Raw genomic sequence first — 57,377 nt, 5'->3', positions numbered from 1 at the left:
GTGCATGAAGTGAAATTACCCAATCAACTCCACCGCGCCGCCTGCGCGCTGACCGCCACCTTCCTCCCCCTGCCCGCCTTCGCCGCCGAAGCGAACGACGCTGGCGATGACGCCAGCACCATCATCGTCTTCGGCCGGGGCGAGGACAAGATCGGCACCGCCCATGCGGCTAGCGAAGGCAGCGTCGGCGGCGCGGACCTTCTTGTCCGGCCGCTGCTCCGCGTTGCCGAACTACTCGAAGCCGTGCCGGGCATGGTCGCGGCCCAGCATTCCGGGAGCGGCAAGGCCAATCAATATTTCCTGCGCGGCTTCAATCTCGACCATGGGTCAGACTTCACCACCTATATCGACGGGGTTCAGATGAACTTCCGCACCCATGGCCACGGCCAGGGCTATCTCGACCTTAACGGGCTCATCCCCGAAATCATCGTGCGGGAGGATTTTCGTAAAGGCCCCTATCGTGCCGATGGCGGCGACTTCGCGCTCGCTGGCGCGGCCTATATGACCACGATCGATGGCTATGATCGTCCATGGGTCGCGGCGGAGGGCGGCTCCTTCGGCTGGCGCAGGCTGGCATCGGGCGGCACCGTCAAGGCGGGCGCAGGCAATCTCACCCTCGTCGCCCAAGCCAAGGCCTATGACGGCCCGTGGCAGGAGGTCGAGCATCTGCGCCATTATGCGGGCTTCGCCAAATACACCCTCCCCGCCGGGGCCGGTAAGATCGACGCCACGCTGCACGCCTATCGCGCGACATGGCGCCCGACCGAGCAGATCCCCGAACGGATCATCGGCACGCCGCTCTGCCCCGATGTCTTCTGTTCGCCCGATCCCTCCGCGCGCGGGGAAACGACGCGCATCATCGGCAATCTCGCCACCGTCCAGCCAACATGGCGCGCCAATCTTTACGCGCAGTTCTACGACTGGACGATGTTCTCCAACCCCACCTACACCGATCCCGACGGCACCAGCGCGCAGATCGAGCAGTTCGATCGCCGCTGGGTCTTCGGCTTCACCGGCGAAAAGCGTTGGGACATCGCCCCCGCACTGCAACTGAAGCTCGGCACGGAAAACCGCTATGACGCGATCGGCAATGTCGGGGTCAACCGTACCGCGAACCGCGCCTTCCTCTCCTCGCTCGGCCGCTATCGCGTAAAGCAGGGTTCAGCCGCCCTTTATGGCGAAGCGACCGTCACACCGCTGCCTGGCTTGCGCATCACTGGCGGCCTTCGCGGCGACTATTATCATTATGACGTCCGCGCCCGCGACGCCGTCGCCGCCGCGCTTGGGCAAGGCAGCGGATCGGACACGCTCGTCTCTCCCAAGGCATCGGCCGCCTGGGCGATCACGCCGCGCGTCGAACTTTATGCCAATTGGGGCCGAGGATTCCATTCCAACGATGCGCGCGGCGCGGTCAATGTCGATACGCCTGTTCCCATGCTCGTGCGCGGCACGGGCAAGGAATTGGGCGGCCGCCTGCAACTGCCCGGCTTCACCTTCACCGCAACCTATTGGTGGCTGAATGTCGGCAGCGAGTTGCGCTTCGTCGGCGACTCAAACGCGGTCGAACCCAGCGGAGCCAGCCGCCGCCACGGTTATGAGCTTGTCGCTTTCTGGCGCCCGCTCCCCTGGCTCGCCTTCGACGGCAACTACACCGCCAGCCACAGCCGCTATACCAATGGCGACCATATCCCCAACGCCTTCAAAAACGCCGCGTCCGCTGGCGCAGCCATCGTGCTTGACCCATGGGAAGCCAGCATCCGCGTCCGTCACCTTGGCCCCTCGCCGCTGATCGAGGACAATAGTGTGCGCGATTCCGGCAGCACCGTCGTCAACGCGCGCGCCGCCTGGAAGGGAAAGCGGGTGCAAATCTATGCCGAACTGCTCAACATCCTAGGCAGCCGGGACAAGGACATCGCTTATTATTACGAGTCCTACCTTCCCGCCGCCGATGCGGAGCCTGTCGAAGGGAGGCTAAGCCGCGTCGTCGAACCGCGAACGGTGAGGGGCGGCGTCAAGTTTAGCTTCTGATGCTGGGGAAGGCCGCACCTTAAAAAGAAGCTGCGGCCTTCCCAATCAGTGACTTATGTAATGAACGGTAGCGTTCATAAGTAAAAGTGAACAGAACATCAGTCAAAACGATAGTAAATATATGTTAAATACCCTTGGAAATTTTGAGACATGGTTGACGTCTTTTCGCCTCTATGCAATTTTCCCCTCGGCAATCTGGACAAAGAATCAGTAGCCTGGAGAGGATGCCAATGAAGCACGCACCATTAAGGGGCGCCGTTTTTCACGCGATATTGCGTGACTGCCTGGAAGCACAGCGCGCCCCCAAGGAAACAGAAATACAACTGATCGCCTGCAAGATATGGCAGGACAGTTTCGCGGCGATCACGCACAAGAACTGGCACGACCTCGTACCGGGCGGCGAGGAGTATGAATACACCATCAACGCCGCGCGCATGGCCTTCGGCCTCCACGCGACCAACACCGCAGCCTAAATGGATAGCCTAATCCGCTTACTCCGACGATTGTCGGATCAAAGCTGGAACTGGGTTATCCATTCACAGATGAGGGCGGGCTTGCTCTCGCCTTCTATCTCTACCGTCGCCTCGGTGGTCAGCTGAATCTGCCCCGGCCGCTTTTCGACGATCTCCAGCGGCTTGAACCTTCCGCGCACACGTTTGCCGGATCGAACGGGCGCCAGGAAACGCAGCTTGTTGCTGCCATAATTGATCTCCGTAGCGCCGTCGGGAACGATGTCGCCTCGCGCATCGGCACATAGGTGCGGCAGCAGTGAAAGCGTCAGGAAACCATGAGCGATCGTCCCGCCAAAGGGTGACTGCTTCGCGCGCTCCGGATCGACATGGATATATTGATGATCCTTGGTCGCTTCGGCGAACTGGTCGATCATCTCCTGACTGACCAGGAACCAGTCCGACACGTCTTCCTTATCCACCCGCGCCTGAAGATAATCGAGAAACTGGCTCATTCCATTCACCCCCCCATGCTGCTCCAAGAGCGAAACTATGCACAAGCATGCGCGAATGCGATAGGAAAATACTCCAATGGCGAGGATGGTCAGTTGGACCTTGTCAGCGGCATTGACTTACTTACCCTGCCCAAAAGAATAAGCTGGAGAGGCCATGACTGGAGAAGACAAGAAGCTTCGGCTGCACGAAAGCCGTGCAGCCGAAGAGTCGAGGGATGGATATCGATCGCGGAACTTTCCCCGATCAAACATCGCGGCATATGATCTAGCGCCTGAGCCCAGCCATATCATCCTTGCAGCGCAGGAAGGGATCATCTGATGAGCCCCTCTCATCCGTCCAACGACCCTTTCGGAATGGAACATGAACTGCTGCTGACGGCGCTCCGGCGGCGGCTACGAGCAGCGGGCCTGACCCAGGCCGACGTCTCGAAAAAGCTTGGCGTGGGAACCGCTACCGTCAAACGATGGCTGCATGGCCGCGGGCTGGGTTTGCGCACCTTGTCGCAGCTATGCGCGCTCGCCGACACCACGCTCACCGAAATCGCCGAAGAGGCCGCCGTGCGCGATCGGTCATCCGACAAGCTGACGCTGGCGCAGGAGAAAGCGCTGACCACAAGCCCTGAATTATCCACCATTTTCTTCATCATCGTCACGGGTTGGCCGGTGTCCGAAGCCGAGGAAGGCTTTGGCATACCGCCTGAACATATCGCGCAACATGTCGAACGGCTGGAAAGGCTGGCGCTGATCGATCGCCTGCCGGGAGGACGCCTGCGCGCGCGGCTGGACCCGGCCCATGTGTGGCAACGCGAACCCATGCGCAGGCATTTCGAACAGCATATGAAGCATCTGTTCTTCAATCTGAACTATGGAGACCCCGATACAATCTTCGGCGTGGAGACGGTCAAGCTGTCGCCCGTGGGCGTCGCGCGCGTCGCCGAAAGGATCGAGCGTTTCAGGGCCGAACTGCGGGAAATCGCGCAGGCGGATCGTCGCACCTCGGCCCTGCCCGGGGAATGGCACGCCGTTCTTGCAGTGGCATGTCCGGTGGCGCCGCTGAAACCTCGCTGATTGTTGATGACCCTTGACGAAGGGATCATTTCAAGACACGCTGCATGCAAACAAGATAGCTCGGCCGAAGAGTTGATCGGTGGCCGAAGCTGTCAGGAGAGGATGCAGAAAGGGCTGGCGGCCATGTACCGCAGATCAGGCTGCATCATGAACAACATAATGGCGGAACACCGCCAAACATCCGCTTTCGGATGCGCACACGCGTGTTCGGTCCCGGATGATGGACCGGGCTTCTAAACGGAGCACGGCCCGTATCGAGGGATGGCATCGCCCGACGAAAGGAAGGGATTGCCATGCGTTCATCTATTGCCGTTGCGTTAGCGGGCATATCATCGCTCGGCACGACAGCGGCTCTGGCGCAGACTGCCGACCCGGCCCCACAGGCTGTGGTCCAAGGGCAGTTGGCCGATATCATGGTGACTGCACAACGGCGCGATGAAAGCCTGCAAAAGGCGTCCCTTGCCGTGACCGCCATCGGGCGGAGCAACGCGGGCAGCTGCGCGTCACCACGTACAATCGTGATCTGGCGGCCAACCAACCGGATGACCGCTTATGGCAAGGTATCCACCGGCAATGTCACGAGAGGGATATTGAGCGGCATTCCCTACAAAGCAGAAACGTTGACCGCAGCTACGAACGCGGGCGGACCTATGGTGTCGAACTTGGGGTGAGTTTCTAAAAGACAGAATGAAGAGGAGAGACATGATGGAAAACGAGATTGCAGCGCGCGTAAGCAGCGCGGATTTTGAATATTATAATGGCTCCGGGCCGGGCTTCACCACCGAAAGCTCCGTCTTGATCAGTTCTTCGCCCTATCTCAACCACCCGCAACTGCGCGCGCTGATCGCTCAGGAGATGCTGCGGCGGAACGGCGCTGAACTGCCTAACACCGCCTATATTCCTGATGTCGTGAAGATATTGATGGAACTGGAAAACTGGCCCCATATCTTCCAGCTGTTCGAGGAAGAAAAGGCGCGGCTTCCTGAATTCAAAACCTGGCTTGACGGCAAAAAAGTCTCGCTGTTCAAGAATGAGGAATTGGCCGGTGCTGAACCCGGCACGCTACGCGCCGTGATCTACGATTTCGTGGTCAATAGCGGCTATAATATGGACCATTTCTTCCAGGGGATGGAGATAGAGACCGATTTCGACTTCTATATGAAGGAGCGGACCCATACCCATGACATCGAACATATGATCACGGGTTTTGAAACCAATCATGCCGGCGAAATAGCGTTGCTGGCAGCGAACATGCGAGCAATTTATAAATATTTTACGCCCGAACTCGCATCCTTCTTCAACCGCGTCGGCTCCTATCTGCGCGCCAAGACAATGATGAAGAGCGGGCTATTCTATCCTGAGTCGGTGAAGATAGAGCTGGACGCCGAAGACATTGGCGCAGCACAAGGGCGTAATTGGAAGCATCCCCTCTTCCTCATCCCTTATCGCGATTATCTCGACTGGCAGGTCACAGATATTCGCGAGGAATTCGGCATCACTAATCCGCCAAAGCCCGGTGAATGGGCATGGACCACCGCAATCAGCGAGGACCCAAGGCCAAGCCATCAGGACATGCCCTCCATGGCGGCGGAGTAAGATCAGGATTGGCGCTGTCCCTCTGATGAGGGGCAGCCGCCTACTACATTGCCGCGAAGTCGATCACCGTTACAGGATCGCGGCCGTCCCAGTCGCGGGCCGCCGCGATCCCTGCTTCACACATGCCACGCATGTCGGGACCGCAGATAAATTCGAATAATTGCCCAGGCTCGCCGGGGACGCGCAAATAGGCGACGCGCGTGGCAGGGTTATGCGCTGTAAAAAGCACTTCCATGCCCCCCGCCACCGCCGTTACAACGGCGGCGTCCAGATCATCGACGATGCGAGCGATGTGATGAAGGCCCAGCAAGCGCGACCCATCATCAGCGCGATAGGGTGACGGGGCGTCATTCGTGGCCTCTATCAGTTCAATTTGCACGCCATCCTGATAGGATAATCCGACATGCATGGTGACCCGCGTCGGCTCGCCACGATATTGGCCATCCAGCGCGACATTGCGGAATACGGTCCATGGACCCACGCCCGAATGACTGATCCAGCGATTTATGCTGGCATCGAGATCGTCCACCAATATTCCGATCTGGTCGATCGCGCCGAATTTAGCCAAATCGATATTCCCATTTCCAAGGACAGGGTGCGAACGGCCTGCGCCGCCCGCACCCTTTTTCTTTATTCAGCGGCTTCCAATGAAGCCAGCGCGTCATTCGCAGCAGCGGTGGGCACCAGATATTCGCCCGGACGGGCGCCGGTATAGCTGTTGCCGTCAAAGGTCTTGACCCCATTCACCAGCGTAAGCCGCATGGGCGCAGCCGGACGAGTGAAGCGCCATGTCGTGCCGCCGTCGCCATCGGGCACGTCGAACCGCTTCTCCATATTGCGATATTCGACCTCGCTCAGGTTGAAGACGGCAATGTCGGCGCGGCGCCCGACCTTGATCTCGCCCGTATCGTGCAGGCCAAAGAAATTGGCGAGCTTGCCCGTCTTTACATGGATCGCCTGCTCCAGAGTGAGCAGCCCTTCCCGCACATATTTGGTGAAGAGCAGAATATTCTCACCACCACCGCACAGCATCTGAAGATGCGCGCCCGCGTCAGAGATATTCCCAACCGTCTGCGGGTCCAGCATCAGCTGGATGGTCAGGTCCTCATCCTTCGGGAAGGGCGCCATATGCACGGTCGATTTGGTGCCATTCTCAAGAATCCACTGCGCCATCGCGTCCGAACGGTGCAGGCCACGCGACTCCGCAAATTCCTTCAAAGTGCCGCCCACGGGGCCGGTGCCATTTTCGCTATCCAGCAGATACAGGTCCTGCGGATTATTCATCGGCGAATGCGGCCACGCCTTGGTGTCCCAGCTTTCCCGCGCCCGCGCCCGCCAATCGGGATCAGCAAGCAAGCGTGCCTTTTCCTCGTGCGTTTCGGCGAGGACGACTTCATGCCAGACATAGTCATTGGACTGGGCGAAGATCAGCGACTTGACTAGGCTCAGCGTACTGGTCGGCGAGACATGCGCATAGCCGGGCCAAACATCGATCCCTTCGTCCTTCAGCTTCGCGAGGGTGTCCTGCAATCGGGGCAGAATATCCTTCTGGAATTCCAGCGTCGGAATGCCACCCGCCACCTGCATACGGATCGCCCGGCCTTTCGCCAGCCGCCCAAGCCGCTCCAGGCTTTCCGGTCCGGTCTTGCGCATGAAGGTGTCGATGATGACCTGATAGGTCGTGCCGGGATAACGCTCCATAACGGCAAACAGCGCTTCGAACTCCGCGTCATCGGCGAGCAATGTGGGGATGGCGCGGTCGTCGCCATCATGATCGTGCAGATTGTCCGACAACCCAAGAGCGCCAGCGGCCAGCGCGTCCTCCAGCAATTCGGCCATGCGGGCGATTTCCTCAGCAGTCGCGGCGCGGTCCCACGCTTCGACACCCATCGCAGCGAGACGCAGGGCAATATGACCAACGAACGCGGAATAGTTCGCAGGCAGGCTGATGTTGCGCGCCATCGACGCTTTATATTCCGACCACTTCTCCCAGTCCCATGGGACGTTCTGGAGGAACGGCTTCAACGGAATATCCTCGAAGAAGGAGAAAATCTTGATCATCTCCAACTGCGCGGCCTTTTCCTTCGAAAGCGGCGCGGCGCTAAAGCCGCAATTGCCCAGAATCACCGTTGTCGCCCCGTTGCCGGGCAAGGGGTCCAGATCCGGTTGCCACCACATCGTCGCGTCATAATGGGTGTGGCTTTCGATGAAGCCCGGCGTCACATAGCATCCGCTGGCATCCACCACTTCCTCACCGGCGGCGGCGGTCAGACCCGCGCCGATCTCGGTGATCCGGCCGCCTGCCACGCGCACATCAGCAGCATAGCCGGGCGCGCCTGTGCCATCGACCACCGTGCCGCCACGGATCAACATGTCCGTCATCTCTCTCTCCTCTTGAGGCTTGTTTTCCCTCGAGCCGAAGCCATTGCATCTGTGTCGCCTCTTAGGGGCGATCGTGCTGGATGCAGGCTATCGCGACCCGCCCGACCACCGCAAGTTCACTGCCGGACAAGTGGGTGACAGGATCATCGGATGATCCCGACCGGGATTGATCGGTGATCCCATCGGTCGGGACCAGGATGCATCGGTCAACTGGAGGCCATCAAGGCCCGGCGGCGCAAAGCGCCCTGATCAGGACGCGAACATTTCCCCCTCAAGCCGCCGATTGAAGCCCTGCCTCGAATCCCTGATCCGCAATGCCCGCAGCGGTCGAGGGCCGTTCAGGCTCCATCATCAGTGCAACAAAATGCCACCACGCAGGAGTAGCGGGGCGCAGTGCCAACAACTGCCCCTGGCGACGCACGGCAACCCAACGGCCATCTTCGCGTTCAAATTTCCACTGGGGATCGCAATTGAGCGGGACCTGTTCAAATTCAGGCGCACCATTTTGCCGAGGACCGATCACCCGGAGCTGACTGGGAACTTCGCGGCATGCGCCTCCGGGAAACTCGACGAGAACGGACATGATCTACTCCATGCCAGCGGGTGGTCAAACCGCCGCCTCGTCCAAACGCACGACAAGTGATTGAGTTCTCGAAATAAGGAGAGGACATGACGCATCATGTTCGGGATAGGGCCGTCGGGACCAGCGGAGCCGCTCTCCTACAGGCATCGACGGTCACGCCGAACCCCGCATGTCCGGGGTTCGGCGTGACATTCAATCGTCAGTCGACATTCTCGATCACCAGCGCGATGCCCTGACCGCCGCCGATGCACATGGTGATAAGGGCATAGCGGCCGCCGATCCGCTTCAGTTCATAAGCGGCCTTGATCGTCAGGATCGCGCCGGTCGCACCGACAGGATGGCCAAGCGCGATGCCCGACCCGTTCGGGTTCAGCTTTTCCCCATCGAACTGCAATGCGTTGGCTACCGAAAGAGCCTGCGCCGCAAAGGCTTCATTGGCTTCGATCACGTCCATCTGATCCAGCGTCAGCCCGGCCCGCTTCAGGGCAACCGGCACCGCCTTGATCGGGCCTTCACCCATATATTCCGGTTCCACGCCCGCATGGCCCCAGGCAAGTATCTTCGCGATCGGCTTCAACCCGCGCCGTTCCACTTCGCCACCCGTCGCCAGGACGACGGCGGCCGCGCCGTCATTAATGCCGGACGCATTGCCTGCGGTAACCGTGCCATCCTTTTTGAACGCAGGACGCATGGCGGCCAGCGTCTCGGCGCTGGTGTCGGCGCGGGGATGTTCGTCCGTGTCAAAAATGGTCACGCCCTTGCGCGTCTTGACCTCGACCGGCACGATCTGTTCCTTGAAGCGGCCTTCCGCGATAGCCCGCGCCGCGCGCTGATGCCCTTCGACCGCCAGCGCATCCTGCTGTTCGCGCGTGATGCCATGCCGTTCGGCGCAGTTTTCCGCCGTCACGCCCATATGGTATCCGCCGATCGCATCCTGAAGCCCGCAGACCAGCGCGTCCTCTACCGGATTGTCGCCCATCTTCCGGCCCCAGCGCGTGCCATGATCATGATAAGGCACATTGGACATTGATTCAGCGCCACCCGCGACGGTGATCGACGCTTCACCCAGCTTCATCATCTGCGCGGCCGATACGATCGCCTGTACGCCCGATCCGCAAAGCCTGTTCAGTGTCATCGCCGGAACCTCAAACGGGACCCCTGCTTGCAAGGCGATGGCGCGCGACAACATGCCATCGCGGGCACTGGTCGGCATCACCTGACCCATCACGACATGTTCAACGTCGGAAGCCGACACACCGGCACGGAACAGCGCTTCCTTCACGACGATGCTGCCGAGCTGCGAAGGCATGAAGGGCTTCAGCGAGCCGCCGAAATCGCCAATCGCCGTCCTGACGCCGCTGACAATGTAAATATCTTCCATCTCTGATCCTCTGAGCAATGGGGTGCGCCGTTCCGCACTTGCAGGCGCTCATGCGCCCCCACACGCAACTGTCAAGGACAATGCGCACCCTGCCACATGCGTGGCGGCGGCCTCTGACCATATAGGAACGGCTATGCTTTCCGACCAGATCAGCCGCGACATATGGCCAAATCCCGGTCGGCCCGTTACGAACAAACCCATGACCAGCACCGCCCAGCGCGCCATCAGCGAACATGTCGTCCAACGCACCAGCAAGGGCCAGCGCACCGCCGACCGCTTACTCGACACGGCGGAACTGCTGTTCGCGCAGAAGGGCTATGAAGCGACCGCGTTACGGGACATCGCAGCGGCGGCGAACATCCAGCAGCCCGGCCTGTACAAGCATTTCGAAAGCAAGGACGCCCTGTACCGGCAAGTTCTGCAACGGGCGCTCCAACCCTTGGCGGACGAGATGGAAGCAACCATCAGCCGGTCGCCGCGAGAAGCCTCCTTTCGCACGCTGTCCGACAAGCTGATCGATGTGCTGGCACAGCATCCCAATGTGTCCATGCTGCTTATCCGGTCGATCCTGTCGCCCCCATCGGACCGGGACGAGATCGGCATGGCCTGGGTAGAACGGCTGATGGATTATGGACGGCGGATCACACGCGCGGCCGAGGTTGAGCCTCCGGCCGAGGATCTGATCCTCCAGATCGTTGCAATCTTCAACATGATGTTCGGCTATTTCTGGGCCGCCCCTCTTTCTCGAGGATTGGCAGGCATTGACCCGCTCTCTCCAGCGATGATCGAGCGGCAAAAGGCGCTGCTGAGCCGATTTATCGCGACGATCGAACAGGACCAGCCTGACGGGAAAGCGACGGCAGGAGCTATGCCGGAATAGCGGTCAACGTGCATCTGCCTTGTTTCCGATCCGTAACGCCTTAAACTGCCTTTCTCACATTTCCCGAAGCGGGGACGCCGATCGCCCAGCCTGGTCCCGGAGTAATATTACCAACGATGTCCGCCACCCGTCTTTCCAGCGTCGGTCGCCGCGCTTCCATCATCGCAGCGGCCAGGGCGGTTTTCGCGCGCCACGGGTTGGAAGGCGCGCGGACGCAGCAGATCGCCCGCGCCGCAGGTGTGTCGGAAGCCCTGCTGTTCCGCCATTTTCCTACCAAGACGCACATCTATCGGGCCGTATTGCGCGAGGTGATCGCAGACCAGAATAGGGTCTTCCGATCATTCGGTGACGCCGAAGCCAGCACAGAGGGCTTGCTCGAAATTTTGCGGCGCACCTTCAGATATGCGACCGCCGGGATGTACGCCCTCAATGCAGAAGGCTTGCGCATGGTCTTAGGCAGCCTTGCCGGCGACGGAGGCTACGCTCGCCTCGTCTATCGCCGGGCCTTGCGCCTGACACTGCCCAATCTGGAAAAGGCGTTGCAGGCGGCACGGGCCGACGGGGGAATCTCCGGACAGGCGCTTTCGACAACGAATGTCGGCGCTTTCATAGAACATATCAGCACGATGATGCTGGTGGCGCGCTGCCATGAAAAGACTGCGATACCCTATGAGGAAGATCGCGTGTTGCGCGACGCGGTCCTCTTCTGCGCGCGCGGGCTTGGCGTCGCGGAACCACGCATCCAGCAATTTCTGGAGCAGATGAAATCATGCGAACCCGAAACCGCAGCATTCATCCGATCGGGAACGCCTGTCACCCCGTAGGATGTGAATTGCGAACCTTCTTCACCAGCTTCGGCGGATTCGAGACAGAGTCAAAGCACTGCCATGAACCCCCGCAGGAACATTGACGCCGCACGTTCCGCATAATGCCGCCGTTCAAGCTTTGAGATGGAATGTCCACCCGCCAGCAGACGGTTGCCACGCATTGCAAGCACCAACAGTTGGCGTGCGTGCCAGTCCGCACTCTCCTTGATGCCCAAGCTTTCCAGCCAGGGGATCAACCCCGTCACCCACGGCCTTCGCAGGATAAGGTAGACGTCCCGCGCCAATGCAGCGTCCCGGCGGGACTGACTGATGACGACGCGGTGCAATCGGATTGAGCGACTGGAAGCCAGGTTATCCAAGGCCGCTTCCACATAGCGGCTTAATGCCGCCGGATCGGCTTCACCTAATGGCAACGCTGGCGGCCTTGCCTCGCGCGCGCAGTCTTCGGCCATTATGCGCATGGCAGCTGCAAACAGCCCGGCCTTGCTAACGAAATGCCGGTAGAGCGTACCCCGCCCCACCCGTGCCTCTTCCCCGATGAGGTTCAGGTTGGCGCCTTCAAAGCCCTCATCCAGAAAATGGCGCCCTGCTACATTCAGCAAGGTCCGGATATGAGGAAGCGGCTCCTCACGCAGTGGCGGCTCGGCGTCGAATAACGGCTCCGGCGAAGGCAAGCCACTCGGCTTTCCCGCCCAGATACCCTGAACGAAAAGCGCGACCGCTTTCTCCGCTATCCGCTCGCGATACTCTGACGAAGCGGGAGGAAAACCCATGAGGACAACGGGGCCTTCGACCGCAAGCGATCCGAAATCCAGCGCCAGTTCCAGCGACACCGGGCGGTCAACGCCTTTCTCCCTCGCATAATCCTCCAGCGCCAGCCGCACAGGCTCAAGCCGCATGCCCTGCCCATTCTGCAACGACGAAGCCAAATCCGGCATCTTGTGCGCGACGCCAGCCGCAACCCAGAGCGCGCCGAACAGCCCCTGATCCAGCGCCGAATCAAGAATCGCTCGCGCAAGCCCCGCCAGTTCAGACCCCCCCGTGACGGCGCCTTCATGCACCGCCGCCGCGCGAGCTTCGAACTCCGCGCCCTGCGCGTCCAGCGCCGCGCGGAACAACGCTTCCTTGTCGGCAAAGTGGCGGTAGATCGTCTCCTTGCTGACACCAGCGGTGCGGGCGATCGAATCGATGCTCACCGCGTCAAAACCGCGCTCGACAAACTGCGCGCGCGCTGACGACAGCAAATGCCGGACGCGCGGCGACGCCAGTTGGCTCCCGACCTCCGCTACCACTTTCATTCAGCATCCCCGCACATTGGAACCTGCTATAACAGGCTCAGGCACCGATGCACCCATGCTTCTTGACGAAAACCGAACGGTTCGATACCGTTCGGTCATATAGAAAAGATGGAGAGCGATAATGGCATTGCCATGGACGGAGCGGCCGCTGGAACCGTTCGGCGTGGAAATCGACGTTCGGCTGCAATGGCCGCTGCCCGACGGCTTCGAACAGCGGCTGACCGAGCTATTCGATCGCCACAAGCTCATCCTGTTCCGCAATCAGGAACTGAACGAAGCCGATCAGGTCCGGCTGCTCGAAAATTTCGGCCGCGTCCTGGGATCGCACGGTGAATATCGCGAAATCTCCAGCGATGGAGCCCTAGGATCGGGGCCGCTCACCTGGCACAGCGATCTGGCCTTCACCGAAGAGCCCTTCAAAATCATCTCGCTGCATGCCGTGGCCGTAAATGACGGACAAAGCTGGACCGACTTCGCCAACGGCGCGGCTGCGGCCGCCGCCCTGCCACCGCCATTGAATGCCGCCGTCGCGGGCCGGGAAGCCATCACGATGATCGCACCGATCCAGACTCACCGGACGGTCGGCTACGACAGTTCGACCGCCATGCCGCATCAGATACGCCCGGTCATCATCCCCCATCCCCGGACTGGCGAGCCCATCCTCTATATCAGCGACATGCAAACCGCCCGCATCATCGGCATGGACCAGCCGGAAAGCGACGCCACGCTGAACGCCCTGTTCGCCGAACTCTATCGCGAAGATCGCGTGTACCGGCACCATTGGAACAATGGCGATCTCGTCATCTGGGACAATATCGCCCTCCAGCATGCGCGCGGCGACCTCACCGGCATGACGCCCCGCCGCCTTCAGCGCATCGTGGTCGCGGACAAGAGCTTCTTCGACCTGCTGCCGCAGTTCAAGGTGGGGGATGAGCGCATCAGCGCCTGGGGTTCAGGCAACAAACAATTGGTACTTGATTGAAGGAACGACACAAGATGGTCGACATTCCCTATCTCGCGCGCGGCCTGATGCCCGTCGAAACGGACAGCAGCATACTCATCTCCTCGTCCAAATATCTGAACAATCCGCGCCTGCGCGAATGGTTGGCGATGATCCTGTTGCGGCGAAACGGCCCGGACGTACCGCCCCCTGCGGAAATGTATGAATTGCTGCCGATCCTCGACTCCCTGCGCGACTTCGATGCCATCGAGGACATGTTTACCCAGGAGCGGAAGGTGAACCCGGAGCTAGACACCTGGTTCAGCGAAGGCTTCATTTCGACCTACAAGATCGAAGATTTCCAACAATATGAACCCGGTTCCCTCGGCGGCATCTTCTACCAGCAGATGACGGCGGGAGATTATCAGATCCAGATCACGCCCTGGAAAGAGCCGAAAACACAGCTCCAATATTATAATCTGCGCTCCGGACAGACCCACGATTTCGAACATATCCTGTGCGGCGGCGGCTTCAATTTCATGGGCGAACTGGTGCCCTATTGGTATCGCCTGACCAACGTGCCCAAGCATATGCGCAACCCGCATCTCGCGGCGGAAGTCAACATGATCCAGATTTTCGGATCGCTCCGCTACACCGTGCGCACCATGCTGCATTATCCCGAAGTGTGGCCCACCGCCGTCAACGCGATCCAGCGCGGCATGAAGGTGGGTCAGCAGAGCGACGCCCTCTTCATGAAGAAGCTGGAAACCGTATTCCATCTGCCGCTGGCCGAAGCGCGCGAAGCGCTGGGCGTGCGCGGCGTCGAAGAGGTCGATACGTCACAAGAGGGCGCCTTCTGGGCGTCCGACGGCGAGACCAGGCTCGAACCTATCGCGAGGGCTGCCGAATGAGCGCATGCGACCTGCTGATCCGTGGCGGCACCATCGTCGATGGCAGCGGTAGTGAGCCTTTCGTCGGCGATGTCGCCATCCATGATGGAAAAATCGTCAGCGTCGGCCCCTTTACCGGCGAATCCCGCGAAGTCATCGATGCAACCGGCCTCACCGTCACCCCCGGCTTCGTCGATATCCATACCCATTATGATGGTCAGGCCATCTGGTCGGAGGAACTCTCCCCCTCCTCCTCCCATGGCGTGACCACGGTCGTGATCGGCAATTGCGGCGTGGGCTTCGCGCCTTGCCGCGCTGCTGATCACGACCGTTTGATCCGCCTGATGGAGGGCGTCGAGGACATTCCCGGCGTCGTCATGGCCGAAGGGCTCAGCTGGGATTGGGAAAGCTTCCCCGATTATCTAAACGCACTGGAATCCCGCCCCCGCGACATCGACATTGCCGCCCTCCTCCCTCACAGCCCCTTGCGCGTCTTCGTAATGGGCGAACGCGGCGCACAACGCGAAGCCGCGACGCCTGCCGACCTTGAGCAGATGAAGGCCCTCGCCCGCGAAGCCTTAGACGCGGGCGCGATCGGCTTCGCAACCTCGCGCCTCCTCATCCACCGCACAAATGCTGGAGAGAATATCCCGAGCTATCAGGCCGATGTCGAGGAACTCAAAGCCATTGCGGGCGCTATGCGGGACGCGGATACCGGCGTCCTGCAAATGGTGCTGGACGCTCCCTTTTCCAGCTGGACCGACGAGCTTGCCCACCTTCTCACCGTCGCAAAGGCGGCGAACCGACCGGCCACCTTCACACTCGGCACCTCCAACACGGGCGAGCCTGTCTGGCAGGAGGCCCTGCGCATCTGCGAGGAAGCGAATGCACAGGGCCTGAAGATCAGCCCGCAAATACTCCCCCGCCCCGTCGGCATGATCTGCGGCTTTGAACTATCCAGCCACCCCTTCTCGCTCTGCCCAATCTATGAGGCGATCGCCGGTCTGCCGATCGACCAGCAACTCCCCTATTTGCGCGACCCGGAGTTTCGCGCAAAGCTCATCGCGGAACAACCGCATGAGGGCCATCCCCTGGCGATGATGACCCGCAATTGGGACTGGATTTTCCCGCTCTCCGACCCGCCCAACTATGAACCACTGGCGGAAAGCAGCGTCGGAGCGCAAGCGCGCAACCTGAACCGCACCCCGGAGGAGGTAGCCTACGACCTCATGATGAACGGCGGCAATGGCCGGGGGATGCTCTACAACACGCTCGGCAACTTCTATAATGGCACCCTCGACACGGTGCATGACCTGATCACGCATCCGGACACGGTCATGGGATTGGGCGATGGCGGCGCTCATTATGCGGCGATCTGCGACGCAAGCTACCCCACCTTCCTGCTGACCTACTGGACCCGCGATCGTGAAGGGCCAAAACTCAGCATCCCCCAGGCCGTCCGCGCCCTCACCTCACGCCCGGCAGAGACCATGGGCCTGCGCGACCGTGGCAAGATCGCGCCCGGCTACAAGGCGGACATCAATATCATCGATCTTGAGGCCCTGCGCCTACACGCTCCTCATATACGCTACGATCTGCCGGGAGGCGGCAGGCGGCTGGACCAGAAAGCCACCGGCTTCGTCGCCACCATCGTCTCGGGCGATGTCATCCGCCGCACCGACAACGCGACCGGCGCGCGACCGGGGCGACTGGTCAGGGGCGCTCAAACCGCACCAGCTAACATAGTGGAGGAATATGCCGGAGCGTTGTAACGTGGGTCACTGACCCACGGGAGAGATACAAATGGCAACGGCGGTACATGTCCCGGAAGCTGACTGGTCCGCCCTGCGCGCCATGTTCGGCGATCGGTTCAGCGATAGCGCTGCCATCCGCGATCATCATGGTCGGGCAGAGACCTTCTACCCTGCCATGCCCCCGGACGCGGTTGTCTTCCCCCTCAGCACGGAGGAAGTCGCCGCAGCGGTCATCTTCTGCAAGGAACAGGGCATCGCCGTCACCCCTTACGGCACCGGCACATCGCTGGAAGGCAATTTTCTGGCGGCAAGAGGCGGTCTTTGCATCGACCTCTCCCGCATGGATCAGGTGCTCCGCGTCAGTCCAGAAGACCTGGACTGCACCGTGCAGGCGGGCGTCACCCGAAAGCAGTTGAACAGCGAACTGCGCGACACGGGCCTGTTCTTCCCCGTCGATCCCGGCGCGGACGCGTCCATCGGCGGCATGGCTTCGACACGCGCCTCCGGCACCAACGCGGTTCGCTACGGCACCATGCGGCAGAATGTGCTGGGGCTGACGGTGGTGCTTGCCGATGGCCGGATCATCCACACCGGTGGGCGGGCGCGTAAATCCGCGGCCGGGTACGACCTCACCGGGCTATTCGTCGGGTCGGAAGGCACGCTCGGCATCATCACCGAAGTCACCTTGCGCCTCTATGGCCAGCCAGAAGCCGTCTCCGCCGCCGTTTGCGAATTTGAAACATTACGCGGCGCGGTAAATGCAGTGATTCAGACGATCCAGATCGGCCTTCCCGTCGCCCGTATCGAATTGCTCGACCCGCTACAGCTCCGCGCGATAAATGCCTACAGTCGGACCAACTATCGCGAATGCCCGACGCTGTTCCTGGAATTTCACGGCACGCCTGCGGGCGTTGCGGAACAGGCGGAAAACTTCGGCCAGATCGCCACCGACAATGGCGGCGGCCAATTTACCTGGGCGACGAAGACGGAGGACCGAACCGCCCTCTGGGAAGCGCGCCACAAGGTCCATTATGCCAATCTGGCGTTGCGCCCGGGATGCAAGGCGATCGCAACGGATGTCTGCGTCCCGATTTCCCGGCTTTGCGACTGTATAGACGAAACGCGCAGCGCCATTGAGGCAAGTGGCCTGACTGCACCCATCGTGGGTCATGTCGGCGACGGAAACTTCCACGTCATCCTCGTCTTCGATCCGAACTCGGCCGAGGAAACGCAAAAGGCGAAGGCATTATCCGAACGGATCGTAGGCATCGCTCTCGCCATGGAGGGCAGCTGCACTGGCGAGCACGGCATCGGCATTGGCAAGAAAGCGCATCTCCTCACAGAGCATGGTGCCGCTGTCGAGATGATGCGCCAGATCAAACGGGCTCTTGACCCGGATGGCATCATGAACCCCGAAAAGGTTATTGACCTTTGACGCAGCCCTCATTCATCGGAATCTGAGGATCAAGCGGAAGGCAGGCGGCTTTCAGCGTCCAGCCTTCCGCCTCTGCTCCCGCGCTTCCAGCTGATCACAAGGATCGACAGCAAATGTCCAACGGCGGGGCCAATCGCAAAGAACAAATGCACGCCCGCGACCCCTTCCGATCCTGAAGACCTTGGATCAAATCCGAGCAAGCCCACGACGGACAAGGCTATGCCCACTGCGATCGCATAGGCCGCATTGGTCGTGACATTGAATACGGATGAAAACAGCCCGGCCCGTTCCACGCCGCTACCCTCGCGATGACGATCCGCCACATCATAGATCATCGACCGCAGCATCAGATTGCCCGATCCCTGCGTCAGCCCCTGTCCCACGATCAGCAGGATGAACAGCCACATGCGGTCCGGCGTCAGGAACAGGACCATCAGGTTGATCGCAACCTGCACGCCCTCGGCCATGATCAGCGTTCTTAGCCTCCCGAATCGGTAACTGATCCGCGCCCATAGCGGCGCTGCGAACATGCCAAACGCATATTGCAGCATCAGCAGCATGGCAGGTGAAGCCATGCCCATGTAACGCGTCACGAAGAACAGGAACACGGCAGTGCGAAAGCCCTGTCCCAGCGCGACGAAGAAATCCGACGCCACGATCCGCCAAAGTGCTGCATCGGTCAGCACCGTCTTCATCCCTTGCCGCCAGTTCGCGCCTGCGGGCGCGCGTTCCGGCAGCGACGGCTCGCGAAAGAGAAAGGCGATCAGCAACATGCCAACAGCGAGGACAGCGGCGACCAGCGTCCCCATCGATCCGACCCGAACCTCAGGATTGCCCCGGCCCAGCGCGTCCAGCGCGGCAGGCAATACCAGCACCAGAAAGATGCCGATGGACGACCCTGTCTGGATATAGGCCTGGATACGCGCTCGCTCGACCGGCGATGACGCCATCTCCCCGCCCCAGGCGTAAAGCGGCGTGGACGTGGCGGTCCACCCCAGGCACAGCAGCAACAACCACCCGCCAAGATAGAGCGGCGTGGCTCCGGCAGGCGGCGAAAAGACCGCGAGCAGGGACAGAAGGAACAGCACACCGCCACCCAAAATCCAGGGTTTGCGCCTTCCGACGCGCGTGCGTGTGTGGTCCGAAGCCCATCCGATAACGGGGTCGGCCGCCGCGCTCCACAGACGGCTGATCATGAAGACCAGCCCGACGGTCGCCAGGTCCATGCCGATCACCGTCGCGTAAAAGGCAGGCAAATAGGTCTGGAGCGGAATATTGAACCCGCCGGTCGCGATGCTGGTCACGGAAAATGCCGCAAGGCGCGGCCCCGACTCACGCGCCTCCCCGGTCATGCGAACTGACATTCGTGAAGGTGGAAGAGCACACCAATCATCCCGGCTAAAACCTCCCCATTCCATTCATCAGGCGCGGTCAGCCGCCGATCCCATCCCATATCCGCCAAATTCCGAACCCGAAACGCAAATTGCATTTTTTGCAACACAGGGTGTCTTATTATTCGTTTTACAGCGTGCTATCGGCCCCCTCGTCTATCCACAAGGGGATTATCATGAAGCTTTCTTTTGCCTTCGCGGCGGCTCTGTCGCTGTCGCTTTCCGCTGCGGCGATCGCCGCCGACGCGCCCGCGATCAAGGCCAATGCACTTGTGAAGACGGTCGACGGCCGCAAGGTCGGCTATATCGACCGCATCCTTAAGAACAATGCGGGCGAAGCGACCGCCGTCCAGATCATCTACAGCGGCCGTTTCGTGGTTATTCCCGTAACCACCCTCAGCACGGCGGAAAAGGGTCTGGTCACCAGCCTGACCGCCAAGGAAGTGAACCGCCTTTAAGGCGTGCCGGGGCGCTGCTGCGGGTCGGTTACGCCCGGCCTGACGCAGCGCTCCCCTCCTAGCGCGGTGCGTCGGCAGTCCTATTGCCGTTGCGAGTTGATGTTGCCGCCGTCCACGACGATTTCCGCGCCCGTCATGTAACTCGCTTCATCCGACATCAGGAAACGGATGACGCGTCCCAGTTCTTCCGGCGCGCCATAGCGGCCCAGCATGATCCGCCGCTCGAAATGCCCCGGCAAATGCGCCTTGGTCTCCGCAATGATCGGCGTATCGATCATGCCGGGACTAACCGCATTGATGCGCACCCCATCAGCCGCCAGTTCATCCGCCATCGAATGGACCAGCGAAATTACCGCGCCCTTCGCCGCGCTGTAGATCGGGATCATCCCGTTGCCCAGCGTCGCGTTGATGGATGACAATGCGACAATGGCGCTCCCCGACGATGCGCGCAGATCTTCGCGGAAAGCCTGAGTCATCAGGATTATAGACCGGACATGCAGGGCCAGTCCCGCATCCCAATTTTCTGGCGTCACTCCGTCGATGCCCGTCGCTTCGGCCGTGCCCGCGCAGTGCACGATGCCACCGATCGCGCCGATTGCCGCCCGTGTCGCGATGGCGGCGGGGGTGACGGCCTGCGGGTTGCGCAGATCGACGCTGAAACCCGCCGCGCGCACGCCATAGCGGCTCTCGATGATGCTCGCCGATCCGGCCGCACCTTCCGCATTGATGTCCCACAGGGCGACCGGCCGCCCGACGGCAGCCAGCGCATGCGCCGCCGCCAGCCCGATACCGGAAGCTCCGCCCGTAATCACTACGCCGGTGCCGGGTGATCCCAGACAAGGCGTGAAGTCGGCGTCATTGTCCAGTATCGGCATGGCAGCGTTCCTCCTTATTGCTTCTCCAGATCGCGATAGGCCGCCGCGACAATCTCAGGCCGCATGCTGCCGTTCAGCCAGGATGGCCAATATTGCGTGAGATAGAGGAGGAAGAACTTGCGCTCCGGGTCCATCCAACACGCCGTCCCTGCCGCACCGGGCCAACCGAACACACCAGCGGGCACCGCGCCCGGCCAGTCGAAGAAGCTGTTGGTCTGCTCACTCGCCTTCAGCGATACGGACATGCCCGCGCCCATGCCGACGTTCGACAGCGTATAACCGATCGGCACGTCCACATGCGTCACCGCTTCGGGCAGCAGGTTCGACCGTGCGATCCGCACCGTTTCCGGTTTCAGCACGCGCACGCCGTCCAGCTCCCCCTCGTTGAGCAGCATGGCCGCAAAGCGGGAATAATCATGCGCCGTCGACACAAGGCCACCGCCACCCGACGGATAATAAGGCCGCGCATAGAGACTGTCCGCCGCATCATCGGCCAATGCCCATGTCCCGTCCTCCCCCTGCTGGGGGAGATCGGCAAAGCGGGCGGCCTGATCCGCCGTGATGGAAAAGCCCGTGTCCACCATGCCCAGCGGATCGAACAGCCGCGTCTTCAGGAAGGTTTCGAACGGCATGCCCGACGCCACTTCGATCACCAGCCCAAGCACGTCCAGCGCAACGCTGTAATCGAACCGCGTGCCGGGATCGGTCGCCAAGGGCAGGGCGGCAATACGCTCACCCAGTTCGGCGAGCGTTGCCGGGACCGGAAGATCGCCGGGACCCGGCACCCAGTCCCGCGAACCCGGCGCCACGCCATGCTTGGTATAGAGATCGCCCAGCGTCATGCCGTCCATGCCAAAGCCCGCCGTATGGGTCAGCAGGTGGCGGACGGTGATCGGACGAACGGCAGGCCGCGTCACTTCCAGGTCATCACCCTCGATGACGCGCATTTCGGCGAAAGAGGGCAATATCTCACCGATCGGCTGGTCCAGCCCGATAACGCCATCCTCGATCAGCATCATCGCGCCGATGCCGGTGATCGGCTTCGACTGGGAAAAGACGCGGAAGATGGACCGCTCGTCCACGCCATCCTTGCGCGCATAACCCAGCACGCCTTCGCCATGGTAGCGAACCGGGCCATTCGCGATGCCCCACGCAAGGATGCCACCCGATATGACGCCCTGCTCGACAAATTCGCGCAGCTTAGCCTCGGTTTCCGGCAGGCTGATGACGTCCGGGCTAGTCTCGATCATGGCAGCAATCCTTCTTAGATGGCGAACGGTCAGCGCGGTCCCATGCGGATCGCGCCGTCCAGACGGATCACTTCTCCGTTCAGCATCGGATTTTCAATGATATTCTGAACCAGCTTCGCAAATTCTGCTGGCTTACCCAGCCGCGACGGGTGCGGCACCTGCTTGCCCAGCGAATCCTGCGTCGCCTGCGGCAGGCCTTGCAGCATCGGCGTCAGGAAAATGCCCGGCGCGATCGTCATCACCCGGATGCGATGTTGCGCCAGATCGCGCGCGATCGGCAACGTCATGCCCACGACACCGCCTTTGGACGCTGCGTAAGCAGCCTGGCCGATCTGCCCATCAAAGGCAGCAACTGACGCCGTGTTGACGATCACGCCCGCTTCTTCCCCATCCACTCCTGCGCCGGAGAGCAGGGCGGCAAAGCGCGAAATGACGTTGAAGCTGCCGATCAGGTTGATCTCGACAGCCTTGCGGAACGCGTCCAGCGGATGGGGCGAACCATCCTTACCCACGACACGAAAGCCCGGCGCCACGCCGGCGCAGTTCACCAGCACACGCGGCGTGCCCAGCTTCGCTTCGGCCGCTGCCAGCCCCGCATCGACGGACTCGGCGCTGGTCACATCGACCTTATGGAAGCTGCCACCCAACCGTTCGGCGAGCGACGCACCAGCTTCCTCGTTCAAGTCGAAGATCGCCACGCGAGCGCCAAGCTCGGACAGCCTTTCGGCAGTCGCACTGCCCAGCCCAGAAGCGCCGCCAGTGACGACAGCGCACAAATTCTTAATGTCCACGACCGTTCCTCCCTGGCTTAGAAATCAAGGCTGAACGACTGGTCGAACTGAACGAAGCGGTGTGCGATCTTCCAGCCGTCGCCGGTCTTCACCACCGTGTCCCGCTGACGGCCGCTCACGACGATCTTGGAACTCATCGGCGCGTGCCCCGCATTGACGTTCATGAAGGCATATTCGGCATGTACCGCGCCGTCCTTCTCGGACACGATCATGTTGAAATTATAATGGCGGTTCTTGCCTTCAGCCTGCTTGTCCGACTCCTTGGCATGCTCGACCTGAGCCTCAATGCCCTCATAGCGGATCGGCAGGCCCTCCAACTCCGTCACCACCTCGGGCGCAAAGAGGGAGGCAAGGCCTTCCCAATCGCCAAAGTCGGAACAGCGGGTAAAACGCGCGACCAGTTCCTGAATCGCGATCTTGTCTTCCAGCGTGATCATCTCAATTCTCTCCGTTGATTTATTTATCGCCATACCAGGGGAAGAAGGGCGGCATCTGCGACGCCTTCCCCGTAAATTCCGCTGGCCGTTTTTCATTGAAGGCGCGAACCCCTTCGCGGCCGTCCGCCTGGCTGGTGTAGAACACCGCCAGCGATTCCGTCAGATGCGCCTGCCACGGATCGGGCTGCGCGCTGTTGCGGTTAAGCATCTGCCGGATCAGCGCGATCGAAACGGGCGAGCGATCCTTGACCAGCGATCGGGCAAAGGCCTTCGCCTCCTCAACCAGCGTCTCGGCCGGGAACACGCCACGGACCAGTCCCTTGTCATGCGCTTCGGCGGCATCGAAGATATCGGCCTTATACGCCCATTCCATCGCCTGCTCCAAACCGACAATGCGCGGCAGGAAAAAGGATGAGCATGCCTCCATCGTGATGCCCAGCCGTCCGAAGACAAAGCCAAAGCGCGCCTTTTCCGACGCAAAGCGGAAATCCATCGGCAGCAACATGGTCGAACCGATACCCACCGCCGCGCCGTTCACCGCGCCGACGATCGGCTTCAGGCAATCATACATCGCCATCGCCACGCGCCCGCCTGTATCCCGCACGCCTTTCAGAATAGCCGGATCATCACCACGCTCGCGCAGATCCTCCATCGTCGGCGTCATGCTTTCATCCAGACCAAAGACATTGCCGCCGACCGACAGATCCATGCCCGCACAGAAGGCACGGCCCTCGCCCGTCACCACGATCACGCGCACCGCATCATCCCGGCTCGCCCGGCCATAGGCGTCGACCAGCTCTTCGCACATCTCGACCGTGAAGGCGTTCAGCTTGTCCGGCCGGTTCAGCGTCAGCAGCAGGACGCCGTCATCCTCAACTTCATAGCGGATTGTATTATAGCTCATGTTCATGCCTCCCCGGTCAGCGCCACGGCGCGGCCCAGCGCCTCGCGGCATTCGCCCACGATGCGCCCGATCAGTTCGGCGCATGTCGGAATGTCGTCCATCAAACCGATGCCAAGGCCTGCCCAGACCAGCCCGCCATCCACTTCGCCACTCTCCAGCGCAGCGCGTCCACGCGCACCGGCGACCAGCGGCCGAATATCCTCAAACGTCGCGCCGGGCTCCCGTTCCTTGACGTTCACCTCCTCGGCGACGGCATTGCGGAACACGCGCGCGGTGTTGCGTAACTGGCGGAAGATCAGCGTCGTATCGCGCTCCGTCCCCTGCACCACCGCCTGCTTGATCGCCTCATGGATCGGCGCTTCCTTGGTCAGCATGAACCGAGTGCCCATGGTCACACCCTCCGCGCCCAGGGCCAGAGCCGCCGCCATGCTGCGCCCGGTCGCCATGCCGCCCGCCGCCAGGATCGGGATGTCCAGCGCCCGCGCCGCAGCGGGGATCAGAACCATGCCCGGAATATCATCCTCGCCCGGATGACCCGCCGCTTCGAACCCATCGATCGACACCGCATCGACGCCAGCCCGCTGCGCCGACAGCGCATGGCGGACGGCGGTGCATTTGTGGACGATCTTGACACCCGCCTGCTTGAAACGAGCGATGAACTCGGCGGGACTGCGCCCGGCTGTCTCGACCACGCCAACGCCCGATCCGGCGATGACTTCGGCATAGGCTTCGTAAGGAACCGGCTGCGCGGTCGGCAATATGGTCAGGTTCACGCCGAACGGCTTGTCCGTCATCGTGCGGCACCGCTCGATCTCGGCCGCCAGCGCCTCGGGCGTCGGCTGCGTCAGCGCCGTCAGGATGCCGAGGCCACCAGCATTGGACACCGCCGAAGCCAGCTCCGCGCGGCCCACCCACTGCATGCCACCCTGGATAATGGGATAGCGCGTGCCGGTAAGCTCGGTAATCCGGGTCTTCATTCCACCATTCCCCTGTTGATCAGGCCGCTTCCGCCTCACTCCATCCCAATTGGGCGAGCAGGGGATATTGCGCCGCCAGTTCTTCTGCATGCGCTGATGCGGCCGTTCCGCGTAGTGCCCTTGCCTTAATGCCATGATAGATGGCCGCAAGCCGGAAAAGAGCGAAAGCACGGTAAAAGCCCATATGGTCGATCCCGTCCCGCCCGGTCCTGCGGCAATAGGCGGCGATATACTCCTCCTCCGGCATCAGCTTCAGCGCGGCGAAATCGGCGCCCCGCAGGCCGGACAGGATGGCGGGCGGCAGACGGTACATCATCAGGTGATTGACGAAATCCGCCAACGGATGACCAAGCGTCGACAACTCCCAATCCAGCACCGCCGCCACGCGCGGGTCGGTCGGATGGAACACCATATTATCAGCGCGATAATCGCCATGGACGATCCGGCTTTCATCCCCAGCGGGAATATTCGCTGGCAGCCATTCTATCAGCCGATCCATGTTGGCGTCGCGGCCAGCCGCCTCGTCATTCAGATATTGGCGCGACCATCGTGCGATCTGCCGCTCGAAATAATTGCCCTTCTTCCCGAAATCATCGAGGCCAAGCGCCACGGGATCGAAATTGTGAAGCTGCGCCAAAGTCGCATTCATGGCATCGAAATAGGCAACCCGTTCCTCCGCCGCGACATTCTCAAAACGCGAGTTCCAGAAAACACGGCCTTCGACGCACTCCATGACATAGAACCAGCTGCCGATTACCGCATCGTCCGTGCAAAGCCCGTAAATGCGGGGCACCGGAAAACCTTCCTTGCCCAGCGCCGCGATCACCCGCGCCTCGCGATCCACGGCATGGGCGCCGGGCACCGTCACGCCCGGCGGCTTGCGGCGCATGACGAAGGAACGTCCCGGAACGTCCAGCCTGAAGGTCGGATTGGACTGCCCGCCCTTGAACTGCCGCACGGTCAGCGGCCCTTCCGCCTCGGGCACATGCTCCTTCAGCCATGCCCGCAAAGCGCCTTCATCGAAACGATGCGCCTCGCGCACTTCGGACAGCCCGGCGTTCAGCTCCTCGGCATTCATGACTTCGCCAGCGCCTCTCGCTTGATCTTCTTGGCAAGCGACCATTTATGCACCTGCGTCGGCCCGTCATAAATGCGGAAGGCGCGGATTTCGCGGAATACCTGCTCCACGATCGTGTCATGGCTCACCCCGGTTCCGCCCATCACCTGGACGCACCGGTCAGCCACCCGAAACAGCGTTTCGGATACGGCCACCTTCGCCATGGAGCTTTCCGTGATCGCCTTTTCGCCGGAGTCCAGCACGTCAGCGCACCAATCGATCATCAACTCGCACTGTTTCAGGTCGATCAAATTGTCCGCCAGCATGAAGCCAACGCCCTCATGGTCGATCAGCGGCTTGCCGAACGCCTGCCGCTTGACCGCATAGTCCGTCGCAATCTCATTCGCGCGTGTCGCAGCGCCCAGCCAACGCATGCAATGTGTCAGCCGCGCGGGAGCCAGCCGGACCTGCGCATAGGCGAACCCCTCATGCGGCGCGCCCAGCACGGCCTCGGGCGGCAGGCGCAAATTCTCGACCCTCACCACCGCATGACCGCCCGGCATCGAGCTGTCGATCGTGCCGATCAGCCGTTCCTGCACCAGCGCGGGGTGCGGCAGCGGCACCAGGAACATCGTCGCTGCCGCCGCGCCGTCATCCCGCTCCGTCTTCGCCATCAGGATGGCAAAGCTGGCTCCCGCGAATCCTGTAGCGAACGCCTTGCGTCCATTGATCACCCACTCGCCGCCCTCCAGACGCGCACGCGTCTGCATCATCGACGGGTCCGACCCAGTCCCGCCTTCCGTCGCAAGTTCGGTCATCAGGAAACAGGAACGCCCATTCCCCGCAACCATCGGATCGAGGTAGCGGCTCTTCTGCTCCGGCGTAGCGACCTTCCCCAGCAGGAACATATTGCCTTCGTCGGGCGCATTGGTGTTGCAGGCGAGCGGCCCCAGCGGCGACAATCCCGAAGCGCGCAGCACCCGCGCCGTCGCCCGGTGGCTAAGATGCGTTCCGTCCGCGCGGATATGCGGCGTCAGGACACCTGCTTCTCGCGCCTTGGCCCGCATTTCCTGCACCAGCGCGTCCAGCGGACCATGATCATCCCGACGGCCATCCGTCTCATAAGGAACGACCACGTCACGGACAAAATTCTCGACCCTTCGAGCAATCGCCGCATCACCCTCATGATCTGCCATGGCTTGTCTCCGCTCCTCTCGTTTCTTGGCGCTTGCCAAGGGAAGAACCGCAATGCAAGGTGCAATTAGAAAGCCATATAAGAGCTTTCGTGCCCGTCATGACATGGCAGGGCGCACGGAGAGGACCGATAAAGAGATGAAGCATCTGCAACTCCGCAAGGAAGTGCATCACGGCAGGCTGGTCAATTGTCATCAGGATCGCCCCGCAGACATTTACGCCATGTTCCTGGACGCCGTCAGCCGCTCGCCGGACGCCATCGCCCTTGTCGAAGGCGAAGACCGGTGGAGCTACACGTTCCTCGCTACCCGCGTCGCCGCCTGCGCCGCGCGCCTTACATCCTTGGGCCTGACTGCTGGCGACCGACTGGCGATCCTACTCGCCAACCGCGCCGATTATTCCACGCTGCTGCTGGCGGCAGCAAGACTCGGCCTGATCGCCGTGCCCATGAATATCCGCCAGCGCGCGCCGGAAACCGCTTATGTGCTGGACGACAGCGGCGCCGCAGCCATCATCTATGACGACGCGCTGGAAGACCAACTGCCCAGCCGCTCCGACCACCCCCAATTGCGCCACTGGCTCCGCTATTCCGACGAAGCTGCCCATTGGTCCAAAACCACACCCGAAGCGCTGACCGACGCCCCACACCGATCGGCCGTTGGCGAAGATGACCCCTTCTGCATCCTCTACACCTCGGGCACCACCGGCCGCCCCAAGGGCGCGGTTCTCACGCATCTCGGCATCGTTACCATCTGCATCGGCAGCCAGCAGCACCTGCAATTGAAGGATGGCGAGTCGATGATCCTCGCCGTCCCTGCCTCGCACGTCACCGGGATCGGCCTCATCCTGATGCTCAGCATCCGGGTCGCGGGGAAGGTGGTGATGCAGCAGGCGTTCAAGGCCCGCCCCTTCCTGGAACTCGCGCAGGCCGAACGCATGAGTTACGTCATCATGGTCCCGGCCATGTACAAGCTATGCCTGATGGAGCCCGATTTCGCGGACTTCGACCTGTCGAGCTGGCGCATTGGCGCGTTCGGCGGGGCGCCCATGGCCGAATCCAGCATCGAAACACTTGCCGCCCAGCTCCCGCAACTAACACTGGTGAACATCTACGGATCGACCGAAACCTCATCCCCCGCCGTCATGATGCCGCTTGGCGACTGTCCCGCTCATCCGGACAAGGTCGGCAAGGCCCTGCCCTATGCCGACATCGTCATCATGGATGAGGAAGGCCGCGAACTCCCACGCGGGGAGCAGGGCGAAATCTGGATCGCGGGCGCCATGACAGTGCCACGCTACTGGAACAATCCGGAAGCAACCGAGCGGGGCTTTACCGGCGGCTATTGGAGATCCGGCGACATCGGCACCATGGACGCGAACGGCTATATCCGCGTGCTCGACCGGATGAAGGACATGATCAATCGCGGCGGCTTCAAAATCTATTCGGTCGAAGTCGAAAACATGCTCATGTCGCATGAGGCCGTCACCGAGGCCGTCGTGATCGGCAGGCCCTGCCCCGTCCTGGGCGAACGGGTCGAAGCGTTCGTTGTCGCACCCGACCAGGCAGACGGCGCGAGCCTGCGCGACTTCTGCGCACGGAATCTGTCCGACTACAAGGTCCCCGACCATGTCTACATCGTGGAGGGGCCGCTTCCCCGCAATGCCAACGGCAAGCTGCTGAAAACCGCAGTTCGCGAATGGCTGCCCCAAACGCCGGTCAGCGGCACCACATGAAATACATCGATCGTTGTCATAACTTGCAGCGAGGGTCGGAATAAGTTAGGACTCACTTGGTTAGCGAGCCGCCTTAGCTTCCCTGTCTACAAATGAAGGGGCGGTCGGCGATGCAGGTACTCAGGAGAGTTCACATGACCACCCAGTTCCGCCCAGTGGCCCCGCCCCAGATCATCGAAAGCGCCTATACCGACGACCAGCATCGCCGCATGCTGAACGTCGTGCGGGAAAACGGCCCCTGGTCGTTGATCCTGGCACAACATTTCAAGTCACCCGAAGAAGTCGTTGCGACGACCTCGGGCGGCCTTCCCGCTGGCTTTACCCCCACATGGGACATGTTCCTCTCGCCGGTATTCCGTGGCTATCTCGCGCAAGGATCGACGGTCCAGCATCCCGATATCGAAGACTGCTTCTTCAACAAGAAATTCCTCGATCTGGTTCGGGGATATTGGAAGGCCGAATATGCCCGGCCCGAAAATATGCTGTTCAATATTCAGGGGCCGTGTCCCGGCGCTGGGGCACCCCATGTCGACGGCACCCGCTTTCGTGGCATCTCCATGCAGACATCGCCGGTATGGCTGATGAACATCATGGTGAAGTCCGGCCTGTTCGAACATTGGCGCGCGAAAAAGGCGCAAGTGATCACCTGGTATTATAAGGGCAAGGTCGGCGGCGGCTTCAACTACTGGCCCGATGGCCCGCAAGGACAGCCTGCCCAGATCAAGGCGCCGATGTGGAGCCGCGCGGTCGTCGTTGAAAATGAAATGATGTACCACACGGCAGAAGCCAGCGGCCCCGCCGCCCTGCGCCGACCCGAAGGGCTCGCGATCAATTCGCTCATGAGCGCCGATCCCGAAGATCCCAATGGCTGGCAGATCACCACGGACGGCAAAGTCATCCAGAAGATACCGGAAGACGAATTCCGCTTCCTCATCCACTGGGGCGCGGACATCTTCATGGACTATAGCGAACTCAAACAGTCGCTCGACCACACCGACGACATCAGTCATGATCAAATATTCGACATGTTGATCGCCGATCTTCGCGCACGCGGCGCCACTTTCGAAGTGCCCAGCGATCCGCTCACCGATCAACAGTTCATCCGCTTGCTGGTCCAGACCTATGACCCCGGCAAGCCATCCATCTTCCCGCCGGAACCGGAAGAAGCACTGGCGGCCTGATGCCTCTCTCCTTCGGCCTGGCGGGCAGGACCGCGCTTATCACCGGCGCGAGCAGCGGGCTCGGCGCGCATTTCGCGCGCACGCTCGCTGCGGAGGGCGTTCAGCTGGTCCTGGCTGCCCGGCGTGGCGACCAGTTGGAAAGCCTTGCCGCATCGCTCCCCCACGCGCGCGCCATCTCGCTCGACGTACAGGACGCCGCCTCCGTCGATCGCTTGTGGGAGGAAGTCGGCGCCGTCGACATCCTGATCAACAATGCGGGCGTCGTAAGCGCTGGTCCAATGCTTGATCAGGATGCGTCGCAATGGGATCGCGTCATGGATACCAATGCGCGCGGTGCTTATCTGGTCGCGCGCGGGGCGGCGCACGCCATGATTGCGGCAGGTCGGCCGGGCAGCATCATCAACATCGCGTCCATCCTTGGCCTTCGGCAGGGCGCACAGCTTGGCCCCTATGCCATTTCAAAGGCCGCCCTGGTGCAGATGACCAAGGTCATGGCGCTGGAATGGGCGCGCTACGATATCCGCGTGAACGCCCTGTGCCCCGGCTACATCGTAACGCCTTTGAATGAGCATTTCTGGGGAACGGACGCAGGCAAGGCGATGATCAAGCGGATACCGCAGCGCCGGATAGGAAGCCCGGAAAATCTGGACGGCGCCCTGCTCCTGCTCGCGTCCGATCTTGGCTCCTACATTACGGGCGCGGAACTGGTGGTCGACGGCGGGCACCTCGTCAGCTCGCTCTAACCCCTCCGCCTCTCCGGAACCCATGGCTGGACTCTTGACGCCGGGTGCATCGCTGTTGCTTCCTAACCCCGATGCGCATTCTCGTCCTCGGCGCGACCGGCTATCTCGGATCGCACATCGCCCGCCATTGCAGAGCGTCCGGCCATCCGGTGAGCGGTCTCAGCCGCACAAGCGAAGGCGATCGCGCCCTCATTGATCATGGCATAACCCCTCTACGGGGTGACCTGTCGCATCTGGACGCCGTCTTCGACATGATGCGCCAGCACGACGCCACCATCTATGCCGCCCAACTGCTCCTTCAGCAGGAACATGACACGGTCAGGCGCTTGCTCAATGCAGCTGACGGGCGCGGTCATCAGTTCATCTTCACCAGCGGCACCGGCCTTCTTTCGCAACACACGGACGGCCTATGGAGCGAGGACAGTTTCGCCGAGGATGACCCCTTCGAACCCTCCAAATATATCGGCCTCCGGTTCGACACGGAAAATATCGTCCGCCGCGCCGGATCATCGGGCGGGGTGCGCGCCATGGTGATCAGGCCGCCGATGATCTGGGGACATGGCGGCTGCGGCCATCTGCGCATGTTCTACAGCGACGCCGGACGCACGGGCGAAGTCGGTTATCTTGGGCAGGGCCTCAACCTCTATTCCAACGTCCATGTCGATGATCTGGCAGAGGTTTACCGCCTCGCGCTCGAACGAGGTTCAGCCGGAGCGCTCTATCACGCCGTCACAGGCGAACTGAATAACCGCACTCTGGCGGAGGCGGTCGCCCGCGACCTCGGCATTCAGGCGCGCAGCATCGATTTTCCCGAAGGCGTTCGCCGCTGGGGAAAGTTCGAAACGCTGATCGGCATGGCGACATGCAGCCGCTCCCGCAGCCCCCGCACCCGTCGGGAACTGGGCTGGACCCCTCGCCACCTCGATGTGCTGAGCGACATAGGCCATCCCGCCTATCGAGCGCTTGCCGGTCGATAGCTTCCGCCAACCCGGAAGAGGCGCAGCCCCGCTTTAACCGCGCCTCGTTGCGCGCTTCAGTAAAGCCACATTCCGGAGCGCGGCCCTTCCCGCCAGCAGCGCCATCATAGGAGAAGAGGCCCATGCAAAGCTGCGAAACCTTGTACGAACGGGCCGACATAGCCCGCGCCGACCGTCCCATACGCCTCGGCTCCCTACTCTTCACCATGGTCGAGCCGCGCCCCGGCCATGAGGTGGCTTATAATCGCTGGTATGAGCGCGACCATTTCTACAGCGGTTGCATGATCGGCGCCTATACCGTGTCCGGCGCACGCTATGTCGCCACCCGCGCAGAAAAGGCCAAGCGCTTCGGCTCAGGCACCATGGACCTGTCAAAGGGTTCCTATCTCGCACTCTACTGGATCTTGGACGGGCATCATAAGGATTGGGACGCCTGGGCCGTCCGTCAGGTCAACGACCTCCATGCCAGCGGCCGCATGTTCAAGGAACGCGACCATATCCACACCAGCTTCTACAATTTCGACGCGGAATATAATGCGCCGGGCAGCGCCATGCCGATCGAACTGGCGCTCGACCGTCCCTATGGCGGGCTCGTCGCCTTCATCGTCGATCTCAATCCGGGCAAGACCAGCGCGGGCCTCTCCGCCCTGCTCCGCGCCCGCGACCTGCCGGGCGATGTCGCGCTGACCGGCTCCCCCCTGCCGCTCGATCCCACCAGTCCCAAGGATGTGCCGATAGAGGCGAATGACCGCGCGGTGTTCCTCAGCTTCTCCATCGATGACCCAAAAGCCGTCTGGGACACCGCCTATGTACCGCTCGCCCAAGCAATCGAGGAAAGCGGCATCGGCCGCATCGCCATCGCCTCGCCCTTCATCCCGACGATTCCGGGCACCGACAGCTACACCGACCAGCTTTGAAAGCTGAAGGGCGGCTCAATAACGACCGTCCGCTTATTGGATGCTCACCGCCCCGTTCCGGCGAATACGATCATTATAGCGGTAGATGACCGCCTGCATGCCCGACAGCATCTGCCGCACGTCATTGTCATTGCTGAACAGCGGATCGCCCACCACCCCGATCGCATAGGAAGCGACGCCGTGCGGCACCCGCAACGGCATGGCGATGGAGTCCACCGGAATGGTCGCGCTCCGTCGGCACAGCGCAAAGCCGCGCGCCCGCGTCGTTGAAATCCGGTCCACCAGATGCTTCATCAGCGTCGGACCCTTCGGACCCAGCCCCAGCCGCTGCGTCCGGGTTGCCAGCTGGATGATGTCGACATTGGATTGCTGCGCCAGCATCGCCGCAGCAAAATTAGTGCCCGGCCGCCAACTGTTGCGCTGGAAACAGATCATCTCAGTGGAATAATAAGGTTCAGCGTCAGGCTTCGCCGCCCAGCCGCCAGACATTTCAGCGACACTCTCCGACCAGCAGTCATTCTGCTGCGTGACGAAAACCGATCCGCCGGTCTCCCGCCGCATATCCTCCATCACTTCATTGATCCGGCCGCTTCCAAAAAAGCTCTGCTCGATCGACGAAGCATTCGCGACCAGCTTGTAGGACGGCGCATAGAGCTTCGTCGCCTGACTATAGGTAAGATAGCCAGTGCTCGCGAGCGTGCGCAAGATTTCGTCAGCGCTTGAATTGGGGATGCCTAATGCTTCGCTGATCTCGATCGTGCGGGCAGGCTCACCCGACTTCATGAAATATTCCAGCACCTCCAGCGTCCGCAGGCACGACTTCACGCTGCCCCTGCCGCCAGACCTGCCTTCCGCCTGTGAGTTAGCGCTCATCCCGCCTCCTACGCACTTCTTGCCAGCGTCGGCGCTGCCGATCACCCGGATTTTGCTGTTCCCCACCATATTCCTGGCGCATCATGGATTCAAGCTTGGGAAATCCGCTCCGCCGCGATCCATTACGCGAATATGGAAAGCCGCCATTGCCGGTCGCCAGCACGGCTTCGCTCCTCTCTACACTGCAACCATGCACGACAGACAAAGTCGCCCCCACATCAGGACAAAGCCTGTAAAACGCCGCTTTTGCAATGGCCGCATGCCGCTCAGCTATACCGAATGGACGCATGAAGGCGCGCCGCTCGCCATCCTCCTTCATGGCAGCCGGGACCATAGCCGCAGCTGGGACGCGCTGGCGAATGCCCTGCTTCCCGATTACCATGTGATCGCCCCCGACCTTCGCGGCCATGGCGACAGCAGCTGGTCGCAGGACGGGCGCTACGACTTCGCCGCCTATCTGTCCGATCTCGACGCGCTTGCCGAACAATTGGCGCTGGGTCCGCAGCGTCAGGCCATCCTGATCGGCCACTCCCTCGGCGCGCACATCGCCTTGCGCTTTGCCGCCACCTATCCCGAAACGATAAGACGTATCGTCGCGATCGAAGCTATCGGCGCGCCGCCCGATATCGAAGCCTACCGTTTCAGCCAAAGCATCGCACAAACGACCCGCAATTGGCTTCAGGAGCGCCGCGCCGCTTCCCTCACCGCCCCGCGCATCTTCGCGTCCGTCGATGAAGCGGTCGAGCGTATGCGGGAACGCCATGCCTTCCTCACGCCTGCGCAGGCGCGGCACATGACGCGCCATGGCCTGCGGCGGGCTGGCAAGGCTGGATGGCAGTGGAAGCATGATCCCTATCTCGCCGTCTGGGCATTTCCCGACATCTCCATGGAGGATGTCCGGGCACTGTGGCGCAACATCGCCTGCCCGACCCTCCTCCTTTATGGCGACCGCAGCTGGCCCTCCGGCCTGCCCGCCGACCTACTCGCCCATCTCCCCGACGTGCGGGAAATCCGCCTGCCCGGCAGCGGCCACTGGCCCCAGCATGACGCCTTCGACGCATGCCTGTCAGCGATCATCCCCTTCCTGGCCGAATGACCCGCTATTCGTTGCTTTTCTTGGTCGCCATCACTCTTGGATCGAAATGGTTGGCAGCCATCCACCCGCCATCAACGAACAGACTGTGGCCCGTCACATATTCCGACAGTCCCGACGCCAGAAACAGCACAGCCCCCGCCACGTCCCGCGTCGTCCCCGGCCGCCCGATCGGCAACACGCTCGCCTCCATCAGCGCCCGCGATTCCGCCGTTTCAGGCAAGCGTGGCGTAGTGATGCTCCCCGGAGCCACGGCATTGGCGCGAATGCCATGCCGCCCCCATTCGGTCGCCATCGACTTCACCAGATGCATCAGCCCCGCCTTGGCTGCACCATAAGGAGCATGCATCGGCGACCCAACCGCGCCATCGACCGATCCGATGCAAATCAGCGATCCCGGCACCCCGCGCGCGATCATAGACTGGGCGACCGCGCGCGCCGTCACGAAGAAATAGCGCAGGTTCCGGGATTGATCATGGTCCCATTCCTCCAGCGTCACGTCGAGCAGCGGCTTGAACAGCGCCTGCCCCACGATCGTCACCAATATGTCCAGGCCGCCCAGCGCCCCTTCCGCATCCGCCACCCCTTTCTTGACCGATGCCTCGTCCAAAATATCGGCTTCGATCGCTATGCCCGCGCGCCCGATCGCCCGCACTTCGCTCGCGACCTGCTCGGCCCGCTCCATGACGCTGTCCAGCACGGCGACATCGCATCCGGCCTCCGCCAGCAGCAGCGCGCTCGCCTCGCCCATGCCACGGCCGCCGCCAACGATCAGGGCCTTCTTTCCTTCCAGGCCCAGCAATGACACGCTCATTCTCTCCATCCTCTTCGTTGCGCGCGCCCGCTCATGCGGCGTCGGGCAGGAACATCTTCTTGATCTCGGTCAGGCTGACCTTCAGCGACGGCGTGCGCGGCAGCGCGTCCACGATCCGAATCTCCACCGGCACATGCGTCGGCGGCAATTCGGCCCGCACATGCGCCAGCAGCGCCTGTTCATCCACCGCCCCTGCGCTCCGGCTCAATTCGACCGCAGCCACCGGCACCGCACCCAATCGAGCATCGGGAATGCCCACCACGGAAGCATCCACCACGGCCGGATGCTGGCGCAGCACGTCAACCACGCGCTCCGGCAATATCTTGAACCCACCCCGCACGATCGCGCCATCATGCCGTCCGCGATGAAAGACATATCCGTCCTCATCAATCATCACCAGATCAGTGGTCCGCACCCAGTCAGGCCGCACGGACGGGCAATGCACTTCCAGCAATCCTTCCGCCCCGCGCGAAACTTCCGCGCCGCTTTCCGGATCAACGGCGCGTATCTCCACGCCCGGCATGGGAAGGCCGGTGCTACCGCGCTTGCTGTCCCCGCGCTCCGCCCGCATCTGCGGCGTCCAGCGAACGATCGTGCCGCAAAATTCCGTCGCGCCCATGCCCCACAGGATCGGCAGGCTGTAGCGCGCCTCAAACCGCTCCTGCAAATCGGGGTCCAGATAAGCTGATCCCCCCGACACGCTCTTCACGCTCGCCATATCCTCGACCGACACATTAGCGTCCATGATCATCGCGATCGCCGTCGGATTGAGGCCCAGCGTATCGGGCCTGTGGCGGCGCAGCGCATCCACCAGCCCATCGACCGTAAAGCGCTCCATCAGCACCAACGGCGTATTATTGACCGCAGCGCCGGTCAGCAGGCACACGCCCCCAACCCCGCCCATCGGCCAGATGTTGATCTGCACCGGCGGCGCGCTGCCGGACTCCGCGCCAGGCGCGCTCATCACCGCCCGTTCCAGCAGCTTCAGCGGCATAGGAATGCGCTTGGGCGTCCCCGTCGTCCCGCTCGACAGCACCTCGATCCCGCCATCGGGCAAGGCATCGTCGAACGAGGATCGCCTGCACTTCTCCAGTCCATCGACCAGCATGGGCGCGTCATCGATCCCGCCAAAGGCGATCCCCGCGCAACCAGCCTGCCCCGCAGCCTCCCAAAAATTCGGCCAGTCCTGTTCGTCGGCCAATATCGCGGCTGCTCCCAAATTCTCGATATTGTCCGCTATCGCGGTCACGGGCAGGAATGGATAGACGAAACTCACCGAGCGCCTGTGCGCCAGCAGCCCCACCACCGCCGCCGCATGGGCCAGCCGGTTGCGGATGATGATCCCAACCTTCGCTGATGGCGGGCACCCGGCGGCGTCGAGCAACGCGACAACGGCGTCGCCATAGCCCGCCACCTCGCCCCAACTCACCCACCGGCCCTCAAACTCGATGCCGCGCGCGTCGCTATGGTCGCGCAAATTGGCGCGAAGCTGCTCGATAACGTCCTGGCTCACTTGGCGTCGTCCTTAATTGCGCACGCCTTCCAACAGGCCCTTCAGGTTCGACGACATCACCATTTCCTTCTCCGCCATCGAATAGCTCGTCAACTCATGAAGGAAATCGAGTGGGTGTTCAGTCCCCTCCGGATGCGGATAGTCACTCCCGAACAAGATGCGATTGACTTGCATATGCTCTTTCAACTGCCCGAAATCATCCTCGACAAAGGGCGTCACGAAAATATTCCGATGAAACTGGTCAACGGGATCATTCATGAATTTCTGCGGCATCTGCCCATAAACATGCTTCAACTGTTCGATCAGCGGAATGACCCACTTCGCACCATTCTCGACACTCACCACCCGAACACCGGGGAAGCGGTCAAAAACGCCGCCGCAAATGATCGCCGCGATCGTATCGGAAATCGCTCGCTCGATAATCCGCAGGCAATTGACGAAAGGATCGGATTCAAACGGCAACCATTCCGCCCCGCCGGTCCACATTTCGATCAAATGGTCGTAATCGGAATTGGAAGCATGGATCGACACGAAGATCTTCGCCTCCTCGATCCGCGCCCAGAAGGGATCGAAATCCTTCAGCCCCATCGACCGCCCGCCGCGATAGCCCGGCACTGGGGAAGGCCGGATGCAGATCGTCCGCGCGCCCTGCTTGATCAGCCAGTCCGTCTCGGCCAGCGCCCGGTCCATGTCGGCAAGCGACACCACCGGAACGCCGAACAGCCGGTTCTCGCGCGCAAAGCCCCATTCCTCGCTCGTCCACTGGTTCAACGCATGCAAGGCATCATGCAGAAACTCGTGATCATAGCTCATCCACTTTTCGATCACCGAAAAGAGGGTGGGAAACATCAGCGCCGCATGCACATTATGCCCGTCCAGCACCGCCAGCCGTTCCCCGCCCGTCCGCCAGGATTCCGGCGGCGCGATCGGCTTCCCCGTCATCTGCCGCATCGTCAGGCCTTCCGGGTTGTCGGCCTTATAATATTTGACGTGCGTCCCGGGCGCCGCCACGCGCTCAAAGGTCGGGTTGGGGATATAGTCCGAAATCTGTCCCTTGATCGCCAACCGCTTGCGGCCATCCACTTCGACGAAGCGGAAATCCTTGTGCCACTTCTTGGGCAAATGCCGGAACAGCGCATCCTCTGGCTCGTAAAAATGATTGTCCGCGTCATAGACGGGGAACGGAAGGCTGGGCGTCGTCATCGCAATGTCTTTCGGTCAGCTATGATAAGTTGGTACTTGTTGTCCTGCACACGCCCGCGTCTGGCAATTAAGCGGGACGGCTTTCCGGCTACGCGGAATCCTCAGAGCCAGTAGATTTCAGCGCTTTTACAAAGGCGGCAATCGCCGCGACCGCATCCCGCGCTTCGCCCGTTTCAGGCGCCAGCAAAGGCCACACATGCCCCATGCCCGGCGCGACATGCAGCGTGACCCGCCGATCCGCCAGCGCCAGCCGCTTGGCAAAGGCGATCGCCTCATCCAGCAACACCTCCGCACCGCCCGTCAGCACCAATGTCGGCGGAAAGTCCGCCGAGTCCGCCTCCAGCGCCGAAACCAGCGGATCGCGCGGATCATGCCCCTGCAAATAAAGCCCCGCGCTATCCAGCACGGCGGACTTCGAAAACATAGGATCACGCGCCGCATTACGATCAAGGCTCTCACCTCGCGCCGTCAAATCCAGCATCGGCGACACGAGCACTGCACCAGCGGGCCGCTCGCCAGCCCGCGCCGCCATAAGGCACAACGCCGCCGCCAACCCGCCTCCGGCAGAGTCCCCCGCAACCACGACCGACTGCCGGTCCTGTAACCCGCGATACACCGCCACAACAGCATGCAAAGCAGCCGGAAAAGGATGCTCAGGCGCAAGCGGATAAAAGGGCAGGATGATCCGCCGCCCCGCTGCATCAGCGATCCTCTGGGCATAGTCGATATAGGCAAGCGGCGAACCCAGCCGATACCCCCCGCCATGCAGGTAGATCATCTCTCCCTGTCCGCCGCCACGCGGTTCGACAATCAGGCAACGCACATCGCCAATCACCGCCTCGCCCGCCCGCTCCGCAGCATCGGCAGGACCCGCCGCCCGCGCCCGCCGCTCGACCAGCGCATCATCGGCGGCATAGCCCGTCCGCAACGGCGGCAAATCCCAAGCCCCGGTCACAACACGAACACCCCGCGCGCCAGCTTCCCTTCCTCCAGATCGTGGAATGCACGCTCAAAGTCTGAAAGGTCGTAACGCTGCGTCACCAGCTCATCCAGCAGCAGCTTACCCTGCCGATATTGCGCGATATAGGATGGGATATCCTGATGCGGCCGCGAAGCCCCATAGCGCGCGCCCATCACCCCGCGATCCACAAAGGAAAGCGGCGTCAGCGATACCTCCGCCATCGTGCCCGCCGCAGTCGTGCCGACAATCACGCAGTTGCCCCCCCAGCCAAGGCTCGCCATGGCATCGTTCAGCACGCGCGTATTGCCGACGCACTCAAACGCCCAATCGACGCCGCTGCCATGATCGGGATTGCCCCCGGACACGATGTCCTTGATCCGCTGCGGCACATCGCCTTGCGACGCATCGATAAAGTCCGTCGCTCCAAACTCCCGCGCCTTCTCTTCTCGCGTAGGCAGCAAGTCGATCGCGATGATCCGGCTCGCCCCGGAAAGCCGCAAGCCCTGCAACACATTAAGCCCGATACCGCCGATGCCGAACACCGCCGCCGTCTCGCCCGGCTTCACCCGCGCCCGGTTGACGACCGATCCCACCCCGGTCAGCACGCCGCAACCCACGACGCAGGCAATGTCGAGCGGCACCGTCGGATCGATCCTGACGGCCTGATTGGCCTTCACCACTGTCTTCTCGGCAAAGGTCGACGTTGCCGCAAAGCTCGACACCGGCTCTCCATTGCGGCTGAACGGCTGGGCGCGGTTGCCATAGGATTGGCGGCAGTGGGTCGGCCTGCCGCTCTCGCACGGCCCGCAGCGCCCACAATTCGCCAGCGTATGCAGCGCCACATGGTCGCCCACTGCCAGTTCGGTGACGCCCGGCCCCAGCTTTTCAACAATGCCAGCCCCTTCATGGCCCAGCACCGCAGGCGCAGGCCAGTCGATCGTGCCGTTGATGACGGAAATGTCGGAATGGCAAATGCCACTCGCCACGATGCGCACCAGCACCTCGCCCGCGCCCGGCTCCCGCACTTCCACATCCTCGACAAAACGAACCTTGCCCGGCCCTTCGTAGATCAGCGCCCGCATGTTCAGCCTCTCCCAACTTCATTTATCTGCTTGTCTGGTTCGCCGGGCATCGCGCTCGCCGCCCTGCAATGCCGCGCGACTGCCTCGCCCAGAGCGGCAATCCGGCTCAGCGGCAGCGGCCGATCGAAACCGAACAGCGACAATGTGCAAAGCACCGCGCCATCGTCACCAAATACGGGGGCGGAGATCATCATCACCGGATGCAGCCGGTCGGGCTGCGCCTCGATCATCAGATAATCCTCGCCCATCTGCCCGATCCGTTCGGCAACCCGCTTCTGCCGGTCTCCGGCCAGCGGTTCCTCCGCCATGCCAAGCACGGCAAGCCCGGTCGCCGCCTGTTCAGGGCTACGCTGCGTGACCGCATAACCACGCCGCCTAACCATCGCGAGCGACCGCCGCAGCCGGTCAGCATCGATCGCCCCCGCCGCCTTAGCGAGCCAGCTATCCACCTCGCGCTCGTCAGCCCAGGCAAGGAAGGGCGTACCAAGCGGCGGAATGAGCGGAACCCGCTGACCCACCGCCAGCCCCGGCAGCCGCCCCGGCCCCTCCGACGCCAGCGCGATCAGCCGGTCATCCAGCCGCGCGGTCAGCAAGCTGTCCATTTCTAGCTCAGCCGACAAAAGCGCGATCTGATTACGCGCAGCCGCCACCACCGGATGGCATTGCAGCGCGGCATGACCGATCGCGATCAACGCCGGACCAAGCCGATAGACCCGCCCCCGCTGCGCCCGGACCAAATACCCGTCCCGCGTCATCGCGCCCAGCAGCGCGTGGCAGGACGCCGGATTAAGGTCCAGCTGCCGCACCAGTTCCGTCAGCGAATAGCCGCGCAAGGGCGCCGCCGCCATGAAGTTCAAAATGTCGATGGCGCGTGACGCGGCCAGGGCCGGGCGGGGCATCGCTATTCAGCTCAATTCCAGATCGTCCCAATTCACCACCGTGCACATGCGGTGATAATCGGGGCTAAGCCACGGCGCATTGACCTGAAGCCTGCGGTGCGTGCGGTTCACATAATAATTCTTCTCGATACCGCCCTCGGGCGTCATCTGCAGCCAGTTCTGTGCCTCGGCATCCAGTTCGCGATTATAGCGCTCATACGCTTCGGGCTTCACATCGACGCGGCGCTTGTCTTCCTTCAGCATGCGCATGACGCATTGCGCGGCATAGCTCGCCCAGATCAGCCACCATTGCGGCAGACCCGTGCCGCCGGTCAGCGGCTGGGAATTGGGACCGTACAGCATGAACAGGTTGGGAAATTGCGGCACCATCATCGACAGATAAGCGCGCGGCCCATCCCCTGCATCCCATGTGTCGTGCAGGTCCCTGCCCCTCAGCCCCTTATACCGCGCGGGCCAGAGATATTTCAGCACATCGAAACCGGTCGCGGCGATGACGACATCGAAGTCCCGCGCCGTCCCATCCGCCATCACAAAACCGGTCTTCGTGAACCGCGCGACCGAACCGGTGAGCAACTCCACATTGTCGCGGGTCAGCGCGCGATACCATCCATTGTCGACCACCGGACGCCGCGACATCGGCGCATAGTCGGGGATGAGCTTCTCGATCAGATCCTCCCGCCCGCCGGTTTCCTGCCGGATATAATTGGTAAGGAAGGCGCGCATCTCGTCATTCGCCTTGCTGACCTTCCCCCCCTGCGCCTGCCATTCGCGATCGACGCGCTGCAACCGGTCGATGTCGAACAACGGCATCGTCGCGGTATAGCGCGACCAGTTCCAGTATCCGGGCATATTCTCGTTGAGCCAGGCCAGTTCCGGCTCAATCGGCGCGCCATATTTTTCGCGCGGGCTGATCCATTGCGGGGTGCGCTGCACGACGCTGACATGCCCCGCCTTTTGCGCGACCGCGCTCAGCAATTGCACGCCGGTCGATCCATTGCCGATGATGGCGACGCTTTTGCCGGTCAGGTCCAACCCCTCCGGCCAGGCGGATGGATGGATGATCTGCCCGCCGAAATCATGCACGCCCTCAATGTCAGGCAACTGCGCATTGGCAAAGGTGCCGCAAGCGGTGATCACCACATTGGCGACAATCTCCTGACGCCCGCCCGGCGTTTCGACATCCAGCCGCCAGACGTTGCGGCCTTCGTCAAACACCGCACCCTTCACATCATGGCCAAAGCGGCTGTTCGCCATCACCCCATATTTGCGCGAGACATGTTGCAGATATTCGCGGACATCCTCACCCCGGTTGAAATGCTCGCCCCACGGGTAGAGCTTCTCGAAGCTATATTCATAGGTGATGGACGGCGTATCCACCCGCACATCGGGATAGCGGTTGATCGTCCACGTACCCCCCGCCTCGGGCTGACGATCCAGCAGCAGATAGGGCAGGCCGAGCAACTCACACTGCACCCCCGCCGCGATCCCAGCCGGGCCGCTGCCGACGATAACGATCCGGAAACCTTCTGGAATCTCCGGCTTCTCGCCCTCCCATTCGACAGCGCAGGGAACGGCACGGAAGGCCGGAAGGTCACGCCGGGCCTCGAACTCGACATCGGTCATCTCGCCCGACAGCATCGTCATCAGGCGGCGCAGTTCCTCTTCGGGCGGTTCGGACAGTTCGGCCGCCCCGGCATTGTCCGCCAGCCACTCGACCGCGCGCGCCTTCAGCAGCGCCTTCTGCCCCTCGCTCAGCTGCGCGGCGCCGGGCAGGGCGGCGATCTCCTCGTCCCCGCTATTCTGGTACAGCGCGACCCGCAGCGCGTTCAGGTCCGCCAGCTCAACCGCGCGCCGGATGCTGTCAGTGTCGATCGCCTTTGCCGCCGTGGCCATTCATCCCATCCCATCTGCTGTCGAGCGCATGCGAGCGCGCCACTCTTGTTTTTTGCAATATCGAATCTTTGGCATGAGGTAAGCCGAACCCGGCGCAATTCCGTCATACCGGAACAGCTACTCAAAAAGCCGCTATTTTCAGCGTTTCAGTAGCCCAGGAAACTAGGCGCGCGTCGCTCCATGAACGCCCGCGCCGCCTCACTCGCATCATGCGAAAACAAGCTGATCTGCGCGTTCGCAGCCGCCTCCTGCGCCATGCTCTCCTCCAGCGCGATGACCTCCGCCGCATTGAGGTTACGCTTCATCGCCGCAAAGGCCGCCGTCGGCCCGCCCGCCAGCTTCGCCGCCAAAGCTGCGCACTCACTCTCCAGCACCGCATCCTCAACCAGCCGATTGATCAGCCGACTGGCCAGCGCTTCGTCCCCCAGCATCGGCTCGTCCAGCAGGAACATCTCCCGCGCCCGCGCCGCGCCCAGCAGCCGGGTGAGCAGATAGCTCCCCCCCGGATCACCGCACCGCCCCGCGCTGGCGAAAGCGAGCTTGAACTTCACCGTCCGCGACGCGATCCGCAGGTCGCACGCCGCCGCCATGACCAGCCCACTCCCCGCCACCGGCCCACGCAAACAAGCAATCGTCGGCTTGGGCATGCGATGAAGCAGCAGCGGAATTTCGCCATGAATGCTCATCCACGCAGCCGCTTCATCGGCGCGCATCGGCTCGGCCCGCTCTTCCTTACCGTCACCCGACAAATCATAGCCTGCACAGAAACCGCGCCCCGCGCCCGCCAAAACGACACATCGCACCGCCGGATCGATCGACCAGCCACGCAATGTCAGCGCGATCTCATCCAGCATAGCCTCCGTAACCGCGTTCAATCGATCGGGCCGGTTCAGCGTCAACGTGGCGACCCCGCCCTCGACTTGCGTCACTATGCTCATGAGTGCGACTTCACCTTGTCCATGCCCGCCACGATGAACTCACCCGTCTGACCATAGGCCGACGCATGGCCCAGCTGGTGGATATCGAAACAGCTTTGCAGCGCCGCGCTCTGCCCCATGATGTCCAGCGTCTGGTTCACCGCCCGCTTCGCCATCGCCAGCGCATGCGGATGCATCTGCGCAATCTCGCGGGCCAGCGCCAGCGCCTCGGCATCCAGCTCCGCGCGCGGCACGACCCGGTTCACCATGCCCCGCCGCTCCGCCTCATGCGCGTCGATCGGCCTGGCGGTGAACAGCATCTCCTTCGCCTTGCGCGGCCCCAATTCCCATGTGTGGCCATGATATTCGACGCCGCCAATGCCCATCAGCACCACCGGATCGGAAAAGCGCGCATCATCAGCCGCGATGATCAGGTCGCACGGCCATGCCAGCAACAGGCCACCCGCGATGCAGGCCCCCTGAACCGCCGCGATCGACGGCTTGGGAATATCGCGCCAGCGCTTGGAATAGCCGAGATAATGCTTGGCCTCCCATTCATGGATGCCCAGCAGCCCGCGCTCCGGGATCGTCTCGCGAATGCGGTTGAACGATCCGTCGCGAATGGCCTCCGCGCTCACATCATGCCCGGCGGAAAAATGCTTGCCCTCCGCGCGCAGCAGGATGACGCGCACGGACTCGTCCGCCGCCGCCTTTTCCCACGCCTCGTTCAATTGCCGCAAAAAGGGTTCATTTTGCGCGTTCGCCCGGTCGGCGCGATCCAATGTGATCGTCGCGACCCGTTCCTCGACCGCGTAACGGATATATTCTACCATCTGCCTTACTCCTGGACTGCTCGTTGCGCGCGATCGGCGCTGCGGGCATCCGCTACCAGCGCCCTTCCGCATTGCCGGAAGCGCGCCGCCGCCAAATTGACATCCTACGCCTCAGGATGGCCAAGCAGGAGGGCGCGAACAAGGTGGAAATGGCATGAACCTCGAACTCAACGAACAGCAGGCGATGATGCAGGAAGCGGCCCTGCGCTTCTTCGATCGGGAAGAGGTGGTACAAGCCGCCCGCGCGTCGAAGGGCGCCGTCGATGGCAGCCTCTGGAGCCAGGCCGCCGAGATGGGCTTCATCACCATGCGCGCGCCAGAGGATCGCGGCGGCCTGGGCATGAGCCTCATGGAAGCCGCGCTGATCTGCGAAGCTGCGGGCCGAGGCGCGGCGCCTCTCCCGATCGCGGACGGCATCGCCGCCTGCGCGCTGCTGGGCCAGCTTGAAGGCGAAGACGCCGCCGCGCTGCTCGAACAAGTAACATCCACCCCCATCAGCTTCGACCCGCAGCAGGGCTGCATCCAGCTGACTTGGGAATCTGACGCCATCCACGCCACCATGCCCACCGCCGAAACCCGCATCATCGCCAGCGGCAATGCTGCAAGGCAGTCCTTCGAAGCCGCCCTCACCGAACGCACCCTGCTCCGCTCCGCATGGCTCGTCGGCGCAGGCACCCGCGCGATCGAGATGGCCGCCGCCTACGCCACCGATCGCAAGCAGTTCGACCAGCCCATCGGCGCTTTTCAGGGCGTCGCCTTCCCCCTCGCCGACTCCATCACCGACATGGAGGGTGGCCGTCTCCTGCTATGGCGCACCATTTGGGGCGTCGCCCAGCAGCAGTCCGAAGCAGGCGCGCTTACCGCTCTGACGAGCTGGTGGACCGCCACCACAGCCCGCAACGCCGTGCGGCGCGCGCTGCGTACCTTCGGCGGGTATGGCCTTTCCGATGAATATGACATCCATCTCTATTTCCTAGCGATCGACCGCATCGCGCTGGCAGAGGGCGACCCCGAAGACCGGCTGATCGAAGCAGGCGACCAGCTCTGGGCTGGTGCAACAACCGCCCTGCCCGATGCAGGCGATCCCGGCATCGAAATGGGCTTCACGCCGGACGAAGACGCTTTCGCAGCACAAGTCCGCGCCTTCCTCGAAACGGCGGTCACCACCGACCTGCGTGCGCAGGCCGCAACATCCACCGACGGCCACCTCCCCGAACTCCACCGCAAACTTGCCGCCGCAGGCCTCGCTTATCCCGATTGGCCCCGCGAATGGGGCGGGCAAGACCGCAGCCCCATGGAAGTAACCGCGCTCGGCCGCGTCTTCGAGGAATTCGGCATCTCCCGCATCCCCATCGGCTGCACCAACATGGGCGCGCGCATGACGATGAAATTCGGCTCGCCCGAACTAAAGGCCGAAGTCCTGCCACGCCTCGCCGATGGATCGGCGCTCGCCTGCCTCGGCTTTACCGAGCCAGCATCGGGATCAGACATGTACGCCGCCCGCACCCGCGCCGTGCGCGATGGCGATGACTGGATCATCACCGGACAAAAGATGTTCACCACCGGCGCGCACATCTCCGACTATATCCTCATGCTCGCCCGCACCGATCCCGACGCGCCCAAGCATAAGGGCATCACCCTCTTCTTCTTCCCCATGAACCTGCCGGGTGTCACGATCCAGCCGGTCGACACGCTCCCGGATGAACGCACCAACATCACCTTCTACGACGATGTGCGCGTGCCCGACCGCTATCGCCTCGGCGAAGTCAATGGCGGGCTCAAGGTCATGGCCGCCGCCATGGAAATCGAACATGGCGGCGAAGGCTATCATATCTATCACCACAGCCTGATGCGCGCCGCGCTCGACTGGGCAGGCAGCGCCGATGCGGCTGGAAAACGCCCGATCGACAAACCCGCCGTCCGCGCCCGCCTCGCCCGCGTACGTACACATCTGGAAATCGCCGATCTCCTATGCCGCCGCGTCACCTGGGCGATCGAAGCGGGCCGCATGACCCGCGCCATCGGCCCGATGGCCAAGATGTTCACCACCGAAATCTACATGGCTGACGCCGCCGATCTCGCCGCCCTCGCCGCACCCGGCACGCTCACCCACCAAACGCCCGCCTTGGCGAAGATCGAGGAATCCTACCGCCAGTCCATCGGCCAGACCATCTATGGCGGCACCAGCGAAGTGCATCGCACCATCATCGCCCAGCATCATCTCGGCCTGCCTCGGTCCTGATATTCTAGGCCTGACCTGCGGGCTTCCATATGCGCGGAAAGTTGCGCGCCCGCGTTGATCCTGACAGCGTTCCGATCATCCTGCGCCCAATGACCTAAGCCGTTGCGCAAGACGGCGGCTCCTTGGGAGACAAGCTGATGACGAACCCGGCACCGCTGACCATGTCGGACGCGCTCCCGGCGGCTGGCCCCGATGCGCTCGCAACATCAGCCCCGCTCAAGGCGCAACGCCGCACGGCGATGCTGCTGATGCTCGCCTTCATCTACAGCCTCAACTATCTCGACCGCCAGATCGTCGTCATCCTCCAGGAACCCATAAAGGCCGACTTCCAGCTCGCCGACTGGGAACTCGGCCTGCTTACGGGCGGCGCCTTCGGCATTTTCTACACCTTGATGGGCATCCCCATCGCCCAGCTGATCGACCGGGGCGTCAATCGCGTGCGGCTGATCGCGCTGTTCACCGCCAGTTGGAGCGTCATGACGGCCCTATGCGGCCTCACCCGCAGCTTCGGAGCCTTCTTCACAGCACGCATGGGCGTGGGCCTTGCGGAGGCAGGCTTCGCCCCCGCCGCCCACTCCCTGATCTCCGACCTCTACCCCCCGCGCGAGCGACCCGCTGCGGCAGGCATCTTCGCCATCGGCGTGCCCGTCGGCATCATGGCGGGCCTTTCCATAGGCGGCATCGTCGCGCAGGCGACCGACTGGCGCACGGCGCTGCTACTGGCGGGCGCCCCCGGCATCCTGATCGCGATCCTCTTCCCCCTCATCGCCCGCGAGCCGATCCGCGGCGGAACCGAAGACCCCTCCGATCAACCGGCGCAAGCCGCCCAGTCTTTGAGCTTTCTTCAAAGCCTGCGTGTCCTCTCACAACGGCGCGCCTTCATGCACATCGTCGCCGGGACGGCGATCATGGCCTTCGCCCAAACCGGCATTTCGACCTGGCTGCCCTCCTTCCTCATCCGCAACCATGGCATGAGCCTGGCGCATGTCGGCGTCGGCCTTGGCCTGCTAACCGGCATATGCGGGGCGATCGGCACCTGGGCAGGTGGCTGGCAAGGAACACGGCTCGCCAAGTCGGGCCTCCACATGGCGCTCTGGCTGCCGATCGCGGGCATGCTCCTCTGCATCCCGCTGGACATACTGGCGCTCAGCATGTCGGATGGGCAGGCCGTTCTCCTCGTCCTTATCCCGAGCTACATCGTCGGCTCCTTCTGGACCGCGCCCTCGATCGCCCTCACCCAAAGCCTCGCGCCCGTGTCGATGCGCGCGCGGGCAAGCGCCATGAACATCGTTGCGGCGAACCTGATCGGCGTATCGATGGGGCCTCTTGTGGCAGGCGTGCTGAGCGACGCCTTCGCCTATCTGCGCGGCGGCGACGCGGCCCTCGGCCTGCGGGACGCGATGATCTGCCTCACCGCCTTCTTCCTGTGGGCCGCCTGGCACTGGACCATGGCGATGCGCGCGCTCAAGCAAGAAAGTACAACGACTGTACGAATTGATTGCGCAACGCAGCGGATATAAAATACAGGTGGACCGAACACCGGACGAATATCGGAGAGAGGATAAGCCATGGCCACCGGAAACGCGAAGAGGCAAGTCACGCACAATATGGGCGCAATGGACACGCGCCCTGTAAAGCCGCTCGAATTTGACGGCCCCCTGCCGCAACCAACCAAAGACATGGACCAGATCCGCGCCGATCTTGACCGCACGGGCTATGCCATCGCGGCCGAGGTCGTGACCAAGGACAAGGCGCGCGAGATGCGCGACTTCCTCGCCGCCGAAATCGCCCGCGAAGAAGCCATCGATGAAGAGCGCGTCCGCCGCTTCTACACCGATAATGACGACCTTAATCGCCGCATGTCGGGTTGCCATCTGATGAACCGGGAACGCTTCTTCCGCGACATCCTGGAACATGAACTGCCGCTTCAGTTGACCCGCGAGCTGCTGGGACCTCAGACGCTGGACGAATCCTATCTGGTGCACAGCTATGGCGCCAACGTCACCCGCCCCGGCAGCGCGCAACAGGGTATCCACCGCGACCGCAGCGGCGCGATGCCGCTGTCGGCAGGTGCCGCGCAGACCCGCTTCATCTGGTGCCTTGATGATTTCGTCGAAGCCAATGGCGCGACCCGCATGGTCCCCGGCAGCCATCGCGACACGGAACCGCAATCCTGGGCCGTCCAATATGAATCCGTGCCCGCCGAAGCGCCCGCCGGATCGGTGCTTATCTATACCGACCTGCTGCTGCACGGCACGGGCGCGAACACGTCAACGGACCTCGAACGCGCTGGCGTGATCATCGGCTATTGCCCGCCCTGGTGGAAACCCATGATCAACTTCCCGATGGCGATCGACCCGGAAGTGATGAAGGGATCGTCCAAAATCCTGCGCCAGATCCTTGGCTACAGCTCGGTCTCCGTCGGCTTCGACGAACCCTGGACCTATGCTCCCGACGCGGTGAAGGAACTCATTGTCACGCCCGAGATGGAATGGTGAGGCAAGAATGCGGGCCTGCCGCGACCGATCCGGCCAGGCCCGCCTCCACCCATCATCGATGTAGGAGCGGGCAACAGCTAAGGATATGCGCCCGTAATGCCGCACGCTCATAGGCCATCCGCCTAAAAGGTCCGCATGATCCCGTAACTGCCCCAGCGCACTGACGACCGTCCCGCGTTCAGGGGCAGTCGCTCCATATTTGCGGATCGAATAACCTACGCGCTTGCGAATCCGATGCACCTGCGCCATCCCTCCTTGAATAATTGCATTCGGCCCTGAAGTTTTTTCGACGCGGACCGGTTGCCTGCCAATGTGAGGAGAGAATGATGGCGCCGACGGAGGAACGCCCGGCCCGCGCGGCTTATGCGCTCTATATCTTGTTGCTGCTGCTCGCGATCAATTCATTGAGCTACGCGGATCGCCACGTCTTCTCCGTCCTTATTCCCGCGATCAAATCGGAATTCGGCGCGTCCGATTCGCTCCTCGGCCTGGTCGGCGGACCCGGCTTCGTCGCCAGTTACGTGTTGTTCAGCATGCCGCTCGCGCGTTTCGCCGACCGCTGGTCGCGACGCGGAGTCCTCACCCTGTCCGCAACCTTGTGGAGTGCGGCAACGGCAGCATGCGGCGCGGCTGGCAATATATTACAGATGAGCATCGCTCGCCTGATGGTCGGCATCGGCGAAGCGGGCGGCCTGCCGTCTGCCCAATCGCTCCTCGCGAGCCTCTATGACGAACGCCGCCGGTCGAGCGCCATGGGCGTCCTTTCCGCCTCCACCTATATCGGCGTCGTCCTCGGCCTGACCGGCGGCGCAGCCGTTGCCGCGATGTGGGGCTGGCGCTGGGCCTTTTTCGCGCTCGCCATCCCCGGCTTTCCCCTGGCGCTGCTGCTTTGGCTTACCGGCCCCCGCCGCAACAAGGCCGCTCACATCCCGAGCGATGAACCGTCCGAAAGCCTGTGGCGCGCCATCCGCCGCTGCTGGTCGATCCCGTCCTTGCGCCTGCTGGGCCTTGGCGTCGGGACGTTCAATATATTCGGCTATGCCGCCGCCATCTGGACGCCCGCCTTCTTCATGCGCTCGCATGGCATGACCCTTGTCGAGGCAGGCACTTGGCTCGGCATCGGCGCGGCGATCGGCGGCATCACCGGCAGCCTGCTGAGCGGCGTCATCGTGGACCGCCTGCGCGTCCGTGGCGAAGCCTGGCAACTGCGCGTGCCCGCCATCGCCTTCCTCCTCGCCTTCCCGATCTTCATCGTCATGTTCACCCTGCCGGGCGGAACGGCGGTGCAGATCGGCGGCCTGCGCGTCCCTGGCGTCGCGTTGCTTTCCATCCTCACCGGCATGATGGCGGCCATGTGGGCAGGCCCTTCCTTCGGAGCCGCCGCCCGCCTCGTCCTGCCGCATCAACGGGCGCAGGCAACCGCGATGCTGGTCGTCATCATCAACGTGATCGGCAGCGCATTTGGCCCGGTGATAGGCGGGGTCGTCAGCGACTTGCTGGCTGACCGGTTCGGCGCCGAATCCCTCCGCGTCAGCCTCTTCTCGCTTTCGGTGCTGACAATTTTCGGCGGGCTGCTTTTCTGGCGGGCTTCGGTTCATTATCCCCACGATCTGACCCGCGTCGGCGGCCCTGATGAGGCCCCCTCACCGCTCGGCCAAGGGAAACTGAAAGAATCGACGCTCTGATCGCAGAGACAGGAGAAGACATCATGAAAACGCACGCAATCGTGACCGGCGCTGCTGGCATATTGGGCCAGGCCGTAACCCAAGCGCTGACACAAGCAGGCTATAAAGTGACGGGCATAGACCGCGCCGATAGCGCAGGCCCAGCGACGCAGGGCGCTTATCTCGGCGGCGTCGACCTGACCGATCCCGGCGCAACAGCAACTGCGGTCAATCAGGCGATCAGCACCAACGGCCCGGTCGCAGCGCTCGTCAATGTCGCAGGCACCTTCCGCTGGGAAACCGTCGCGGATGGCGATGTCTCGACCTGGGCGACGATGTTCGACATCAACCTGCGCACCGCCGTCAACGCCGTCCGCGCCGCCCTCCCCTCCCTGCGCGACGGCGGCGGCGCCATCGTCAGCATCGGCGCGGCCTCCGCGATCAAGGCTGGGGCAGGCATGGGCGCCTATGCCGCCAGCAAGGCAGGCATCGCAAAGCTCACCGAAGCGCTGGCCGAGGAAGAAAAGGACAATGGCGTTCGCGTCAACGCCGTCCAGCCCTCTATCATCGACACACCCGCCAACCGCGCCGACATGAGCGACGCGGACTTCAGCCGATGGGTGTCCCCCGCGCAGGTCGCCAGCGTCATCGCCTTCCTGCTGTCGGACGGCGCAGCCGCCGTGACGGGCGCCTGCATCCCCGTGACGGGCCGCTGCTGACAGGGCGTTATCTTCATCCTCTGTTGCAATTGCTCCGCCACTCTGAAAAAGGACAGCGAGAACGGACAAGACGCCGCAAGACGCCAGCCGATACAGGAGAGTGACGTGCCGATGATGATCAACCACCGCCAAGGAACGCATCGCTGATGCGCGCCGCCGTCTTTCGCGGCGCGGGCCAGCCGCTCGCCATCGAAACCGTGGCGGACCCTGTTCCAGCCGCCGATCAGGTCATCCTTGAAGTCGCCAATGCGGGGATTTGCGGGTCAGACCTGCACATAGCGGAAAGCGCCCATACGCCCTCGGGCCTCATATTGGGGCATGAGTTCGCCGGGACCATCGCCGCCCTTGGCCGCGATGTGAAGGGGCCGTGGAAAGTCGGCGATCGCGTCACCGCCCTTCCCTTGAACGCCTGCCATCACTGCCCAGCCTGCGATGCGGACTTGCCCGCGCTCTGCCCGACCAACCTGTTCACCGGCACCAACCTCCTCGCGCAGGGCGCCTATGCCCAGCTCGTGACGGCCCGAGCCGACATGGTCCAGCGCCTGCCCGAAGGCGTCACCCTAGAAGAAGGCGCGCTGGTCGAGCCGCTAGCCGTCGGCCACCATATCGTGTCCCTGGCCCACATGCCAAAGGACGCAGCCGTTCTGGTGCTGGGCGCTGGCCCCATCGGCATCGCCGTCGCCCTGTTCGCCCGCCACGCCGGTGCCCGCCATGTGGTGGTGAGCGAGCGCTCTCCCGAACGCCGCGCCCTCGCGCAGCAGGTCGGCGCCACCGCCGTCATCGATCCGCAGGCACAGGATGTCGCCGCCGCCTTCGCTCAGGCAACCGGCGAAAATGCGCCCCGGATCATCTTCGAATGCATCGGCGTTCCCGGCATCTTCAACCAGGCGATGCAACTGGCCGCCGTCCGCGCGCAGATCATCGTCGCGGGCGTCGTGATGCATGACGAAACGATCACCCCCGTCATCGCCCTCGGCAAGGAACTGACCATCCGCTACAGCCAGGCCTACAACGAACGGGATTTCGAGGCAGTGATCCACGCCATCGCCACCGGCGCGATCAAGCCAAAGCCCATCCACACCTCCACCGTCAGCCTGGATGAACTGCCCGCCGCCTTTGAGGCGCTGCGCAGCCAGCCGCGCGAATGCAAGGTGCTGATCCGCCCCTGAACTGGCGGCGATGCACGCTAAAATCGCCCGCCCGCTACGCAAGAAGTTGACATTATGGCCGGGCAGGGCACAGTTCGCGTGAATATATCGGGAGGGGATTAGCGCAGCGGCCTGATGGCGGCAGCGCTCCTCGTCCGCTTTGGAACCCGGATCGGAATGGGGCTATAATGAGTAACTGGGACAAGGAAGTCGACATTCTGGTGGTGGGGTCGGGCGCGGGCGGCCTGCTCGCGGGCCTCGTCGGCGCGCACAACCGCGCCGACGTGCTGATCGTTGAAAAGGCCGACCTTTGGGGCGGCACATCGGCCACATCAGGCGGCGGCATCTGGATTCCGGGGAGCGACGTCGCCAGGGCGGCGGGCTTTGAAGATAATCTCGACAACGCCTTCACCTATCTGCGCGGACTGTCCGCCGACAATGTGCCCGACGAAAATATCCGCGCCTATGTCGATAATGCAGCGCCCATGCTGCGCTGGGTCATGGCGAACACGCCGGTCCAGTACATGGCCTTCCCCTATCCCGACTATCACGCGGAAAATCCCGGTGGGTCGGCGCAGGGCTATCGCACCCACCTGCCCATGCCCATCGATGGCAAGCCGCTAGGCAAGGAAATCCGCACCCTGCGCTTCGCCTCGCCTGCGGCCAGCCTGTTCGGCTATCTCAACTGGCATTTCAGCGAAACGAGCGAACTGCTCTACCGCACCAAGGGCTGGATGAAGAACCTCGTCGTCAACATGTCGCGCTATTGGCTCGACCTCCCCTTCCGCCTGACTTCGCGCAAGGATCGCCGCCTGACGCTCGGCAATGCACTGACCGGCGGCCTGCGCATGGCGCTCGACAAGGCGGGTGTGCCCGTCTGGCTCAACACCCCGCTCAGCGAACTGATCCGCGAAGGTGGCCGCGTCACCGGCGCCGTGGTCGAAAAGGATGGCAAGCCTTACCGCATCGGCGTACGCAAGGGCGTGGTCCTCGCCGCTGGCGGCTTCGACAAAAACCAGACCATGCGCGACGCCAATTCACCCCTCTATCCGACCTCGCGCTATTCGGGTGGCGTCACCAGCAACACCGGCGACGCGATCCGCGCGGGCGAAGCCGTCGGCGCAACCATGCTGAACCTGCAATCGGCATGGGCCGCGCCCGTCTTCTACGTCCCCGGCGAGGATCGGGGACGGCTCTGCACCATCGAGCGCGCGCTCCCCGGCTGCCTCATGGTCAACCAAAGCGGCAAGCGCTACCTCAACGAAGCCGCCTCCTACCATATCGTCGGCCAGCAAATGGCCCGGCGGGAAGCGGAACATAATGACGCCAGCCCCAGCTGGATGATCTTCGACCACACATATCGCCACAAATTCCCGATGGGTCCGCTCTACCCACTCATGCCCACCTTCATCCATAACAAGGGCGTGCGCAGCATCCTGAAGCAGGGCCGCTCGATCGAGGAACTGGCAGGCAAGATCGGCATAGACCCTGCCGCCCTTTCGGCCACCATCGCCCAGTTCAACACCCATGCGGCCAAGGGCGAAGACCCCGAATTTCATCGTGGCGAAGCGGCCTATGACAAAATGTATGGCGACTTCCGCCACGGCCCCAACCCCTGCCTGCGCCCGCTCGACAAAGGCCCCTTCTACGCCATGCCCATCTATCCGGGCGACATCGGCACCAATGGCGGCCTGCTCACCAATGCAAAGGCGCAGGTTCTGGACGACGCAGGCGCGCCGATCACCGGCCTCTATGCGGTCGGCAACAACGCCGCCTCATCCATGGGCGAAAGCTATCCCGGCGCAGGCGTTACCATCGGCCCCGCCATGACCTTCGCCTATGTCGCCGCCCGCGACATGACGGGCGGCAACGCCTGATCCTGACAAGCTGGAGAAATGGCGCGCACGGCTGACCGGAAACGGCAGCTTGTGCGCCATTTTCTCATCCATTTACCCAACATCCGTTCGGGCTGAGCCTGTCGAAGCCCTTTCCTTCCCTTTAAAGCCACCATTGAGGCACTATCAGCGCCCCTGATCCCTCAAGCCCCACCCATCGACCGCGCCTCATTTGTAACCACACGCCGCCATTCGATCCGCACCAGATCATCGCCAATCGCCGCCTCCAGGAACAACCGGTCGCCCTCAAACGCATAATGGCGTGGCTGGTCTGATCCGATCCAGTCCGGATACCATGCGCCATCCACATGGTGGGTGACGATCCCCGCTTCCGCGTCGATCGAAAAGCGCCCGAAATAGCCGCTATAGCCGCGCATCGACGCCCCCAGCGCCGCGTCGCTCACCTGATAGACGCTGGGCTCACCAAACCTCTGCCGGTTAGCCTGCATCAGGTGACAACTCATATGTCCGTCGGCGCTGTACATGATCTGGCCGACGGCGTCGGTGCCGAAGGGATGGTCGCGCGTGCCATCGGCATGAAAGGTCGTCCACAGGACCAGCTGCCACCCGCCAACAAAGGCAGCGAATGCCTCTTGCGCGCTCATGTCCGGGCGGGCGAGCCGCTCGGGCAACCCATTCACAGCCATATCTCGCCCTCTCCCCGGTTCGTCCTGTCGATACCGATGATGGCCCAGACGCCCCCCATGTCCACAAAGAAAAAGGGCCGGGTTTCCCCGGCCCTCCTTAATCATTCTCCGCCGAAGCGATATTTCAGGCGCAGCCCGTACATGCGGGGTTCGCCATACAGGCTCGTTTGGTACAACAACCCACCCTGCTGATACACATTGCTGTTGCTGATCCGGTAGAGCTTGTTGGTCGCGTTGGTGACGAAAAGCCCCACATCGAACCCGCTGCCAGCAACGCCGTTCCAGTCGAGCGACATGTTGAGCAGGCCAAAGGCTTCCAGATAGGCGCCCGGCTGTTGCGCGGGCACATTGCCTGGATCAGTGTATTGACGCGAGCTGTGCGAATAGTTCGCGAAGAAGTTCAGCTCACCCATGTCGTCGCCCATCGGCACCGTAGCATTGGCATGAATGCTCCAGATATAGGGCGACACATATTGGAACGGCAGGCAGCTCAGGTCGACCGTACCATTGGCCCCTACAAAGCCGTTGCAGCCAAAGCCACCCGTTGACGTAGTGAACTCGTACTTCTTATACTTCGCGTCGGTGTGGCTGAAGTTGCCGCCGATCTCCAGACCCTTGAACGGCTGCATCGAAGCTTCGACCTCGACACCCTTGATCCGCGCGTCGGCATTTCGGACGACCGCGCCGCCAGCAGCCGACACCGGATTAAAGTCCGCGCCCGCCCGCTGGATGTCCTTGTAATCCAGAAGGTAAGCGCTGCTGTTCAGGCGGAACGGCACATCGGCAATCCGGAAGTCGGCTTTAAAGCCAGCTTCGTAGGATGTGACCGTTTCCGGCTGGAAGGTGCGGGTATTGGTGAACACGGCCTGCTGGTTGAAGCCGCCCGCCTTGTACCCACGGCTCACCTTGCCGAACAACAGCACGTCGCGCATCACCTTGTAATCAAGGCCGATCAGCCAGGTCGAAGCCTTGCTGTTCAGTTCCGCGGTGTAGGTGCAATCCGCAAGAGCAGTCCCGATCGGTACGACAGCGCCGGTCGAACCGCACTTTGCGGTCGCGCCCCCAATCTGCGGCAGGAAAGCGGTCGCGAAACCACGGATCTTGTCCCAGGTGTGACGATAGCCGCCGGTCAGGCGCAGGCTCTCCAGAGCAGGTGACACCGCCCCGAAATCAAACGTTGCCTGAGCGTAAAGCGCCTTGGACGTCTGGGTCGTGCCGTAGGTGCTGTAGTTCGCAGGGCACACGGCAATGCCCGGAGTGCCGACATTTGTCCCGGTGAACGCCGCCGGGCAGTAAACGATCGCGGCGCCAACCTGCTTGCCGCTTGGGCGCTGGTCATAATAGAATCCGCCCACGGTGTAGGTCAGATGCTTGTCCAGCGCGGAACCCTGCAACTGCAGTTCTTCCGTGAACTGCTTCAGGTCGTCGCGCGGGAAGCCCGGATCGGATGCGTTGAAATAGGTGAGCGGCGTGTTGTCGCCGGGCAAAACCACCTGGCCGGGAGCAGGCAGGCGATTGGGATCGACGTCGTGCTGCTGCAGGATCGTGCCGTCGCTGTCATAGGCATAATC

52 protein-coding genes (1 of these 52 only partly in view) are annotated in these 57,377 nt (G+C 62.5%); 25 read left to right on the top strand and 27 right to left on the bottom strand.

What is annotated here, in order from left to right; translation table 11 throughout:
• Positions 1-69: 69 nt before the first annotated feature.
• Positions 70-2,028, top strand: coding sequence for a TonB-dependent receptor (locus ACZ5TB_RS13640; RefSeq protein WP_464793282.1), 1,959 nt, complete (start codon positions 70-72; stop codon positions 2,026-2,028).
• A 230-nt stretch (positions 2,029-2,258) separates the two neighbouring features.
• Complete coding sequence (locus ACZ5TB_RS13635; RefSeq protein ID WP_449469799.1) at positions 2,259-2,501, top strand: hypothetical protein; 243 nt, start codon at positions 2,259-2,261, stop codon at positions 2,499-2,501.
• Positions 2,502-2,539: 38 nt separating this feature from the next.
• Here the strand turns inward: ACZ5TB_RS13635 and ACZ5TB_RS13630 are convergent, their stop codons facing one another.
• Positions 2,540-2,992, bottom strand: a complete 453-nt coding sequence (locus ACZ5TB_RS13630; RefSeq protein ID WP_464793013.1) for a MaoC family dehydratase — start codon at positions 2,990-2,992, stop codon at positions 2,540-2,542.
• Between the two features lie 318 nt (positions 2,993-3,310).
• On the opposite strand from ACZ5TB_RS13630, the gene ACZ5TB_RS13625 reads away from it, so the two are divergent.
• The 3 genes from ACZ5TB_RS13625 (at position 3,311) to ACZ5TB_RS13615 (ending at position 5,656) form a co-directional block, all read left to right on the top strand.
• A complete protein-coding gene (locus ACZ5TB_RS13625; protein WP_464793012.1) occupies positions 3,311-4,060 on the top strand; it encodes a helix-turn-helix domain-containing protein in 750 nt (249 codons plus the stop codon).
• 293 nt (positions 4,061-4,353) lie between these two features.
• A complete protein-coding gene (locus tag ACZ5TB_RS13620; protein ID WP_464793011.1) occupies positions 4,354-4,731 on the top strand; it encodes a hypothetical protein in 378 nt (125 codons plus the stop codon).
• A 34-nt stretch (positions 4,732-4,765) separates the two neighbouring features.
• Positions 4,766-5,656 (top strand): hypothetical protein, encoded by an 891-nt coding sequence (locus ACZ5TB_RS13615; RefSeq protein ID WP_464793010.1) that lies wholly within the window; start codon positions 4,766-4,768, stop codon positions 5,654-5,656.
• Positions 5,657-5,699: 43 nt separating this feature from the next.
• Here ACZ5TB_RS13615 and ACZ5TB_RS13610 read toward each other — a convergent pair whose 3' ends face one another.
• The 4 genes from ACZ5TB_RS13610 to bktB all read right to left on the bottom strand — a co-directional run bounded on the left by ACZ5TB_RS13610 (position 5,700) and on the right by bktB (position 10,002).
• Positions 5,700-6,230, bottom strand: coding sequence for a VOC family protein (locus ACZ5TB_RS13610; protein ID WP_464793281.1), 531 nt, complete (start codon positions 6,228-6,230; stop codon positions 5,700-5,702).
• A gap of 56 nt (positions 6,231-6,286) precedes the next feature.
• Positions 6,287-8,038, bottom strand: coding sequence for an N-acyl-D-amino-acid deacylase family protein (locus ACZ5TB_RS13605; RefSeq protein ID WP_464793009.1), 1,752 nt, complete (start codon positions 8,036-8,038; stop codon positions 6,287-6,289).
• Between the two features lie 271 nt (positions 8,039-8,309).
• The gene (locus tag ACZ5TB_RS13600; RefSeq protein ID WP_464793008.1) at positions 8,310-8,621 is read right to left on the bottom strand and encodes a hypothetical protein; all 312 of its coding nucleotides are present in this window, start codon (positions 8,619-8,621) and stop codon (positions 8,310-8,312) included.
• 199 nt (positions 8,622-8,820) lie between these two features.
• Positions 8,821-10,002: a beta-ketothiolase BktB gene (bktB, locus tag ACZ5TB_RS13595; protein ID WP_464793007.1), complete on the bottom strand. Its 1,182-nt coding sequence runs from the start codon at positions 10,000-10,002 to the stop codon at positions 8,821-8,823.
• Positions 10,003-10,201: 199 nt separating this feature from the next.
• On the opposite strand from bktB, the gene ACZ5TB_RS13590 reads away from it, so the two are divergent.
• Positions 10,202-10,882: a TetR/AcrR family transcriptional regulator gene (locus ACZ5TB_RS13590; RefSeq protein WP_464793006.1), complete on the top strand. Its 681-nt coding sequence runs from the start codon at positions 10,202-10,204 to the stop codon at positions 10,880-10,882.
• A 116-nt stretch (positions 10,883-10,998) separates the two neighbouring features.
• Complete coding sequence (locus ACZ5TB_RS13585) at positions 10,999-11,706, top strand: TetR/AcrR family transcriptional regulator (protein WP_464793005.1); 708 nt, start codon at positions 10,999-11,001, stop codon at positions 11,704-11,706.
• Positions 11,707-11,756: 50 nt separating this feature from the next.
• On the opposite strand, the gene ACZ5TB_RS13580 is transcribed toward ACZ5TB_RS13585, so the two are convergent.
• The gene (locus ACZ5TB_RS13580; RefSeq protein WP_464793004.1) at positions 11,757-13,007 is read right to left on the bottom strand and encodes a TetR/AcrR family transcriptional regulator; all 1,251 of its coding nucleotides are present in this window, start codon (positions 13,005-13,007) and stop codon (positions 11,757-11,759) included.
• Between the two features lie 121 nt (positions 13,008-13,128).
• On the opposite strand from ACZ5TB_RS13580, the gene ACZ5TB_RS13575 reads away from it, so the two are divergent.
• From ACZ5TB_RS13575 to ACZ5TB_RS13560, 4 genes are read left to right on the top strand one after another with little or no spacing between them, the layout of a single operon-like run.
• Positions 13,129-13,989, top strand: a complete 861-nt coding sequence (locus ACZ5TB_RS13575) for a TauD/TfdA dioxygenase family protein (RefSeq protein WP_464793003.1) — start codon at positions 13,129-13,131, stop codon at positions 13,987-13,989.
• Positions 13,990-14,003: 14 nt separating this feature from the next.
• Positions 14,004-14,858, top strand: coding sequence for a hypothetical protein (locus tag ACZ5TB_RS13570; RefSeq protein WP_464793002.1), 855 nt, complete (start codon positions 14,004-14,006; stop codon positions 14,856-14,858).
• Entirely contained in the window at positions 14,855-16,609 is a 1,755-nt protein-coding gene (locus ACZ5TB_RS13565; RefSeq protein WP_464793001.1) for an N-acyl-D-amino-acid deacylase family protein, read from the top strand. The genes ACZ5TB_RS13570 and ACZ5TB_RS13565 overlap by 4 nt, the downstream gene beginning before the upstream one ends.
• Before the next feature lie 31 nt (positions 16,610-16,640).
• Positions 16,641-18,026, top strand: a complete 1,386-nt coding sequence (locus ACZ5TB_RS13560; RefSeq protein ID WP_464793000.1) for an FAD-binding oxidoreductase — start codon at positions 16,641-16,643, stop codon at positions 18,024-18,026.
• Between the two features lie 29 nt (positions 18,027-18,055).
• Here ACZ5TB_RS13560 and ACZ5TB_RS13555 read toward each other — a convergent pair whose 3' ends face one another.
• A complete protein-coding gene (locus tag ACZ5TB_RS13555; RefSeq protein WP_464792999.1) occupies positions 18,056-19,378 on the bottom strand; it encodes an MFS transporter in 1,323 nt (440 codons plus the stop codon).
• Positions 19,379-19,593: 215 nt separating this feature from the next.
• On the opposite strand from ACZ5TB_RS13555, the gene ACZ5TB_RS13550 reads away from it, so the two are divergent.
• The gene (locus tag ACZ5TB_RS13550; RefSeq protein WP_464792998.1) at positions 19,594-19,875 is read left to right on the top strand and encodes a hypothetical protein; all 282 of its coding nucleotides are present in this window, start codon (positions 19,594-19,596) and stop codon (positions 19,873-19,875) included.
• Between the two features lie 80 nt (positions 19,876-19,955).
• On the opposite strand, the gene ACZ5TB_RS13545 is transcribed toward ACZ5TB_RS13550, so the two are convergent.
• From ACZ5TB_RS13545 to ACZ5TB_RS13510, 8 genes are read right to left on the bottom strand one after another with little or no spacing between them, the layout of a single operon-like run.
• Complete coding sequence (locus ACZ5TB_RS13545; RefSeq protein WP_464792997.1) at positions 19,956-20,750, bottom strand: SDR family NAD(P)-dependent oxidoreductase; 795 nt, start codon at positions 20,748-20,750, stop codon at positions 19,956-19,958.
• Positions 20,751-20,764: 14 nt separating this feature from the next.
• Complete coding sequence (locus ACZ5TB_RS13540; protein WP_464792996.1) at positions 20,765-22,000, bottom strand: serine hydrolase domain-containing protein; 1,236 nt, start codon at positions 21,998-22,000, stop codon at positions 20,765-20,767.
• A gap of 29 nt (positions 22,001-22,029) precedes the next feature.
• On the bottom strand, positions 22,030-22,791 hold the full coding sequence (locus ACZ5TB_RS13535) for a 3-hydroxyacyl-CoA dehydrogenase (protein WP_449469767.1): 762 nt from the start codon (positions 22,789-22,791) through the stop codon (positions 22,030-22,032).
• A gap of 17 nt (positions 22,792-22,808) precedes the next feature.
• Positions 22,809-23,228: a nuclear transport factor 2 family protein gene (locus tag ACZ5TB_RS13530; protein ID WP_464792995.1), complete on the bottom strand. Its 420-nt coding sequence runs from the start codon at positions 23,226-23,228 to the stop codon at positions 22,809-22,811.
• Positions 23,229-23,247: 19 nt separating this feature from the next.
• Positions 23,248-24,132: a crotonase/enoyl-CoA hydratase family protein gene (locus tag ACZ5TB_RS13525; RefSeq protein WP_464792994.1), complete on the bottom strand. Its 885-nt coding sequence runs from the start codon at positions 24,130-24,132 to the stop codon at positions 23,248-23,250.
• A 2-nt stretch (positions 24,133-24,134) separates the two neighbouring features.
• Positions 24,135-25,109 (bottom strand): NAD(P)H-dependent flavin oxidoreductase, encoded by a 975-nt coding sequence (locus tag ACZ5TB_RS13520; protein ID WP_464792993.1) that lies wholly within the window; start codon positions 25,107-25,109, stop codon positions 24,135-24,137.
• Between the two features lie 19 nt (positions 25,110-25,128).
• The gene (locus tag ACZ5TB_RS13515) at positions 25,129-26,187 is read right to left on the bottom strand and encodes a phosphotransferase (protein WP_464792992.1); all 1,059 of its coding nucleotides are present in this window, start codon (positions 26,185-26,187) and stop codon (positions 25,129-25,131) included.
• The gene (locus ACZ5TB_RS13510; RefSeq protein WP_464792991.1) at positions 26,184-27,362 is read right to left on the bottom strand and encodes an acyl-CoA dehydrogenase family protein; all 1,179 of its coding nucleotides are present in this window, start codon (positions 27,360-27,362) and stop codon (positions 26,184-26,186) included. Before ACZ5TB_RS13510 ends, ACZ5TB_RS13515 begins: the two co-directional genes overlap by 4 nt.
• 136 nt (positions 27,363-27,498) lie before the next feature.
• On the opposite strand from ACZ5TB_RS13510, the gene ACZ5TB_RS13505 reads away from it, so the two are divergent.
• The 5 genes from ACZ5TB_RS13505 (at position 27,499) to ACZ5TB_RS13485 (ending at position 32,912) form a co-directional block, all read left to right on the top strand.
• Positions 27,499-29,094, top strand: a complete 1,596-nt coding sequence (locus ACZ5TB_RS13505) for a class I adenylate-forming enzyme family protein (protein ID WP_464792990.1) — start codon at positions 27,499-27,501, stop codon at positions 29,092-29,094.
• Between the two features lie 134 nt (positions 29,095-29,228).
• Complete coding sequence (locus ACZ5TB_RS13500) at positions 29,229-30,275, top strand: hypothetical protein (RefSeq protein WP_464792989.1); 1,047 nt, start codon at positions 29,229-29,231, stop codon at positions 30,273-30,275.
• Positions 30,275-31,018: a glucose 1-dehydrogenase gene (locus ACZ5TB_RS13495; RefSeq protein WP_464792988.1), complete on the top strand. Its 744-nt coding sequence runs from the start codon at positions 30,275-30,277 to the stop codon at positions 31,016-31,018. Before ACZ5TB_RS13500 ends, ACZ5TB_RS13495 begins: the two co-directional genes overlap by 1 nt.
• A gap of 71 nt (positions 31,019-31,089) precedes the next feature.
• Positions 31,090-31,995, top strand: a complete 906-nt coding sequence (locus tag ACZ5TB_RS13490) for an NAD-dependent epimerase/dehydratase family protein (protein ID WP_464792987.1) — start codon at positions 31,090-31,092, stop codon at positions 31,993-31,995.
• A 122-nt stretch (positions 31,996-32,117) separates the two neighbouring features.
• A complete protein-coding gene (locus ACZ5TB_RS13485; protein WP_464792986.1) occupies positions 32,118-32,912 on the top strand; it encodes a hypothetical protein in 795 nt (264 codons plus the stop codon).
• A 33-nt stretch (positions 32,913-32,945) separates the two neighbouring features.
• Here ACZ5TB_RS13485 and ACZ5TB_RS13480 read toward each other — a convergent pair whose 3' ends face one another.
• Positions 32,946-33,785 (bottom strand): helix-turn-helix domain-containing protein, encoded by an 840-nt coding sequence (locus ACZ5TB_RS13480; RefSeq protein WP_464792985.1) that lies wholly within the window; start codon positions 33,783-33,785, stop codon positions 32,946-32,948.
• A 259-nt stretch (positions 33,786-34,044) separates the two neighbouring features.
• Between ACZ5TB_RS13480 and ACZ5TB_RS13475 the strand changes: the two genes are divergently transcribed.
• Positions 34,045-34,881, top strand: coding sequence for an alpha/beta fold hydrolase (locus ACZ5TB_RS13475; protein WP_464792984.1), 837 nt, complete (start codon positions 34,045-34,047; stop codon positions 34,879-34,881).
• A gap of 4 nt (positions 34,882-34,885) precedes the next feature.
• Here the strand turns inward: ACZ5TB_RS13475 and ACZ5TB_RS13470 are convergent, their stop codons facing one another.
• From ACZ5TB_RS13470 to ACZ5TB_RS13430, 9 genes are all read right to left on the bottom strand, one after another.
• Positions 34,886-35,692: an SDR family NAD(P)-dependent oxidoreductase gene (locus ACZ5TB_RS13470; protein ID WP_464792983.1), complete on the bottom strand. Its 807-nt coding sequence runs from the start codon at positions 35,690-35,692 to the stop codon at positions 34,886-34,888.
• A gap of 31 nt (positions 35,693-35,723) precedes the next feature.
• Positions 35,724-37,205, bottom strand: coding sequence for a class I adenylate-forming enzyme family protein (locus ACZ5TB_RS13465; protein ID WP_464792982.1), 1,482 nt, complete (start codon positions 37,203-37,205; stop codon positions 35,724-35,726).
• Between the two features lie 12 nt (positions 37,206-37,217).
• Positions 37,218-38,408, bottom strand: a complete 1,191-nt coding sequence (locus tag ACZ5TB_RS13460; protein ID WP_464792981.1) for an amidohydrolase family protein — start codon at positions 38,406-38,408, stop codon at positions 37,218-37,220.
• 88 nt (positions 38,409-38,496) lie between these two features.
• Positions 38,497-39,363 (bottom strand): alpha/beta hydrolase, encoded by an 867-nt coding sequence (locus ACZ5TB_RS13455; protein WP_464792980.1) that lies wholly within the window; start codon positions 39,361-39,363, stop codon positions 38,497-38,499.
• Positions 39,360-40,451, bottom strand: coding sequence for a Zn-dependent alcohol dehydrogenase (locus ACZ5TB_RS13450; RefSeq protein ID WP_464792979.1), 1,092 nt, complete (start codon positions 40,449-40,451; stop codon positions 39,360-39,362). Before ACZ5TB_RS13450 ends, ACZ5TB_RS13455 begins: the two co-directional genes overlap by 4 nt.
• A 2-nt stretch (positions 40,452-40,453) precedes the next feature.
• The gene (locus ACZ5TB_RS13445) at positions 40,454-41,350 is read right to left on the bottom strand and encodes an IclR family transcriptional regulator (RefSeq protein ID WP_464792978.1); all 897 of its coding nucleotides are present in this window, start codon (positions 41,348-41,350) and stop codon (positions 40,454-40,456) included.
• Positions 41,351-41,356: 6 nt separating this feature from the next.
• A complete protein-coding gene (locus ACZ5TB_RS13440) occupies positions 41,357-43,243 on the bottom strand; it encodes a flavin-containing monooxygenase (protein WP_464792977.1) in 1,887 nt (628 codons plus the stop codon).
• A 146-nt stretch (positions 43,244-43,389) separates the two neighbouring features.
• Complete coding sequence (locus ACZ5TB_RS13435) at positions 43,390-44,181, bottom strand: enoyl-CoA hydratase-related protein (RefSeq protein WP_464792976.1); 792 nt, start codon at positions 44,179-44,181, stop codon at positions 43,390-43,392.
• Positions 44,178-44,993: an enoyl-CoA hydratase gene (locus ACZ5TB_RS13430; protein WP_464792975.1), complete on the bottom strand. Its 816-nt coding sequence runs from the start codon at positions 44,991-44,993 to the stop codon at positions 44,178-44,180. Before ACZ5TB_RS13430 ends, ACZ5TB_RS13435 begins: the two co-directional genes overlap by 4 nt.
• Positions 44,994-45,147: 154 nt before the next feature.
• Here ACZ5TB_RS13430 and ACZ5TB_RS13425 point away from each other — a divergent pair, with 154 nt between their 5' ends.
• From ACZ5TB_RS13425 to ACZ5TB_RS13395, 7 genes are all read left to right on the top strand, one after another.
• Positions 45,148-47,235 (top strand): acyl-CoA dehydrogenase, encoded by a 2,088-nt coding sequence (locus ACZ5TB_RS13425; RefSeq protein WP_464792974.1) that lies wholly within the window; start codon positions 45,148-45,150, stop codon positions 47,233-47,235.
• Between the two features lie 137 nt (positions 47,236-47,372).
• Positions 47,373-48,755, top strand: coding sequence for a spinster family MFS transporter (locus ACZ5TB_RS13420; protein ID WP_464792973.1), 1,383 nt, complete (start codon positions 47,373-47,375; stop codon positions 48,753-48,755).
• A gap of 48 nt (positions 48,756-48,803) precedes the next feature.
• On the top strand, positions 48,804-49,733 hold the full coding sequence (locus ACZ5TB_RS13415) for a phytanoyl-CoA dioxygenase family protein (protein ID WP_464792972.1): 930 nt from the start codon (positions 48,804-48,806) through the stop codon (positions 49,731-49,733).
• 323 nt (positions 49,734-50,056) lie between these two features.
• Positions 50,057-51,418: a spinster family MFS transporter gene (locus ACZ5TB_RS13410; RefSeq protein ID WP_464792971.1), complete on the top strand. Its 1,362-nt coding sequence runs from the start codon at positions 50,057-50,059 to the stop codon at positions 51,416-51,418.
• Between the two features lie 23 nt (positions 51,419-51,441).
• Positions 51,442-52,116 (top strand): SDR family NAD(P)-dependent oxidoreductase, encoded by a 675-nt coding sequence (locus ACZ5TB_RS13405; RefSeq protein ID WP_464792970.1) that lies wholly within the window; start codon positions 51,442-51,444, stop codon positions 52,114-52,116.
• 146 nt (positions 52,117-52,262) lie between these two features.
• Complete coding sequence (locus ACZ5TB_RS13400) at positions 52,263-53,285, top strand: zinc-dependent alcohol dehydrogenase (RefSeq protein ID WP_464792969.1); 1,023 nt, start codon at positions 52,263-52,265, stop codon at positions 53,283-53,285.
• Positions 53,286-53,452: 167 nt separating this feature from the next.
• On the top strand, positions 53,453-55,141 hold the full coding sequence (locus ACZ5TB_RS13395) for an FAD-binding protein (RefSeq protein ID WP_464792968.1): 1,689 nt from the start codon (positions 53,453-53,455) through the stop codon (positions 55,139-55,141).
• A gap of 161 nt (positions 55,142-55,302) precedes the next feature.
• On the opposite strand, the gene ACZ5TB_RS13390 is transcribed toward ACZ5TB_RS13395, so the two are convergent.
• Together ACZ5TB_RS13390 and ACZ5TB_RS13385 are read right to left on the bottom strand one after the other, a co-directional pair.
• Positions 55,303-55,806, bottom strand: a complete 504-nt coding sequence (locus tag ACZ5TB_RS13390; RefSeq protein ID WP_464792967.1) for a lipocalin-like domain-containing protein — start codon at positions 55,804-55,806, stop codon at positions 55,303-55,305.
• A 101-nt stretch (positions 55,807-55,907) separates the two neighbouring features.
• Positions 55,908-57,377: the 3' portion of a TonB-dependent receptor gene (locus ACZ5TB_RS13385; protein WP_464792966.1), read on the bottom strand. Its footprint extends 1,092 nt past the window's final position; only the last 1,470 of its 2,562 coding nucleotides appear in the window; its start codon lies beyond the right edge, outside the window; the stop codon is at positions 55,908-55,910.

The sequence above is a fragment of the Sphingobium sp. TomTYG74 genome (assembly GCF_055393875.1).
This window is presented reverse-complemented; position numbering and strand designations above follow the sequence as displayed.

Coding starts and splice junctions, on each gene's coding strand:
- ACZ5TB_RS13485 (WP_464792986.1), top strand. CDS start 32,118: ATGCAAAGCTGCGAAACCTTGTACGAACGGGCCGACATAGCCCGCGCC.
- ACZ5TB_RS13540 (WP_464792996.1), bottom strand. CDS start 22,000: ATGATCGAGACTAGCCCGGACGTCATCAGCCTGCCGGAAACCGAGGCT.
- ACZ5TB_RS13565 (WP_464793001.1), top strand. CDS start 14,855: ATGAGCGCATGCGACCTGCTGATCCGTGGCGGCACCATCGTCGATGGC.
- ACZ5TB_RS13570 (WP_464793002.1), top strand. CDS start 14,004: ATGGTCGACATTCCCTATCTCGCGCGCGGCCTGATGCCCGTCGAAACG.
- ACZ5TB_RS13605 (WP_464793009.1), bottom strand. CDS start 8,038: ATGACGGACATGTTGATCCGTGGCGGCACGGTGGTCGATGGCACAGGC.
- ACZ5TB_RS13550 (WP_464792998.1), top strand. CDS start 19,594: ATGAAGCTTTCTTTTGCCTTCGCGGCGGCTCTGTCGCTGTCGCTTTCC.
- ACZ5TB_RS13475 (WP_464792984.1), top strand. CDS start 34,045: ATGCCGCTCAGCTATACCGAATGGACGCATGAAGGCGCGCCGCTCGCC.
- ACZ5TB_RS13520 (WP_464792993.1), bottom strand. CDS start 25,109: ATGAAGACCCGGATTACCGAGCTTACCGGCACGCGCTATCCCATTATC.
- ACZ5TB_RS13495 (WP_464792988.1), top strand. CDS start 30,275: ATGCCTCTCTCCTTCGGCCTGGCGGGCAGGACCGCGCTTATCACCGGC.
- ACZ5TB_RS13395 (WP_464792968.1), top strand. CDS start 53,453: ATGAGTAACTGGGACAAGGAAGTCGACATTCTGGTGGTGGGGTCGGGC.
- ACZ5TB_RS13555 (WP_464792999.1), bottom strand. CDS start 19,378: ATGACCGGGGAGGCGCGTGAGTCGGGGCCGCGCCTTGCGGCATTTTCC.
- ACZ5TB_RS13600 (WP_464793008.1), bottom strand. CDS start 8,621: ATGTCCGTTCTCGTCGAGTTTCCCGGAGGCGCATGCCGCGAAGTTCCC.
- ACZ5TB_RS13530 (WP_464792995.1), bottom strand. CDS start 23,228: ATGATCACGCTGGAAGACAAGATCGCGATTCAGGAACTGGTCGCGCGT.
- ACZ5TB_RS13510 (WP_464792991.1), bottom strand. CDS start 27,362: ATGGCAGATCATGAGGGTGATGCGGCGATTGCTCGAAGGGTCGAGAAT.
- ACZ5TB_RS13450 (WP_464792979.1), bottom strand. CDS start 40,451: ATGCGGGCGCTGATCTACGAAGGGCCGGGCAAGGTTCGTTTTGTCGAG.
- ACZ5TB_RS13490 (WP_464792987.1), top strand. CDS start 31,090: ATGCGCATTCTCGTCCTCGGCGCGACCGGCTATCTCGGATCGCACATC.
- ACZ5TB_RS13425 (WP_464792974.1), top strand. CDS start 45,148: ATGAACCTCGAACTCAACGAACAGCAGGCGATGATGCAGGAAGCGGCC.
- ACZ5TB_RS13515 (WP_464792992.1), bottom strand. CDS start 26,187: ATGAATGCCGAGGAGCTGAACGCCGGGCTGTCCGAAGTGCGCGAGGCG.
- ACZ5TB_RS13480 (WP_464792985.1), bottom strand. CDS start 33,785: ATGAGCGCTAACTCACAGGCGGAAGGCAGGTCTGGCGGCAGGGGCAGC.
- ACZ5TB_RS13460 (WP_464792981.1), bottom strand. CDS start 38,408: ATGACGACGCCCAGCCTTCCGTTCCCCGTCTATGACGCGGACAATCAT.
- ACZ5TB_RS13420 (WP_464792973.1), top strand. CDS start 47,373: ATGACGAACCCGGCACCGCTGACCATGTCGGACGCGCTCCCGGCGGCT.
- ACZ5TB_RS13505 (WP_464792990.1), top strand. CDS start 27,499: ATGAAGCATCTGCAACTCCGCAAGGAAGTGCATCACGGCAGGCTGGTC.
- ACZ5TB_RS13615 (WP_464793010.1), top strand. CDS start 4,766: ATGGAAAACGAGATTGCAGCGCGCGTAAGCAGCGCGGATTTTGAATAT.
- ACZ5TB_RS13545 (WP_464792997.1), bottom strand. CDS start 20,750: ATGCCGATACTGGACAATGACGCCGACTTCACGCCTTGTCTGGGATCA.
- ACZ5TB_RS13630 (WP_464793013.1), bottom strand. CDS start 2,992: ATGAGCCAGTTTCTCGATTATCTTCAGGCGCGGGTGGATAAGGAAGAC.
- ACZ5TB_RS13635 (WP_449469799.1), top strand. CDS start 2,259: ATGAAGCACGCACCATTAAGGGGCGCCGTTTTTCACGCGATATTGCGT.
- ACZ5TB_RS13585 (WP_464793005.1), top strand. CDS start 10,999: ATGTCCGCCACCCGTCTTTCCAGCGTCGGTCGCCGCGCTTCCATCATC.
- ACZ5TB_RS13405 (WP_464792970.1), top strand. CDS start 51,442: ATGAAAACGCACGCAATCGTGACCGGCGCTGCTGGCATATTGGGCCAG.
- ACZ5TB_RS13435 (WP_464792976.1), bottom strand. CDS start 44,181: ATGAGCATAGTGACGCAAGTCGAGGGCGGGGTCGCCACGTTGACGCTG.
- ACZ5TB_RS13430 (WP_464792975.1), bottom strand. CDS start 44,993: ATGGTAGAATATATCCGTTACGCGGTCGAGGAACGGGTCGCGACGATC.
- ACZ5TB_RS13620 (WP_464793011.1), top strand. CDS start 4,354: ATGCGTTCATCTATTGCCGTTGCGTTAGCGGGCATATCATCGCTCGGC.
- ACZ5TB_RS13445 (WP_464792978.1), bottom strand. CDS start 41,350: ATGCCCCGCCCGGCCCTGGCCGCGTCACGCGCCATCGACATTTTGAAC.
- ACZ5TB_RS13470 (WP_464792983.1), bottom strand. CDS start 35,692: ATGAGCGTGTCATTGCTGGGCCTGGAAGGAAAGAAGGCCCTGATCGTT.
- ACZ5TB_RS13500 (WP_464792989.1), top strand. CDS start 29,229: ATGACCACCCAGTTCCGCCCAGTGGCCCCGCCCCAGATCATCGAAAGC.
- ACZ5TB_RS13415 (WP_464792972.1), top strand. CDS start 48,804: ATGGCCACCGGAAACGCGAAGAGGCAAGTCACGCACAATATGGGCGCA.
- ACZ5TB_RS13625 (WP_464793012.1), top strand. CDS start 3,311: ATGAGCCCCTCTCATCCGTCCAACGACCCTTTCGGAATGGAACATGAA.
- ACZ5TB_RS13440 (WP_464792977.1), bottom strand. CDS start 43,243: ATGGCCACGGCGGCAAAGGCGATCGACACTGACAGCATCCGGCGCGCG.
- ACZ5TB_RS13525 (WP_464792994.1), bottom strand. CDS start 24,132: ATGAGCTATAATACAATCCGCTATGAAGTTGAGGATGACGGCGTCCTG.
- ACZ5TB_RS13590 (WP_464793006.1), top strand. CDS start 10,202: ATGACCAGCACCGCCCAGCGCGCCATCAGCGAACATGTCGTCCAACGC.
- ACZ5TB_RS13400 (WP_464792969.1), top strand. CDS start 52,263: ATGCGCGCCGCCGTCTTTCGCGGCGCGGGCCAGCCGCTCGCCATCGAA.
- ACZ5TB_RS13560 (WP_464793000.1), top strand. CDS start 16,641: ATGGCAACGGCGGTACATGTCCCGGAAGCTGACTGGTCCGCCCTGCGC.
- ACZ5TB_RS13390 (WP_464792967.1), bottom strand. CDS start 55,806: ATGGCTGTGAATGGGTTGCCCGAGCGGCTCGCCCGCCCGGACATGAGC.
- bktB (WP_464793007.1), bottom strand. CDS start 10,002: ATGGAAGATATTTACATTGTCAGCGGCGTCAGGACGGCGATTGGCGAT.
- ACZ5TB_RS13580 (WP_464793004.1), bottom strand. CDS start 13,007: ATGAAAGTGGTAGCGGAGGTCGGGAGCCAACTGGCGTCGCCGCGCGTC.
- ACZ5TB_RS13410 (WP_464792971.1), top strand. CDS start 50,057: ATGATGGCGCCGACGGAGGAACGCCCGGCCCGCGCGGCTTATGCGCTC.
- ACZ5TB_RS13575 (WP_464793003.1), top strand. CDS start 13,129: ATGGCATTGCCATGGACGGAGCGGCCGCTGGAACCGTTCGGCGTGGAA.